Here is a 57671-nt window from a genome sequence, read left to right as displayed (position 1 = left end):
AATGTGTTAAGCCAAGAAAAGATTAACATTCACTCTAAAAGTTCTACACTTTGCTCGGTTCAATTTGATTATCCATTCAAAGCTTCTTAGCATTATTTCATCAAACCAAAATTTAAAAAGCATCCTTAAAGGATGCTTTTGTTTAGGAAGAACGTTGTTTACGCTTTCTATATTCTACTGGAGTTTCATTGGTCCAGCGCTTAAATGCTCGATAAAAAGTACTAGGCTCAGAAAATCCAGTCAGATAAACAATGCGTTCAACGCTTTCACTAGTATTGGCCAATAATTTTTTAGCCAGACGGCAGCGATAATCAGACAAAATCTGCTGAAAACTGGTATTAGCTTCACTCAACTGGGTTCTTAAACGCCGCGGAGTAATATGTAATTGTGCTGCGACAGTTTCAAGCGTGGTTTCACCACTTTCCAGTGTTGAACCAATCGCGCGGCGTACTTCACCGACTAAGTCATAACGTGCTAGTTCTTGAAGCTTTTCAATCGCCAGCTGCTCATGTAGTTGCAATAGTTCTGGTTCTGCTTGCCAAAGTGGGTAGTCTAGAATATCCGCATCAAAATATAAGCGTGTTTCTTTTTGACCTAAACTCACTGGACAACCATAAACGCGTAGATATTCGTCCTCTGGTGCACCATTATTAAAATCAAAATCAATAAATATAGGTTTAAATGCACCTTCTGTAATAAATTTAAAAAAACGTAAAATCCCAGACAATGCACATTCTGAAAAATGACGATTGACTATATTGTCAGAAAAAGCTTGTTCACCATTGGTAAGATAACAACCATTTTCATCAACCACTAAACGCGCATGTAAAGCATCGCTAATGAGCCGCTGATAAGCCAAAGCACGTTTTAGCCCTTCGCCAAATGTTTCACTACTAATAAATAAATGCTCAATCACCTGACCACGATACAAGGGTAAGTGTTCGCCCAGATGTAAACCAATGTCGGGGTCTTTACTCACCTCTTCTGCTGCAATCCAGAACGCATATTGGGCATTCAAAGGGGTACGGGTATTATTATCGACCTGATTTAAGGCCACACCTGCTTTTGTTAAAATTTCTTCGGTTGGCAATCCCGCACGACGAATCGCTTGATAGCCAAATCGTAATACAACCGATGCATCTGTTAGCTGACCCACGTGGCATCCTTCCTTGTATGTTCTTCATTTATACTTAAAAACGTAATTTAGATTACCGCTGATTGACCAAAGTGACAACTCAATTCAGGTCATTTTTACACATTTTTTTTGTTGAATTTGACCCATCTGCCACTTTGACAAACTCCATAAATTGGGGCATTGGTCTTGTTTTTTGGTAAAAAATTGACTACAATTTGCGCCTTTCCAATTTGATCATCAGGTAGGCTATGGCCAATAAAGAGGAACTCATCGAGTTCGAAGGCGTTGTCACCGAAACGCTTCCTAATACGATGTTCCGTGTACGTTTAGAAAACGGTCACGAAGTAATTGCACATATTTCTGGTAAAATGCGTAAACACTATATTCGTATTTTAACGGGCGACAACGTTAAAGTTGAAATGACCCCTTACGATTTAACCAAAGGTCGTATTACTTATCGCGCACGCTAATTTCATTTAGCGCATGCCAAAAAGCCACTTTTTATATGTGGCTTTTTTTATATTCAAACATTGCCAATAGCACATACTTTATTAACTTTACAGCAATCCTCTCGACTCCGATAAAATTTTGACTTTTAATCGTGCTATAAATAAAAAAAGGACTTTAATGATGAATTACAAATTTTATATCTTATCGTGTGTTCTATTGGGCATTCAGGGATGTGTTACGTCCACCTCATCCAAAGTAAATTTACAGGATTATTTACAACAATTTATTGGCCAGTCTGCACAGCAAATTCAACAAAACCTCGATCTCAAATCATTAGGTTATCAGGTACTAGATCAGCCTAGCATCACCGAGAAGCAACTTACTTATACTATTTTGCGTCCTATGAATATTCCCACCCCTATTGTCAGTAATGTCGACATTGGTGGGAATGCTATACCTCTACAATTGGGTAATTATTCAGCCAATTCTTACGATGTTAATTTTAATTGCAAAATTATCTTTAATTTAAATCATCAAATTGCTGAATCTATTCAATATCAAGGAAAAGCCTGTTAAGGCAGACTTTTAATTCAAATTTAAACCAAAGATCATAAAAAAACGCAGTCAAGCTGCGTTTTTTAAATCTAAATCACCGAATTTAAAAATTAAGCGAGTGCCTTAACCACAGCGTCACCCATTTCTGAAGTTCCGACTTTGGTCATGCCGTCAGACAAGATATCCGCAGTACGTAATCCTTGATCTAACACATTACCAACAGCATCTTCAATCGCTTTTGCCGCAGCTTCTTCACGGAAAGTATAACGTAACATCATCGCAACAGAAAGAATGGTCGCTAATGGATTGGCAATATTTTTTCCAGCAATATCTGGTGCAGAACCGTGGCAAGGTTCATACATACCTTTGCCATTTTCATCCAGTGAGGCAGATGGCAACATCCCGATTGAACCTGTCAACATTGCAGCTTCATCTGATAAAATATCGCCAAACAAGTTCCCCGTGACAATTACATCAAATTGCTTCGGCGCACGTACCAATTGCATAGCTGCGTTATCCACGTACATATGTGAAAGCTGAATGTCTGGATAATTCGCCTGTTGTAAGTCAGTCACGGTTTGCTTCCATAACTCAGTCACTTCCAGAACATTGGCTTTATCGACTGAACAAACTTTGCCACCACGTAGTCCAGCCATTTCAAAAGCGACTTTGGCGATACGTTTAATTTCAGATTCACTATAAACGTCAGTGTTATAACCTTGTTTTTCGCCATTCTCCAGTTCACGAATACCACGTGGCTGACCAAAATAAATACCGCCTGTTAATTCACGAACAATCAGGATATCCAAACCTGCAACAATTTCCGGTTTTAAACTTGAAGCATCCGCAAGTTGAGGGTAAAGAATAGCGGGGCGAAGATTGGCAAACAAATTCAATTCACTACGAATTTTAAGTAAGCCGCGTTCTGGACGAATGGCACGTTCGATAGTATCCCATTTTGGGCCACCCACAGCGCCTAGTAAAATAGCATCCGCTTTTTTAGCTTGTTCAGACGTGACCGCCGGGTATGGTTCGCCATGCGCATCAATTGCAGCACCACCAAGTAAGCCATATTCCCAGCTTAAACCCAAATTAAAATTTTGATTGACTGAGGTTAATACTTTTTCAGCGGCAGCCACGATTTCTGGGCCAATGCCATCTCCCGCTAAAACTAAAATTTGTTTAGACATCTCTGTTTTCCATTTTTCACTGTATCAGCTAATGCGCTGATGGTTCATTAAACCTTTTGTTCTACAAACTCACCCAAACCTGTCGCTGCGTCAAAAGGACGACAAAAACGGCGAATGATACGCTGTCCTTCTTGCATCGCGACACATAAAGGCTCTGGTGCAGAAACATTAAGCAAGCTTCCACCCGTATGTTTGGAGCGATCACGGTACATTTTAAAGGTATAGTGCTGATTCGGTTTAAATTGGTAAATCACATGGAAAGTTTCAGCGCGATCTGGCGAAATGGGATAAAAACGAATCACCAATTCATATTGATCGGCTGGTACAGACAAATACATGGCATTATGTTGGCTAAAAACAGAACCCTGTAAACGCACAATTCCCTGTTTAAGGCTATCTGAGCTTACTCGATGGGTATTTGCATCCATAATCGGCGTTGTATTTATACGTTCAAACTCGCAATGTTTTACTCCGGCGCAATAGATAGAGGCATTGGCTCGAGTCGTTCCTGTCTCCGCCTGTTTAATACGCAAAGTATCGACAACGGTGTGAGTGCTTTGACATGCACTCAGTACGACTGAGCATATTCCAAGCATTACACTATGGCGAAATGTCCTCTTCATTGTCAGAGCCCAACCTTATTTACAGTAAAGTTTTCAACGTCTTTAAGCCTGCATGGTAACAAGAGTTGAGCATCTATGCTATTGCTATCTTTAAAATCTACCGCCTGTATTTATTGCTTTAATTCCTGAAATACCCAAGGACGTGACTGCTTGGCTTGTGCCTCAAATTCACGTATCGCATCGGCATTTTGCAAAGTTAAACCAATATCATCCAAACCATTCAATAAACAATGTTTACGGAATGAATCAATTTCAAACTTAAATGCTTGCCCTGATGGAGTACGGACTTCTTGCGCATCTAGATCAACTGTAAGTTGATAACCTTCCGTTGCCACACATTCTTTAAATAACTGATCGACGATGTCTTCTGACAAAATTACAGGCAACATGCCATTTTTAAACGAGTTATTAAAAAAGATATCCGCGTAACTGGGTGCAATCACCGTACGGAAACCATATTCATTTAATGCCCACGGTGCATGTTCCCGGCTTGAACCACAACCGAAATTAGTCCGCGCCAATAAAATGGTTGAACTCTGATAACGGGGTTGATTCAAAACGAAATCAGGGTTTTTAGGACGTTTACTAATGTCTTGCCCCAAATAACCTTCATCCAAATAACGTAACTCATCAAATAAGTTATCGCCAAAACCTGTACGTTTAATCGATTTTAAAAACTGTTTAGGAATGATTAAGTCGGTATCGACATTGGCACGATCTAAAGGTGCAACAATACCTTGTTCTACAGTATATTTTTTCATGATCCGGCTCCCTTAGAATGAACGAACATCAACAAAATGACCCGCTATCGCTGCAGCTGCTGCCATTGCAGGACTGACTAAGTGAGTACGCCCACCATTGCCCTGACGGCCTTCAAAGTTACGGTTTGAAGTGGAGGCACAATGTTCACCCGGCTGTAATTTATCTGCATTCATAGCCAAACACATAGAACAACCCGGCTCACGCCATTCAAAACCTGCTTCCAGGAAAACTTGGTCTAAACCTTCTTGCTCTGCTTGTTGTTTCACTAAACCTGAACCCGGTACAATCATCGCCTGCTTAATGCTTGAAGCAACTTTACGGCCCTTTACCACCTCAGCAGCAGCACGGATATCTTCAATTCGCGAGTTGGTGCATGAACCAATAAATACTCGATCTAACTGGATATCTTCCAATGCTTGACCCGCAGTTAAACCCATGTATTGATAAGCACGTGTCCAGTCATTACGCTGTACGTCATCTTTAGCTTGTTCCAAAGTGGGTACTGCCTGAGACACTGGAATCACCATTTCAGGTGAAGTTCCCCAAGACACTTGCGGTTCGATCTCTTCACCCTGCAATACCACGACAGTATCAAACTGTGCATTTTCATCAGAATGTAAAGTCTTCCAGTAAGCAACAGCTTGATTCCACTGTTCACCGTTAGGCGTATACGGACGGTTTTTCACATATTCAATGGTTTTGTCATCCACAGCAACCATGCCCACGCGCGCGCCCGCTTCAATGGCCATATTGCAGACAGTCATACGACCTTCGATCGACATATCACGGAATACCTGACCACCGAATTCGATGGCGTGACCTGTACCGCCCGCTGTCCCAATTTTTCCAATAATCGCCAAGACGACATCTTTAGAGGTTACGCCTTTACCTAAAGTACCATCAACACGAACTAACATGTTTTTCATTTTCTTTTGAACAAGGCACTGGGTTGCCAATACATGTTCAACTTCTGATGTTCCAATCCCGTGCGCCAAGCAACCAAATGCACCATGTGTTGCAGTATGCGAGTCACCGCAAACTACCGTCATTCCCGGTAAAGTTAAACCCTGCTCAGGCCCCACGACATGTGCAATACCCTGACGAATATCATTAATACCAAATTCAACGATATCAAAGGTTTTACAGTTATCATCAAGCGTTTGTACCTGAATACGTGAAGTATCATCTTCAATACCCGCAATCCCTTGTTCACGTTCTTTTTTTGAGGTTGGAACATTATGGTCAGGTGTTGCAATATTTGCACTTAAACGCCAAGGCTTGCGACCTGCAAGTTGTAGACCTTCAAAAGCTTGCGGACTGGTTACTTCATGTAATAAATGACGGTCAATATAAATTAAGCTTGAACCATCATCACGCTGTGAGACCAAATGGTCATCCCACAATTTGTCATATAAAGTTTTTGCGCCTTGGGTATTGCCTGCCATGTCGTCGCTCTCCACCGTGCTTGCCATTGGACTGGGTAATTCTAATCTTATCGTGATTATAGCGAATGTTTTACATAAAACTAATTTATCATTTTTATAAATTAAAAAACTTTTTGGAATATTTTGTTTTATTCTCCCTTCTGCCCGTGATCCATGAATAAACTTTGATTTATTCACCATTCTTTTGAATAATAGATTTGATATAAAAAACAGTTATGAGTAGCACTACATGAATCTTGCCGCCTTTGAAGCATTTGTAAAAGTGATGGAAACAGGTTCAATTTCTCTGGCTGCTGAGCAATTATTTATTACGCAGCCAGCTGTTACTAAACGCATTCATAGTCTGGAAGAATATTTCGGAGTCAAACTTTTTGAATCTGCAGGCCGCGGCGTACAACCCACTCATGCAGCACATTCTCTGTTACCCAGGGTTAAGAACTGGCTCAATGAGCTCGGTGACATTCATTACACTCTCAGTCATGAACATGATCAGGTACAAGGGCGTTTAAAAATTGGTACCAGTCATCATATTGGATTACATCATTTGCCCCATTATTTAAAGCAATATGTGCAGCAATTTCCTCAGGTAAAACTGGATGTCCATTTTGTTGACTCTGAGCAAGCTCATGAACAAGTGTTGGCTGGTGATCTGGAACTGGCTTTTCTAACGCTTCCACCACAGGGCGATGAAAGACTTAGTTATATGAATGTCTGGACAGATCCACTGGTATTTGTTGCAGCACCTTTTCATCCTTTGGCACAACAGCAGCATTTATCGCTGGAAAGTCTGCTTAATTATCCAAGCTTATTGCCTGCTGCTCAAACGTATACCAGTCAAATCACGTTGGCAGAATTTGAAAAACAGGGGCTTAAGCCCAAAACAACCATGAGTAATAATCCACTTGAATCAATTCGGATGCTGGTTTCAATCGGGCTGGGTTGGTCAGTTTTACCTAAAACTCTGTTAAATCAGGATTTACAGCAACTTGATCTTAATATGGAATTGCATCGTCAATTGGGCATGGTCTGGCATCCGTCGCGTAGTCAGTCCAAAGCAGCCCAAGCTTTGATCGAGCTAATGCAGCATCAAACTGACATCCTGTGAGCTATCATTTTGTAAATAAGTTGCTACTCCTTTTTACCTAAATATAAAAAACCAAAGCACAAATAGGAGTAAGTTGGTAAACACCCCATGATTTATTCCAAATGAAGAATAATAAATCAGCATTCATGCAAAGGCTGACTCATGGCTTTTTTATAAATTTCGTCCCACATGGAGTGTAAGCATGCTCACTGAAACTTCAAAAATAAGCCACGAACAAAAGAATAATGAGGACATTATGCCCTCTCATGCCGATCAAACCCATCCTACTTTAAATACTGCAAAACTGCTTCGGACACCTAATTTGCGTGATCATGATAGCACCAGTATGCGACGTATTTTGCGTGACTATTTCTTAAATACGTTTGACACATATGAAAGCTTATTTGAATGTTTGGCCAGTGAGGAGGCCTTTTATAAAAAACCGATTTCCTTACGTCATCCATTGATTTTTTATTACGGTCATACTGCAACTTTTTTTATTAATAAATTATTGTTGACCCGAATGATTGAACAACGTGTAGACCAAAAAATGGAATCCATGTTTGCGGTCGGTGTCGATGAAATGAGTTGGGATGATCTGGATGACACTCATTACGAATGGCCAACACCGCAGCAAGTTAAAGCTTATCGAGATAAAGTTCGTATCCTTATTTTAGATTTAATTGAACATGCACCTCTTAACATGCCGATAGACTGGGACAATCCGTGGTGGGCCATTATCATGGGGATTGAACATGAACGTATTCATTTAGAAACATCGTCTGTACTCATTCGCCAGCATGATCTGAATTTGGTAAAACCACATCCACTTTGGCAACCCCATACTCAAAGCCACAATGCCCCCGAAAATGCGTTAATTAAAGTACCAACTGGTCAGGTGTTGCTGAATAAAAAAAAAAATCATCCCTATTATGGCTGGGACAATGAATATGGCACTCATGAAACTACAATTCATACGTTTGAGGCATCGCAGTATCTGGTCAGTAATCAGGAGTTTTTGACTTTTGTAGAAGCCGGTGGCTATAAAACATCTGAATATTGGCTGGAAGAAGGCCGAGCATGGTTAGAATTTACCAAAGCTTCCCATCCAACTTTCTGGATCAAGAAAAAAGAAGGCTGGTTTTTACGATTGATGACCGAAGAAGTTCCTATGCGCTGGGACTGGCCCGTTGAGGTCAATTACCATGAAGCTAAAGCATTTTGTATGTGGAAAGCGACACAGACGGGTTTAAGTGTTCGTTTACCGACTGAAGATGAATGGTATCGTTTATATGAGGTCGCAGGGTTAAAAGAACTCAACGATTTTCCTGCGGATGCCAATCTGCATCTGGATTATGGCGCATCCTCCTGCCCAGTTCACCAATTTCAACAAGGTGATTTTTATGACGTGCGTGGTAATGTCTGGCAATGGACAGAAACCCCTATTTATCCTTTTGAGGGTTTTGATGTCCATCCAATTTACGATGATTTTACTACACCAACCTTTGATGGACGACACAATCTAATTAAGGGAGGTTCATGGATATCTGCTGGCAATGAAAGCCTGTCCTCTTCCCGATATGCGTTTCGTCGCCATTTTTTCCAACATGCAGGATTTCGCTACGTGGTCTCTGAGCAACCAGCCAACATTCCAAGCTCTCATTACGAGACAGATCAACTTCTCTCACAATACGCCGAATTTCATTACGGCGATGAATATTTTGGAGTCAAAAATTTTTCCAAAGCACTGGTTGAGCTAGCTTTACAAACTTTGGGTAATCAACCGAAAACCAAAGCACTCGATATTGGCTGTGCCTTAGGTCGGGCGACATTTGAACTCGCTCAACATTTTGAACAAGTAAGAGGTATCGATTTTTCAGCACGTTTCATTCAACACGGCGTACAGTTAGCTCAAGGTGAAACGTTACGTTACACCCTAATCACAGAAGGTGAATTAGTTGATTATAAATCCTGTGCCTTACGGGATCTAGGTTTAGAAGTCATCGACAATAAAGTTGAGTTTTATCAAGGCGATGCCTGTAATCTCAAAAGTCATTTTACAGACTATGATTTTATTTTCGCATCCAACCTCATTGACCGTTTATATAGCCCCAGCCAGTTTTTAAACCAGATTCATGAACGGTTAAATATGGGAGGGGTTCTGATGCTGGCTTCACCTTATACATGGCTAGAAGAACATACACCACGTGAAGAATGGATTGGAGGCTTTAAAAAAGATGGTGAAAACTTCACTACACTAGATGGTTTACATGCCTTGCTAGAAAGGCATTTTCGATTAATTGCACCTCCGCAGAAAGTACCTTTCGTGATTCGGGAAACTGGACATAAATTCCAGCATACGTTATCGGAAGTTACATTTTGGAAACGTATAAATTAATCAGAAACAAAATGCCCAATCAATAGATGCCAACCTAACAGGCGACATGGATGTCGTCTCGTTGGATTGGGGTTGCAGAAATGCACCTCCAATCCAACAACAGACTTTTGTGACTTTTCATCTTTAAAAATTAAACAGACCATAAGCACATAAAGCGATTCTTTCAAATCTAATTATTTTGGAGATATTTTGGTTTTTCAAACTCTAAATTAAACCCATCTCAAGCTTTAAAAACTTAAATCGACCAGTCCTGAATTTCCCAACCTTTCTCTTGTGCCAGTTTTTCCAGACGATCATCCGGATTCACCGCAATCGCATGGGTTGCATATTCCAGTAAGAAACGATCATTGATTGAATCTGAATAAGCCCAAGATTCATTAACTTGACGGCCATCCAACCATTGCTCCAAACGGACTAATTTTCCCTGCTGATAACAAGCCAGTCCTGCGACTTTTCCAGTATAAGCCCCCTCTACCACTTCAGCATTAGTCGCGATGATTTCAGTAATACCAAATTCACGAAAAATCGGGGCGGTAATAAAATCACTAGTAGCAGTAATCCCCACAATTTCATGACCCAGTTTTTTATGATATTCAATGGCGGCAAAACCTTGGGGACGCATTTGCGGACGAATCACGTTTTGCATAAATAGCTGATGCAGTTCGATTAAATAAGCATGATCATGCTGAGTCAAAAACTCAAAAACAAATTCGTTGTAAGCATAGGGATCAAGTTGCCCAGCTTTATAATCTTCATAAAATTTATCATTCATCTGGCGATGATGTACGGGATCGACCAAACCTTCGTTGACCAAAAACTCTCCCCAAGAATGGTCAGAATCTGTATTTAGTAAGGTGTGATCAAGATCAAACAAAGCCAATTTCATGAAAATTCTCGTTAAAACTGAAATTTAAGAAAAAAAATGTAAATCTATCTCCGCTAGTCGATAGAAATTCGTTAAGATCATAGCAATTTTAATGCATTTTACTTTGATCTTTTCGAGCTGGGCCTCAAGAGTGACCGCCCCCGATTTCAAAGTCAACGATATTGATAAAATTTAGGTAGCCAAATGATCGACTCTGAAGGTTTCCGACCCAACGTCGGGATCATTTTGGCAAATGATGACGGACAAGTTTTATGGGCAAAACGCATTGGTCACAATGCATGGCAATTTCCACAAGGAGGAATCCAGTTTGGAGAAACCCCTGAACAGGCACTTTACCGTGAGCTGAGAGAAGAGGTCGGCTTATTGCCCGAACATGTCCAGATTATTGCGCAAACCAAAGGCTGGTTGCGTTATCGTTTGCCGCATCGATACATTCGCCCGGACTCAGATCCCGTATGTATCGGACAAAAACAAAAATGGTTTTTACTGAAGTTGACCGCACCGGCGGGTAACATTCAGTTAAACCTGTCTGACCCTGCCGAATTTGATGAATGGCAATGGGTCAGCTATTGGTATCCACTGGGTCAGGTAGTGAACTTCAAACGTGATGTTTATCGCCGAGCCATGATGGAATTATGCATGCTATTGCCACAACAACCATTGGTTGAAAAATCACTTCTTTAGCAAGTGATTTTTTGACTGAGTGCTGTTATAACATCACTAAGCGCGATTCACTTTTTGGAGCATACATTCATGTCAAACATGCAACTCGACACCTTAAGACGGATTGTTCAGGAGATCAATGCGTCGGTGAGTTTGCATGATTCACTAGATATTATGGTTAATCAGGTCGCCGATGCGATGAAAGTTGATGTCTGTTCTATCTACTTACTGGATGAACGGAATCAGCGTTATCTACTTATGGCCTCTAAAGGGTTAAATCCCGATTCGGTGGGCAATGTATCTCTTCATGTTGGTGAAGGTCTAGTCGGTCTGGTGGGACAGCGCGAAGAAATTGTTAACCTTGAAAATGCCTCTAAGCATGAACGTTTTGCCTATTTGCCAGAAACAGGGGAAGAAATTTACCATTCTTTTTTGGGCGTACCTGTCATGTATCGCCGTAAAGTAATGGGCGTATTGGTCGTTCAGAATAAAGAACCACAGGATTTTAGTGAAGCTGCTGAATCCTTTTTGGTCACGTTGTGCGCCCAGCTTTCAGGCGTGATTGCCCATGCCCATGCTGTAGGCAATATTGATGTATTTCGCAAGCCAAGCTCAGGGGCTGTGTATAAAACATTTCAGGGCGTTTCTGGCGCTGGAGGGATTGCATTAGGTCGTGCCATTGTGCTGTATCCTCCTGCAGATTTAGCAGCAGTTCCTGACCGTGAAGCAGATGACATCAGTGATGAATTGCAACTACTTGATCAAGCCATTGTTTCCGTGCGCACTGAAATTCAGTCACTCGATGAAAAAATGCAAGACTCGCTAATGTCGGAAGAACGCGCATTGTTTAGCGTATTTTTACGGATGTTGGATGAAAATGCTTTACCAGCCGAGATCAAGGAACTGATTCGTGCAGGTAACTGGGCGCAAGGTGCTGTACGTCGTGTTATTGACAAACACATTAATTTATTCGCTCAAATGGAAGATGATTATTTACGTGAACGTGTTTCAGATTTAAAAGATTTGGGGCGCCGTATTCTGGCTTCTTTACAAGAAGCCGATTCCAGTCATCGTGAAATCAGTCCAGACAGTATTATTATTGGTGAAGAAATCAGCACTGCGGCTCTGGTTGAATTACCTGTCGACAATATTGCGGCTATTGTCACCACAGAAGGTGCCGCCAATTCCCATATGGTGATTGTTGCACGTGCATTGGGGATTCCTACTGTCGTTGGTGTTACCGAATTACCTATTAACACGCTTGATGATGCTGAGATGATTGTCGATGCGTATCAAGGTCGTGTTTTCATTAATCCCCCACGCCGCATGCGTCAGCGTTATAAAGAGATTCAAAAAGAAGAAGAGCAGATTGCCAAAGATTTAAAACAGTATGAAACCCGTGATGCCATTACACCAGATGGCGTAGCGGTACGTTTATATGTCAATACAGGCTTAATGATTGATGTCGTGCGTGGCGTACAACGTGGCGCAAAAGGGGTGGGCTTATACCGCAGTGAAATTCCGTTTATGTTACGTGATCGCTTCCCGGGTGAAGAAGAGCAACGTGCCATGTATCGTCAGCAGTTAAGTCACTTTGCAAATAAGCCTGTTACCATGCGAACACTGGATATTGGTGCAGATAAAGATTTACCTTACTTTAGTATTGAAGAAGAAAACTCTGCACTTGGGTGGCGTGGTTTACGCTTTACTCTGGATCACCCAGAAATTTTTTCGACTCAGGTTCGCGCGATGCTAAAAGCGAGCATTGGTCTAAATAATCTACATATTTTACTACCCATGGTCACTAGTGTAAGCGAAGTTGAAGAAGTTCTATATTTATTGGAACGTGACTGGATCGCAGTACAGGAAGAAGAACAGGTTAAAATCACCAAACCCAAAATTGGCATTATGGTTGAAGTCCCAAGCGTGCTATTACAAATTGATGAGTTTTCAGAATTGGTCGACTTTTTCTCAGTCGGTTCAAATGACCTAATTCAATATCTACTGGCAGTTGACCGTAATAATCCCCGTGTTTCTAGCGTTTATTCACATTTTCACCCATCGGTATTACGCGCCTTGCAACGTCTGGTCAAGGAATGCCATAAATATGAAAAGCCTGTCAGTATTTGCGGTGAAATGGCTGGGGATCCTTTTTCAGCAATTTTATTGATGGCAATGGGTTTCAACACATTATCCATGAGTTCAAGTAATATTTTGCGGGTACGTAAAGCAATTTGTCACGTGCCAATGAGTGATGCAGAAAAATTACTAAGCGAAGTTGTTAAAATGAATAATCCTCTTATCGTCAAAAGCTGGATGGAATATTATTTTAAAACGCATGGCTTGGGTGATATGGTCAAATCCAACCGATTATCGGTGTAGTCATTCTCCGACTATTATAGGATCAAGAAAAAGAGCCTGATCTCCTTTTTCTTGATCCTTGGCTAGCTTAAATAGGTAAACTTCGCTCCAAAATTTGCTGTACTATCCCGACTTCTGAGCCTGTCTCTGGCACGTAAATTAATCCTGTCACACGTCCATGAAACGCACTGTAACGTGACTCGATAAAAGTTTCTGCAACCGTATGGGGTGCATAAAGTTTCAATAACACGGCTTGAGCTAAAATCACTAAACGACTGACAAAACTACGTGCCATAAATTGTAATTGTTCGGGTGGCTGTTTTAAGTAACCCCATAATTCATTGACTTCGTTTTGGAGTTTTTGCTCCTGTGATGTCACTGCATAAAAAGATTCAAATAAACGCTGAACCGATTCTGGATGACGTTGAATCGCCCGCAATACATCCAGACACATAACATTACCAGAACCTTCCCAAATTGAATTAACAGGTGCTTCCTTAAATAATCTTGCCATAATCCCGGTTTCGACATAACCATTGCCGCCAAACACTTCCATTGTCTCGCCCGTCAACTCAACGGCGCGTTTACAAATCCAGAATTTTGCCGCTGGAGTCATAATTCGCGTCCAAGCCTGAGATAACTCATTCTGTTGTTGATAAGACGCAGCCAAATACATGCTCAATTGTAATGCTGCTTCGCTTTCAAGTGCCAGATCAGTCAAAACCGCCTGCATTAAAGGCTGATCAGCTAATACCTTACCAAATGCCCTACGCTGACGCGTATAAGAAATACATTGCACTAGAGCCTGCCGTAAAATAGCAGAACTTCCCACAACACAGGTTAAACGGGTATAAGCCGCCATTTCAATGATGGTAGGAATACCACGCCCCTCCTCACCGATCATAATGCCCCAAGCATCATGGAATTCAACTTCACTACTTGAATTACTTCGGTTTCCCACTTTGTCTTTAAGACGCTGAACATTTACTCTGTTCTTGGTGCCATCGTCTAACCAGCGAGGAACATAGAAACACCCTAGTCCATCTTCAGGTGTTTGTGCCACCACCAAATGTGCATCCGACATGGGGGCTGAAAAAAACCATTTGTGCCCTGTAAGTAAGTATTCCTGCCCCCGACCTGATGTTGTAATCGGCCTTGCTAAAGTTTGATTGGCACGAACATCTGACCCTCCCTGTTTCTCGGTCATGCCCATTCCCATCCACATAGATGATTTTTGTGAAATTGGCACATCACGTTCATCATAGTGCGTAGATAACAGCTTTTCTCCCAACTGTTGCCATAATTTAGGTTCACGCTGTAATAAAGGAATGCTCCCTAAAGTCATCGCATTTGGACATAGATTTCCACATTCAACTTGCCCGCTCAGATAAAATCGTGCTGCCCAATCGACCCATGAGGTTTTCGACGTGGTGGCAATAAATGGATGAGCATGTACGCTATTTTGACGATTTAACTTCATCCATGCATGCCATGCTGGATGAAACTCTAGATAATCGATTCGACGGCCACGTGCATCAAAAACCTGTAATTCTGGGGTATGTCGATTGGCCTGATCGGCAAGTGTATAGGCCTCTGACGTACCAAGCTGTTCGCCAAAATCTGAAAGTAGCGCCTGATCCTGACTCTCATAGCGCGTTAAGATTTCTTGTAAAATTGGATCTGTTCGATATAAATTATAATTGTGTAGTTCATCAAACTGGTTTTCAATCTGATGCGTGATCCATGCGTTCATCGCTTTATCCTTTCTCATGTTTATACCAGTATAAGAAAAAATCAGCCGCAAGGTGTTCGGGTTTAATTTATGAAAATAACCAGTATTAAAGTGCGTAGAAAACCCAAGCAATCAAGGGCTAGATTTACTCAGGATGCTCTAATGGATAGCTTTGTTCAGCTTTTATTGGAAAAAGAAGCCACAGAGATTACCATTCGGGAAATTACAGATCTTGCTGGTGTTGGTTTAGGTACTTTTTATGAATATTTCAGTCAAAAAGAAGATTTACTCGCATTAACTATCCACCATTACGTACAACGCAATGCGCACTCCTTACAACAAGCTGCGGAAACTGCCCTTAAACAAAGTACAGATCTTAAAACTTATATTTATACTCTTATCCATTTACAGATTGCTCCCATTATTGAACAAAGCCGTCTTTGGCAGAAATTGTTTTTATTAGAACGACAAATTTCAAATGTGGACATTTATCAAAAACATTATTTACAGCATGTGCAATCTTGGGCTGATACCTTAAAACACTATCCCGATCATATGCTTATAGATATTGAATGGCTTGCACTGAATATTCACCGTATAAGTTATGGTTTTATTTCCCAAACACTGATGATTTCTTCTCATCGTCCAAATTGGGAGCAACTTGAGCGGGATATCCAAATGGGAATTTCGGGGTATATACAAAACATTAGACATTAATCGTTTATATCTATCACAAAAACAAATTTAATCGTTTTTACATTTTAATAAATTTTGCGTATGTTGAAGCCATAGATCAATTTTTCCGATCTGAAAAGTTTGCTTTGCGTCGGTTCATGAGATTGCAATACCGTCATTATATGTTGAAAAACATAGACAATAGGAGTCTCTGATTCGACTATTTTTTACAAAATATCCAATGTCATTCAGGGTCAGGGATGTTAGTTATATAGTGTTGCTATACCCATGACATTACTACAATTTTAATCACTAAACTGTGTTCGACGGAGAATTAAAATGAGTGACGATAAATTAAAGTGTCCAGTCACCCACCTTACTACTGATGCAGGGGCACCTGTTGTAGATAATCAGAATAGTATGACGGCAGGTGCTCGAGGCCCTCTTTTAACCCAAGATTTATGGCTCAATGAAAAACTAGCTAATTTTGCCCGTGAAGTTATTCCAGAACGCCGTATGCATGCCAAAGGTTCTGGCGCATTTGGTACATTTACCGTAACTCATGATATTACTCAATATACTCGCGCTAAGATCTTTAGCGAAATTGGCAAGAAAACGGAAATGTTTGCGCGTTTCTCAACTGTTGCAGGTGAGCGTGGTGCAGCCGATGCAGAACGCGATATTCGTGGTTTTGCGCTGAAGTTTTATACCGAAGAAGGCAACTGGGATATGGTCGGGAACAATACGCCTGTGTTCTTCTTCCGGGATCCGCGTCAATTCCCAGATCTAAACAAAGCCGTTAAACGTGATCCAAAAACTAACTTACGTAACCCAACCTATAACTGGGATTTCTGGACATTATTGCCAGAAGCTTTACACCAGGTCACGATTGTGATGTCTGACCGCGGTATCCCCGATGGTTATCGTCATATGCATGGTTTTGGAAGCCATACTTATAGCTTTATTAACGCCAATAATGAACGTTTCTGGGTCAAATTCCACTTCCGCACCCAACAAGGCATTAAAAATCTAACGGATGCTGAAGCGGAAGCGTTAATTGGTAAAGATCGTGAAAGCAGTCAATCAGATTTGTTTAATGCTATTGAACGTGGTGATTTTCCAAAATGGAAATTATGCATTCAAATCATGCCTGAAACTGATGCAGAAAAAGTTCCATACCATCCGTTTGACCTCACCAAAGTCTGGCCGCATGGCGACTATCCACTCATTGATGTGGGTGAATTTGAGCTCAATCGTAATCCTGAAAATTATTTCCAGGATGTAGAACAAGCAACTTTTGCTCCTAGCAATCTAGTACCAGGTATTAGCTATTCACCTGACCGTATGTTGCAGGCACGTTTAGTGAACTATGCAGATGCACATCGTTATCGTGTTGGGGTCAACCATATTCAGGTTCCAGTCAATGCACCACGTTGCCCAGTTCACAGTAACCGTCGTGATGGTCAGGGCCGTATGGATGGAAACTATGGCGGTCTTCCACACTATGAACCAAACAGTTTCCATCAATGGCAAGAACAACCTCAATACCGCGAACCTCCATTAAAGATTAATGGCGATGCGGATTTCTGGGATTATCGTAAAGATGATAGCGATTATTTCAGCCAACCACGAGCCTTGTTCAATTTAATGAATGTTGAACAAAAACAGGCTTTATTTGATAATACTGCACGAAATGTGGGTGGCGCATTAGACTTTATTCAATATCGTCATATTCGTAACTGTTATGCCTGTGATCCTGCTTATGGCGAAGGTGTAGCAAAAGCATTGGGCAAAACTGTTGCGGATGCACAGGCTGCACGTGCAACTGATCCTGCACAAGGCAATCCGGGATTATTATAGAATTTGAGTTGCAAACCCAAATTTTAAAAATTTGTTATTCCTGAACTTCACTGATCATGAGTTTAAGGGCGACAGGAATATCGCCCTGTTTAATTTTGTCTTTTGCTATTTTCAAAAAAACTCAGTATCAATAAAAAATCATTCATTATGGGGGCACGCTTTCTACAGATCTTTGTGCTTACGTTATCTGAGTATAAAAGTGGAAATTGCTCATGCGAAAATATTCAAATTTCTACTATACAAATATTCAGAATACTCGCATAGCAACCCAGAGTGTGGCATTTTTAATTCAACTGCGTTTATCTCTCCATTTTCGGAGGAAAAGACTGCGATAATAGTTTTTATCTCTTATAGCAGCAGATTAAACAGTTAACTTATGCCCTTCTTTAATGCAATAAAACGGATTGACAAACTTGGATGACGTTTTAAGCAAGTGGCTCAACTCGTGTTCTGGCTCATCACGACTTTCATCTGTCAGTTGAAAGGTTCGATAATGAATCGCCATAGAACGATGTGCCTGCAAATCTAAATGCGCATGTAAAGCATCTTGCGGATTCATGTGCGCATACTGCATCAAATTACGCGGCTCATAAGCACCGATAGGTAATAATGCGATTCTTGCATCGCCAAATCGTTCATGAATTTCTTTGAAATGTGGCGAATAGCCTGTATCACCGGCAAAAAAACAATGACCATTACGGGTAACCAGTGAAAAACCACCCCAAAGCGCTTTATTTTGATCACGCAAGCCACGTCCAGAACGATGTTGTGCAGGTGTATAAGCAATTGTGACTTCATCATGGAATGGAATCATCTGCCACCAATCCATTTCAATCACATGAAAGTCTTTATGAAGATAGTAGCTATTGCCTAAACCCGTATAAATAGGCATCGCAAATTTTTGGTGTAACCAGTGTAATGTTGCCAGATCCATATGGTCATAATGATTATGACTGAGTAATACGCCATGAATCATGGGTAACTGTTCCAGCGCAATACCCGCTGGACAGACACGCCGTGGGCCACGTCCCTGCTGTGGACTCGCATATTCACACCACACGGGATCAGTCAAAAAATTAAATGGCCCGATTTGAATGAGTACTGTTGCATGTCCAACAAACCAGACTTGCCAATCATCCATATCTGCATCTGGGCGATTTTTAGGCAATGCGATCGGAGTATTGATTCGGTTTTCATATTCCTGCTGAATATCGACTTGCCATGTAAACGACTCACGAGTGGCTAACCATCGTAATAGTTCTTTTGATCCTTTTGTACCAGAACGTTTGATCTGATTTTGAAAGCGACTCGCACTGGCATGTTCGGAATCTGCATAACGAAATGGCGGTTTACTCCATGTGTGTGTCCAGCAGGATTGAGTCGGCAATTGATATGTTAATGTCGGCTTCTCTTTCATAGGGCAATTCGGTTATGCAGCAATAGTTTAGGGGCAGGGTGTTTATCCATCTTAACGATTAAATCAAATTATGCTACTCCTCAATTTATTTCTCTTGTAACCGACCTTTCATTCGTTGCAACCAGACCTGTCTGGATTGAGGTTTAATAAATAAAGCGACGATTTCAGGATGAATCTGTCTGGCTTGAGTTTCAATACGATTGACACAGATTTCAATATCGTCTGAAGTTAAATTATCTTTAAATTCAAGACTTAAAGATGCAATTACCTGATGCGCGCCCATTTGTTCAGTCAATACACCATTTGCCGAAAATACAGAGACATCTTGTTGTGCAATCGATAATAAATTTTCACGCAGTTCAGGATTAGCAGTTTCACCAGTTAATAATCCTTTAGTCTCACGCGCCAATAAAAATGCAGAAATCGCCAATACAACACCGATCAAAATTGAAGCAACTCCATCCAATATTGGCATATCCAGATAATGTGCTGCTGTAATTCCAACCAATGCAATGAACAATCCAATCAATGCAGCGGAGTCTTCAAACAAGACCGTGAATGTCGTGGGATCTTTACTACGTCGAAATGCCTCAAAATATCCCAGTGAACCTTTTTCTTTACGAAAACTCTTAAGCGCTACACGCCATGAAATGCCTTCACAGACGATCGCAATTGCCAACACAATATAATTAATCATGGGCGAAACCATTTCTTCAGGCTGACGTATATGTTGTATTCCCTGATAAATTGAAACAATTGAACCCAATGCAAAAACCAGCAAAGATACAATAAAAGCCCAAAAATAAAGCTCACGTCCATATCCAAAAGGATGTCGAAAATTAGCAGGTTTTTGCGATTGCTTTAAACCATGTAACAGCAAAATTTCATTGAGTGTGTCCACCACAGAATGCACCGCTTCACTGAGCATGGCAGAACTATTGGTGATATAGGCAGCGATAAACTTAACCAAAGCAATCATCAGATTGCCAAATAATGCAGCATAAACCACAATTTTATTTGATTCTGCCATATCAAAACCCTATTTTTATTTTTCATTAACTAGTTGTTATAGCGATAATCGGTTTATTTACAAAGAATTTTCATGTTGTCATTTGTTGTTTTATGAGCTTTCTTTGCCGCAACTTTCCGCGTAGTTATACGTTGGGTTTTATGAATGAATCTAAATAAAAAAATTAAACTAGATAAAATTAATACAAAATATTGATATATATAAATAATTATATATCCACCTCTTTATTTTAAAATAATCCAGCTTGTAGATCCCGCCATTTATAATTTAACGACTCAACCGAACTTCCTGCCTGACTTATTTATGTTTTATACTGGGTTTCAAAGCTATTTTTAATATTTTGTGGACTCATTTATGGAGTTAAGGCATCTTCGTTATTTTGTCACTGTTGCAGAAGAATTAAATTTTAGTAAAGCTGCGCTCAAACTTTACACGGCCCAACCCTCTTTAAGCCAACAAATTAAAGATTTAGAAGTAGATGTAGGGGTCAAATTATTAAATCGAACGAAACGTAAAGTTGAACTGACTGAAGAAGGTGCTGCGTTTTTAGAACAGGCGCGTTTAATATTGGTTCAAGCGGATAAAGCTGTAGCAATCGCAAGGCAAATTGCGAAAGCAAAACAACAACGCCTACGAATTGGGTTCGTGCCGACAGCAGAGATTAATATTTTTCCACACGTACTTCCACAATTACGCATTCAAAACCCTGAATTGATCGTTGAATTAATTCATCTGAATGAATGCCAACAAATTACAGCATTAAAAAATAACGAGCTCGATGTTGCCTTTACCTATCAAAACCTAAATGCAGACCACATTCAAAGTCAAAAAATAGTTGATGAAGCTTTAATTTTTGTGATTCCTGAAACTCATCCACTCGCACAGCAGCCTGTTATTCCCTTGCACATGTTGGGCTACGTTGATTTTCTATTGCCAAACGAAGAGGATTTTCCCGCGTTACATGCGCTCATTTTAAAATTGATACAACAACATCATTTAACCTTACAGCTCCATAAAATGGATCATCTGCTGCTTAATATCAATGAAATGGAACATGATAATTGGTGTACGATTTTACCTTTCTATGCAAAAACCATGTTAGCGCCTGATCTGGTCGTGCGAGCATTAGCCATTGATTTGCCAGATTTATCACTTTTTGTAAATTTTAATACACAGCAAGATTCAATGAATACAAAAAAATTTATACAACGACTATCAAAAGTATTTTGTTATGAATAAATCCTGATTAAAGTAAATCATAACGACTATCTTAAATGCTGATTCCATAGCTCATTGATCGGTGATTTTAATTCTAACCACTAACATTATGATACTTCAGGAGAAACCTGATCATGCTGTTCTTTTTACATCGGCTCAAAAGTGGTATCTATAATCGTCCCCAGTTTTTTATTGCTCTATTGATTGGCATCGTCATCTGCATCGTCTTGACCTTTACCACTTTTTGGCACTGGTCAACAATTATTCTGTTGAGCTGGAATATTTCTGTAGGAATATATCTCATCCATGTGAAAAAGATGATGTGGCAAGCCGATCATTCAGCCATGCAAACTCAAGCAAAAAAACAGGATGAAAGTAAATGGGTCATTATGTTGCTGGTCATTTTGGCGCTCCTGATGTGTCTCATCGCCATTGTGATGCAACTTTCTTCCATCACGAAAAACACTCATTTTCAATACTGGCATTTAGGTTTAGCGTTATTAACTATTATTTCAGCATGGCTATTTATGCATACCGCCTTTGCATTGCACTATGCCCATGATTTTTATATGGCTCGTTCTTATGGAAAAGATGATGGTCTGGATTTCCCAAAGACACAGGATCCCATGTATCCAGATTTTATTTATTTCAGTTATATCATAGGTACTTCAGCACAAACCGCAGATGTTTCAATTACTTCACAACATATGCGGCTCTTAAGTATTTTTCATGCGATGTTGGCATTTGGGTTTAACACCACGATCTTGGCAATTTGTATTAATATCGCAGCAAGTTTTATATCTGGTTAAAAGAGAAGGCTGTACGCTCTCTAAAATCAATGCGATATAAACTTGGCTTTTAGGTGTCATGCTTCTGTTTGTATTTGAATCATTTGATGCAAATAACGATGCAAACTAGTAATGTCATGGACGATGGTAAGAGGCTGATATTTTTTGAGTATTTCAATATCATGTACTCCATAGCTCACACCAATTCTTGGCATCTTAATATTCATTGCCATTTCAAGATCATAGCTACTGTCCCCTACCATAACGGCATTTTGAACATTCACACCCGTAAACTCTAAAATTTCCTCAAGCATTAAAGGATGGGGTTTTGACATGGTTTCACTTGCAGCACGGGTAATATCAAATATTGCGTGACTTTGCGTCTGGATAAGCACCCGATCCAGCCCGCGACGACTTTTACCTGTCGCTACTGCCAATTTCATGCCTTGAGCTTTTAAATCTTGCAAAAGTTCAGCCACGCCATCAAACCATGCATCATGTCTGGAATTTTCCACATAATGCTCGCCATAGCTCACCAAAATATCCTGTTGCAAATGTGGAACTTGCGGAAACAAAGTTTGCATTACCTCAGGCAAGCCCAAGCCAATGATACTTTGTGCAGCTTCATCAGTTAAAGGTTGTTCGTATTTTGAGGCGGCAAATTTAAGACTTTCAACAATCTGTCCCACTGAATTAAATAGCGTGCCATCCCAGTCAAATATAATCAGTTCAGGTCGATTCATTTTTGCGCTCTCAATTGTGCTACAACACTTTGAATATCCTCAGGAAGTGGTGCTTCTATTACAGGATAACCTGGTATTTCCAAACGCATAGCATGTAAACATAAGCGCCGGGCTTCTGGTCCTGCATAAACAGTTTGATGACCATATTTGTCATCTCCCACCAAAGGATGGCCAATACTTAAACCATGTACCCGAATCTGATGCGTCCGTCCAGACAACGGTGAAGCATAAACCAAAGTTGCTTCCTTAAAGCGTTCTGCAATCACCCATTCAGTTTTACTCGGCTTGCCATCTTTGGAAACACGGACACGACGCTCGCCATTCGCCAGCTCATAACGTAATAATGGCGCATCAATTAACTGCTTATCCAGACTCACCTGCCCCTTAACCAAAGCAGCGTAAGTCTTACGAATTTTATGTTCGCGTAATAAATCCTGAAGATGCTTTAAGGTGCTGCGTTTTTTGCTGATCATAACCAAACCTGAAGTATCTCGGTCAATGCGATGAATCAGTTCCAAATACTTTTTACCTGTCGCAGCGCGCAACGCCTCAATCAAACCATACGTCATTCCACTGCCACCATGTACCGCAATACCTGCTGGTTTATTTACTACCAACAAACCTTCATCTTCGTAGATCACACGCTTTAGTAAACTTTTTGCAACTTGATCACTTACAGGTGCTGCAGTTTCGTCTTTTTGTTCATAACGAATAGGAGCGACACGAATCTGATCACCAATATTGAGTTTACTTTCTGCTTTAATCCGTTTTTTATTGACTCGTACCTGACCCTCACGAATCAGCCGATAAATCCGACTTTTAGGTACACCTTTTAAACGACTAAATAAAAAATTATCAATGCGCTGCCCTGCTTGATGCTCGTCCACGTCAAACCAAGTGACACTTTGCCATTGCTGTGTAGAATTCATACAGTATTTGAAACCCGATTATTTATTAAATTTGAGTGAAAAATAACCACTTAGACAGTTGATTTCACAAGAAACATCTATTTAGCCCATAGGCAGATGCTGCAAGGTTTGATATAGTCAGCGCACGGATACCGCCGTAAGTGAACAAAAACGAAAAATATTTCAATGTTTGTGAAATTCATTTTCGTTCAAGATTTCACCAAAAGCTCGGAAAGGTCCCCAAAGAATATGCCGACGCCGAAGGCTTATTATATCGGCAAAATGACAAACTGTTGCGTTTAATTATGCTTTTGCATATGCAGTTTGTTGAAAAATATATGTCGCCAACCGTTAATGTTGGTTATTAAACGTAAACTGATGCACATCAGACACGTTGCGTCATCATGACCTTTCAGGCTCAAGCGTTGATGCATTGGAACTGCCGAGCACCGATACGATGATCATTCCGTATCAAGACTTTACAAGATAAGTCTTCAAGCTCCGTGACAGTGAAAGTCATCATCCAATGCACCGCTCACCCGCCAGTGAAAAGTCAGGATTTATCGTTAATCGAAACGGGATGAATACGCTACTGCTGACATCATCACAAGCATCATTCACCGAAGCTACATGTGAGATCAGGGAATTTTAGCAGCCAGAGCAAAAATATTTTGTGATCTGGGTTAAATAAGATGCATGATGATTGCCGACAGTTGTCCGCTTTATCGATGTTCGCATTTTGTCTGAGTGAGTCACTATTAGGTGTCACACCCATGAAACGTATGTTGATTAATGCAACTCATGCTGAAGAAGTACGCGTTGCACTTATCACTGGTAATCGTCTTTACGATTTTGACCTCGAAAATCGTACCCGCGAACAAAAAAAATCCAACATCTACAAAGGTCATGTTACTCGCGTAGAACCTTCTCTCGAAGCCGTATTTGTTGAATATGGTGCACAGCGTCAGGGCTTCTTGTCCATGCGCGAAATCGCCAATACTTACTTTAAGGCTGACCCACGTCAAACTTCAAATATCCGTGAACTGATTACTGAAGGCACTGAGCTTTTGGTACAAGTGGAAAAAGAAGAACGTGGGAATAAAGGTGCTGCACTTTCGACCTTTATTTCCCTTGCGGGTCGTTATCTGGTTTTGATGCCAAATAACCCCAAAGGTGGTGGCATCAGCCGTCAGATTTCAGGTTCAGTTCGTGAAGAGCTTAAGGAAATGCTGGCTTCTCTGAATGTGCCTCGTGGTATGAGCGTGATCGTACGTACTGCTGGAATTGGTCGTTCTCAGGAAGAATTGCAGCTTGATTTGCAACATCTACTGGATTTATGGAGTCAAATCCAAAGTACTGCAAGTTCAGGCCCATCACCAATGTTGGTGCATCAGGAGGCAGGTGTTGTAACTCGTGCCATTCGTGACTATCTCCGTGATGATGTCTCTGAAATCCTGATTGATAGCGAACAGGCTTATAACGAAGCTTATAACTTCGTCAAAGCAGTCATGCCACGTCAATTAGATAAACTAAAAACATATACGTTGAACGAGCCTTTATTTGCTCATTTTGGTATTGAAAGCCAAATTCAAACGGCTTATGAACGTGAAGTTAAACTTCCATCAGGTGGTTCAATTGTCATTGACCAGACTGAAGCTTTGGTATCCATTGATATTAACTCCGCCAAATCAACCCGTGGTCACGATGTTGAAGAGACTGCGCTAAATACCAACCTTGAAGCGGCCGAAGAAATTGCACGTCAGTTACGCTTACGTGATATTGGTGGTTTAGTAGTTATCGATTTTATCGACATGACTAAAGACCGTAACCAACGCATGGTAGAAGCTAAATTGCGTGAAGCGACTCAAAGTGACCGCGCACGAATTCAGTTTGGTCAATTATCACGTTTTGGCTTGATGGAAATGAGCCGTCAGCGCTTACGCCCATCGCTAGAAGAAGCAACGGGTTATGTCTGCCCACGCTGTCATGGCACAGGCATGGTACGTGACCTGCGCTCTTTATCACTTTCGATTATGCGTAAAGTGGAAGAAATTGCACTACGTGAACGTCATGGCGAAGTACAAGTTGAAGTGCCTGTCGAAATTGCTGCATTCCTGCTGAATGAAAAGCGTCATAGTTTAGTGTATTTAGAACAAACTTCAGGTGTACGTGTAACAGTATTACCACACCCTCACTTGGAAACACCACATTACGAAATTCAATATAATCCCGAAGGTTTTGCGCCTTCTAGCTATGAACGTACTGAAGCAACACGTTCCAGTGAAAAAGAACTCGGTTACGAGTCATCTGAATGGCATCTTGAAGAAGCGGATCATGTACATACTGCTGCTCCTGTTCAGTCTGAGCAAAATAAACGTAAAGCTGTAGCTCAAGCCTCTACTCCTGCGACACAAGCAACTGTTGCCAATAAAGTAGCAAGTCCATGCGCATGGTTAGAAAATCTGTTTGTACAAAAACAGGCACAAACTATTGATCAATCTCGTTCTGCACAAAATGCTGCATCAGCAATTGAGCAAATGGTTAATGGCGGTGCAGTAAGCCGTGGTCAATTTGGTCAAGTGAGTATTGCCAGCGTTACAGAAAATGTAGCTACTGCGACCCCAGCTAACAATGCTTATATGTCTCAAGCGCCTGCTGCTAAACAGGAAGCGCGTGATACAGCCGAACGTGACGATAAAAATAATCGTCCAAACAACAATAAAAAGCGCAAGCATAAAGAGCAACGCGAACGTACTGATCGTGAACCACAACAACGTGAGTCAAACCAAGAGCAACAACCTACTCAAGTTCATGAAGAAGTGGTTCAACTTTCACGTCATGAACAACGTGAATTAAAACGCCAACAAAAGCGTCAGCAACCACAAGAACAAACGCATGTGCAAACTGAAGCACAAGCAGAGGAAGCTGTTCCACGCCGCGACCGTAATAACCAGCAACGTCCAAATCGCCCAAATCGTAATCGCGACCAAAGCGTTTTAGACAATGCCAATCACAGTGCAAATAAACCTGTAGTGAATGATGCAAAACAGGTCAAAGTCGACGTTATTGATACACCACGTAACGATATGATGACGACAGCACTGGTGATTAATGTCGATCAAGGGCAAAGTGAAATTGTGGCATTGAATCCACAAGTTGTACCGCAGGAACCACCTAAGCAGGCTGAAAATCCAATTGCTAACCCAGTTGAAGAAGCAGTCGTGACTGATGCCCAGCCTTCTGAAGTGTCGTCTAAACCAACTGAGGTTGTGACTGAGCAAACTCGCTCACAAGTTACACGTGCCAGTAATGATCCACGTACGCGTCGTCGTCAACAACGTGGGGCACAACAAGCTAAGGCGATCGCTCAACCTAAAGTACAGCCATCACAGATCCCAGAACTGGCAAACTATACGCTAGGCAGTCTCATTCGCCATATTTATGGTGAAGATTGCACGGTGCTGATTGAACAATTTGGTCTTGTTCCAACCTTCAATCGTGCTCTAGTCAAGTTTACTGAGCAATATGCCAGTACTCAGGTTCAAGAGGTAAAAAGTGTTCAGGAAAATAAAAAACCTGTAACACGTGATGCGCAACTTCCTAGCGTTAAAACGGCAGAAGAAAGCGAACCCGCCGAAGTACTGCCTTTAACACCGCCAGAAGCACCTGCAAACCGTGTGGCAAACGATCCACGTGAGCGCCGTCGTTTAGCCAAACTTGCAGCAGAACAAGCGCATGAGCAGGCAAAACAAACTGTCGAGCAAGCGCAAGCTGAGCCTAAAGCTGAAACGGTCAGTGAAAAAATCCCTGAAACGAAAGCAAGTGATTCAGTACAAGCCGAACCTACAGTTTCTGACGTTGCACAAACTGTAGAATCAACGGATGAATCCGCTAAAAAGGAGGAAGCTAGCGCTGAAAAAGAAACCGCTGCTCCTGCGGCGACAGCACAAGTTCCGGTGAATGCTAAAGCAGAGAAAGTAACAACAGCAGCTCAACCTGTACAAGCTGAGCTCAATGAAGTTTCTGCTTCACAGCAGGCATCTGAAGCTAAAGCAAATGATGAAACAGCAGAGAAAACAGCAACTCAAGAAGCTGTTGCCGATGCGGATAAACCAAGTCGTCCGCGTCGCCCACGTGGTCGTCCACCTAAAAAGGCCAGCACACCCACAGAATAATTTGCACAATTGCTTGTAAGTTATGAGAGCCTAGTCATTTCGGTGACTAGGCTTTTTTTGATACTTTATGTCAGATTAGGTTGATTGCACTAGTGCAAAACCTTTAAAACAACATCTGCGTCACTTTAATGTCTACGTCTTCGTAAACATGAAACTGTATTGGATAGATCGAAAAATAATAGGATGTATATGAGCCAGACTGCACAACCCGATATTATTACGCTTGGAAATGTTGCTTCACGCCTACCTGCTTTTCTGCCCAAAGTACCGCATATTTTAGCGGGTTTAAAACAAGCCTATTTACGAACTTCATCGACCCCAGCAGGCTTGGGCATTGCATTTGAAAAGGCGGTCAAACGCAATCCGCTAGGTGATGCATTATTATTTGAAGATCAGCGCTACAGCTATCAGGCCTTGAATGAATGGGCAAATCAGATTGCGCACTATTATCTCTCTATAGGCGCACGTAAAGGTGATGTCATTGCCGTTATGCTAGAGAATCGTTCCGAGCTAGTGGCGACAGTTGTGGGGCTGGCTAAAATTGGTGTCACTATTGCGTTGGTCAATACGTCACAAACAGGGAAAGTACTGACTCATAGCATCAATCTCGTGAAACCCATTGCTCTTATTTTGGGTGAAGAAGTGCAATCTTGTATTGACGAGATTCGTAATGACATCAAACTTCCTCAAGATCGTTTTCATTGGTTTGCAGATCAGGCGACTCGTCAAAATGTCGGTTCTGCCCCATCAGGTTATATCAATCTGGCAGAAAAAATTGATCATTTTGCCAAGTTCAACCCGCCAACGACGCACACAGTTCAAGGTAAAGATGGATTATTTTATATCTATACTTCGGGCACAACTGGGCTCCCTAAAGCTGTAATTTTCACGCATAGTCGCTGGACTCTAGCGTATGGAACTTATGGACATATACTTGATCTGAAACCTGATGATGTCATGTATGTCACTTTGCCTCTTTATCACGCAACGGGTATTGTGGTGTGCTGGTGTGGAGTGATTGCAGGAAGCGCCACACTTGCTATTCGTCGTAAATACTCAACCAGTGCTTTCTGGAAAGACGTACAAAAATTTAATGCCTCGGCGATTGGCTATGTTGGCGAGCTTTGTCGTTATCTTATGGATGCTCCTCCTTCCGAAATTGATCGTGCTCATCGTGTCACCAAAATGATTGGCAACGGTATGCGCCCAAATATCTGGGATAAGTTCAAACAACGTTTTGGCGTCAAGGAAGTCCTTGAACTTTATGCATCAAGCGAAGGTAATGTTGGTTTTAGTAATATTTTTAACTTTGACAACACTGTCGGCTTCTCGCCAACACCCTATGCAATTGTGCAATATGACAAAGAAAAAAATGAAGTTGTACGCGATAAAAAAGGCGATTGTATAAAAGTAGAGACAGGCGATGTAGGGCTGCTGATTGGGAAAATTACCCGCCGCTCACCATTTGATGGCTATACTGATCCAGAAAAAAATAAATCCGTCATCCTAAAGAATGTCTTTAAGAAAGGCGATTCTTACTTTAATACGGGTGATTTAGTGCGTGATATTGGTTTCCGTCATGCACAATTTGTTGACCGTCTAGGCGATACATTCCGTTGGAAAGGTGAAAATGTATCGACGACTGAAGTTGAAAATATGATTTGTGAATACGACAAAATTATAGAAGCTGTTGTGTATGGGGTTGAAATTCCAAATACCAATGGTCGTGCAGGTATGGCTGCGATCACGTTAGCGGATGGAGCCGATCTAAATGAACAAGACTTGAACGAGATGGTAAGCAGTTTTAAAAAGAATCTGCCTGCTTATGCTATTCCTGTATTTTTACGCATTCAGCAAGTCGTTGAAACGACGGGAACATTTAAATATCAGAAAAACAAACTTAAGGAGCAAGCATTTGACCCAAGTAAAACAGATGAACGCTTGATGGTGCTTTTACCGAATACCAATGCTTACTGCGATGTAACGTCTGAGCTTTTTGAAGACATTCAGGCATATAAATATCGTTTTTAGCATATTTTTTAACTAAACAGGAAGAAATCGTGCTTTTTATAAACAGTTATGCGATTGTTTTTAAATTTTCTCTTGTGTTAGTTGAAGATCTTGCTAAAATACGCTCCATCAAAACAACGGCGGTGTTAGAAAATAATTTCTTTTCTTGCACTTCATATTCAAGAAATACTTGAATATTTCGTTCAGGGTCGTTAGCTCAGTTGGTAGAGCAGCGGACTTTTAATCCGTTGGTCCCGCGTTCGAGTCGCGGACGACCCACCAAATTCTAAAAAAGCCTTAGCATGTAATGTTAAGGCTTTTTTTTATGGAAATCATAAACACCGTCTATGACACAGATATGACGGTAAAATTATTTTAAAATCTAAATATTCGATTAAATTTATAAATATTTACTATTTTTACGATGATTAAAAATGCGTTATCTTTGTTCTCAAGTTAAGAAACTTTCTCATTCAACCCAGAGGATCAAAGCATGAGTTTAATCAATACTGAAATCAAACCGTTTAAAGCAACTGCGTATCAAAATGGTCAATTCTTTGATATCACTGAAGCTAATTTAAAGGGTAAATGGTCGGTTGTATTTTTCTATCCTGCTGACTTTACCTTTGTTTGTCCAACTGAACTTGAAGACCTTGCGGACCAATATGCTGAGTTTCAAAAACTCGGGGTTGATATCTACTCTGTTTCAACAGATACCCATTTCACCCACAAAGCATGGCACGATACTTCTGATGCAATTGGTAAAATCCAGTATGCCATGATTGGTGATCCAACCTGGACGATTTCTAAGAATTTTGAAGTCCTCATTGAAGGTGAAGGCTTGGCAGATCGTGGTACATTCGTTATCGATCCTGATGGAAAAATTCAGATCGTAGAAATTAATGCGGGTGGCATAGGTCGTGATGGACAGGAATTACTACGCAAAGTCAAAGCAGCAGTTTATGTCTATAATCATCCTGGTGAAGTTTGCCCTGCAAAATGGAAAGAAGGCGATGCAACACTTGCGCCATCGATTGATCTTGTTGGAAAAATCTAAGCTAGAAATATCGAATTCTTAAATTCAATCTCTCTAAACCACTTTCTACAAAGGAAGTGGTTTTTTATTTTAACGTGCTAAACAACAGTGTTGTTGCAGTAAAGGAATTAACCAACTCATAAACACGTCTAGGCGACGCGGGATATATTGTCGATTGGGATACAGCATATTTAATGGTAATGCTGAACATTTATACGAGTCCAGAATTTCAATCAAACTTCCCTTTGCCAGATCTTCACGAACATCATAATAAGGGATCTGAATCATTCCCAATCCCGAACGCGCTGCCTGAATATAAGCTTCAGTGTTATTCACACTCAATCTGGCATTTAATTTGATCCGTTCTTGCCCATAAAAGAATATCCCCTGCTGCTCTCCGACCCCATTTGGATAATTCACCATATAATGCTGTGGTAAATCCTCAAGTCCATGGGGGATTCCAAAATGCTGTAAATAGTCTGGGCTGGCACAATTGACCATTTCTAAACGCCCTATGGATTTGGCAATTAAACTACTATTTTCGAGCGTGCCAACACGCACCACACAATCAACTTCCTGCTCAACCAGATTAGTTAAATGATCCGAGCTATGCAGTTGAATCTGAATATTGGGGTATTGTCGAAAAAAATCATGCAATGCGGGCACCACAATTTGATGAGAAATACGACTAGGCATATCGACCTTCAAAATTCCCTGATAATCCTGATTATGTGTTTGAATCATCTGCTCAAGCAATTGATAGTCCATCAGTAAATTCTGACAATCTGGTAGAACTCGCTTCCCATCCTGTGTCAGACTGACACGCCTTGTCGTACGTTGAAATAACCTGACTTTGTAATAGGTCTCCAGACTTTGAATTGCAGAGGTAACCGTGGAGCGAGGTAAATCCAGACGCAGTGCAGCCTCACTAAAACTCTCGCGTTTGGCGACCTCAACAAATATCGCAAACTGCTGTAAACGATCCATAGCATTGTTCGTAATTTCTGAATAGTGAAACTAAATTAGCATAATTGATGGTTACATAATTCAAATCTAGACTAATCAATATGCAAAAATAGATCCTTGGAAAGGAAAGAACATCATGGCGGCATATACCTTAAAAGATAAAGTTGTATTAATTACAGGCGGCGCAAAAAATCTAGGGGGATTGATTTCAAGAAAATTTGCTCAACAAGGCGCGAAATTGGCGATTCATTATAATAGCGAATCGACCAGAGCAGAGGCTGAAAAAACACTGGCTGATGTGCAAGCACTGGGTGCAGATGCCATTTTGCTACAGGCTGATCTGAGTTCAATTGATCGGATTGAAGAACTTTTTGTCAAAGCCAAAGAACACTTCGGTAGTCTAGATATTGCTATCAATACTGTAGGCCGCGTGCTTAAAAAGCCCATTGTTGAAACTACAGAAGCTGAATTTGATTCAATGAGCGACATCAACTCCAAAATTGCTTATTTCTTCATTCAGTCAGCAGGGCGCCATTTGAATAATGGCGGCAAAATTTGTACCATCGTCACTTCATTATTGGCTGCATATACAGGGCTTTATTCGACTTATGAAGGTTTAAAAGCACCCGTCGAGCATTATACTCGTGCAGCGTCCAAAGAGTTTGGTGAGCGAGGGATTTCGGTGACCGCTGTAGCACCTGGCCCAATGGACACACCTTTTTTCTACGGTCAGGAAGCCCCTCAGGCCGTAGCCTATCATAAATCTGCCTCTGCACTTGGTGGACTAACCAAAATTGAAGATATTGAACCCTTGGTTCGTTTTCTGGTGACAGAAGGCTGGTGGATTACAGGCCAAACTATTTTTGCCAATGGTGGTTATACCACTCGTTAATTCAAGTTAAGCTGGGGATGTTCTCATCCCCACTTTTTTATTTAAGGCTGCAGATCAATACCATTCTGTTCAGTATGTACAACCTTAAAATGGTAGGTTACTTGCAACATATGCAATGTTCTCGATAAATCCTGAGTAGAATACGCGCCAGACACCAGAACGTTGTACAAGCTTGGATCAATATTAATACTCTGTTGATGATAGCGTGATAACTCTGTGATGAATTTCTGCAATGGCATACTATGCACTACCAAAAGCTGTTGGCGCCATAATAAAGGCATATCACTATATGCACCATGATAAATCTGTTGTGCATCAAATCTAACAGTATGTTGTGCAGTAATATCCTGATACGTTTTTGAGTACTGAGGCTGAGTACGAACAGTGCCCTGCTTTACAATTAGTTCTGTTTGTGTTGGAAAATGGCGGACATTAAATACCGTGCCTAATGCCAACAAGTCTCCATCTGCGGTCTGTACTGTAAATGGCCGCTGTTTGATATCTTTATGCGTTTCAATATAAATTTCACCACGTGCCAATTCAATACGCCGCTGATTGGCATTGTATTTCACCCGAATCTTACTCTCACTATTCAGCCAAATTTGACTGCCATCAGCTAAACTCACTTGCTGCTGCTCTCCGATCTGAGTTTTATAAACATCAATAGGCTCAAAACTCAATAGATCAGGCGCATAATCTTGCTGACGAATTCCCTGAACCGTATAAAATGCGGTACATAGAGCAAATAGGATAAGACTAAATTTTGTTGCAAATTGCGGTTTAGGTTTGAGTTGATGCATCGTTTGAGCCATGACTGTCTTTGGTACTCGACCCAACTTTTCATCAAACATAATGACATTTGCCCAAACCTCTTGATGCAATGCATCCTCAGCCAACCATTGTTCAAAGCATGCTTTTTGCTTTACGTCCAAAGTCTGTTCCTGCATCTGCATATACCATTCAGCGGCTTCATAATAGGCCTGCTGGCGAACATGCTTTGCATTATCTTTTCGAGGTTGTTTGTTCATTTAATACATCATGATCTATTTTTTATTATTCCATTGCCATAAAACAGGCAGCCATGGCACAGGTCAAATCACGCTTAATAGTTGAAATCGAAATATTCAGTTGCTCTGAAATTTGTACATAATTTAAACTCTGTAACTGTGACAACATAAACACCTGCTTTTGCCGTTCTGGCAGAGCTTCGATAATGTCACATAGCTCACATAAGGTCTCTATCCATAATATTTGTTCTTCCAGAGAAATCGAATGTTCAGGATAAGTCTCAGCCAAGACACTCAAATAAGCCTGCTCAACTCTTTTACGCCGATACAAATTAAACATCAGGCTTTTAGCAATGGTGGTTAGTAATGCCCGGGGTTCATAATAATAATAATCAGCATAACGGGTCATTATTTTGACAAAGGTATCCTGAGTCAGATCCGCTGCATCACAGTGGCTACCCATTTTTTTACATAGCCAAGCATATAGCCATGGTTTATGTTCGCGATATAAACCATCAATGTGTTGATTGACTTGTTGTTTTGTCAATGTCTGATTTGAAAGCATTGCACCAAACCAAAGGAAAAATAATAATAATTATCATTACAATGTCAAAGTTTGTAAACAACTTAATCCCTTTAATTTTTAAACCTATATTTTTCAAAAATTTACTAAAACATTAAAAATTTTATGAGCTGTTCTAAATTCTCAGGTGATAACGCTATGACCAAATCATTATTTTTATCATCTCTAATTTCCTGTGGGGAATGCATCATGCAAGCGGCAGCCAAAATACCCTTTCAAATAAAGAGTAATTTAAGTATTGCGATAAAATCAGTCTTATTGGGTACGGTACTGAGCGGAATGGGCCATACAGTGCTTGCCGTAGAAATAAAATCCACTATCGAAAAAACACAACAAATCCAGATTCATGGGGGGAGTCTAGATCAAGCTCTGGCACTATTTGCAGGTCAAACAGGTTCAGAACTTTCTTATGATCCAGCTCTTGTTAAAGGTAAAAAAACTCAAGGTTTAAATGGCCAATATACGTTTGAACAGGGTATTACCCAATTGTTAAAAGGAACAGGCTTAACTTTAATTAAACGTCAGGATGGTACATGGGGCATTATTGACTCTAATAATCAACTTCGTGAAGTGGGTCAATTGCCTTCGATTAATTCGACGGCCAGTAATTCTATAAAAAAGAATCATCAAGTTGCACAATTGCCTGTGATTCAATTAAGTTCCGAAGATAAAAGCAGTTATGCTGCAAAAAGAGTCAGCATTGGTAAAACGGAACAATCCATAAAAGAAATTCCACAATCTGTTTCTGTTATTACCCAACAGCAAATTAAGGATCAAGGCTTTACCACCATTGCTGAAACATTAAATCAGGCCACGGGGGTAACTGCTTATGGATATAGCGGTTCTGAAAATTACCAAATACGTTTTTCAGCCGCCAACATACAAATTAATGGTGTTCCTCAAGCAGATAATATTTCAAATGAAGACCCTGCTCTGTATGAAACCATTGAAGTATTAAGAGGGCCTTCTGGCTTATTAACAGGAAGTGGTGATCCCAGTGGCTCAATCAACTTTATTCGTAAACGCCCCACGTTGGAACCGTATGGTTCATTTGCAATTTCGGGAGGATCATGGGGCAGTCATCGTGAAGAATTTGATGTCAGCAATAAACTCAATGAAAGTGGAAGTTTAAGAGGACGATTGATTGCCGTCCAAAATACCACTGGAAAATTTCGGGATGCTGAAAAAGATGATGATAAAGCAACCGTCTATGCAGCATTTGACTATGATCTGACTGATAGAGCAACTTTCGGAGTTTCTGGCACATATATTAATGAGAACTATATTAATTTCTGGGGGTTACCACTAGATCAAAATGGCCATGTTCCAAGCCGCAAATCTTTTGTAGGCTATAATGTCCCCTCCAAAAGAGATCAAAAACAATTTTCAGCTGACTTTAAATACCAATTTGATGATGGCTGGGTTGCCAAAGCAGCTTATAATCATAATGAAGTCGACCATAAAAATTTTGGTATGTACTCTTATGCTCCTCTGGATGAAAATAGATTAACCACCGCAGGCGTTGGCCATATTCAACAGACCTTTACCAATACATCTTTCGATATCAATCTTTCTGGCCCCTTTCATTTTCTTAATCGAGAACACCAGTTATTGCTCGGCTATAATCAATGGGAAAATGATTCACTCTCTGGTTTCAAATATGTTGCTGTTCCTAATTGGGATGTGTTACATAACCATGATTTCGGGGCGTATGTGAACACGAATATAAGTGATAAAAATCGTACCGTTACCAAACAATCAGGTTTTTATACTGCCGCAAAAATCAAATTACTTGATCCCTTGACTTTAACTTTAGGTGGCCGCTGGACGGACTATACCAATCAGAGTCAAGCCCTTAAAGCCAATAATGAATTTACACCTTATGCTGGACTGATATGGGATATTAATCCTGAATGGAGTTGGTACGCCAGTTATGCTGATTCATTTGTCCCACAGTCTGAACTGGATTACAGGTAAGATACTTGACCCACGAGTAGGCTGGCAAATTGAGACAGGTCTCAAAGCAGAGCTCTTTGATGGAGCAGTTAATGCGACAACAGCCATCTTTCAAATTCGGGATAAAAATCGTGCCACACTGGATCAGGACCATATCGGATGCAATACGGATACGGGAGAATGTTATCGCGCTGCTGGAGAGGTTCAGGCGCGTGGTTTTGAATTTGAAATTACGGGTAAAGTAACACCACATCTGAATATCACAACAGGCTATACCTATAATGATATTAAATACCTAAGTGATACTGACCCTGCAAATGTTGGACAACGTTATTCGCCCGACACGATTCCTAAACAACTTTTTAAACTCTGGTCTTTATATAAATTTGACCAACAGCAATTTTCAGGGGTATTTGATGGCCTAGATATGGGACTTGGAATGCAGGCTCAATCTGGTTTATATAATAGCTCACTTAAGCAAAGCGGTTTTAGCATCGTTTCTGCACGAGTGGGCTATCAAATTGACAGCCACTGGCAAGCATCTTTACAAATCAACAATCTATTTGATAAAACTTATTTTAATTATCCAGGCAATTCTATCTTTTATAATATTTACGGTGCTCCCCGTAATTTTATGTTGACCCTAAGCGCAAAATACTAAGATCCCCCTCGCCGAGTACAAACATGCATTCGGTGAGGGTCTAAATATCAAATTAATTACAAAAACGCTTCCAACACTGAATTTAAAAACACATGCCCTTGCTCAGTACAGGCTATTCGCTCAGCATCATTGATCAGCAACTTTTTTTGCCGTAACTTGTTGAGTATCAGCTCAAGATCAGCCAAAGATAAGCCTGTACGTTGTTCATATAACTGAGTCGCCACGCCATCATTTAAGCGCAGCACATTCATCATAAATTCAAATGGTAACTCATCTGCTTCAATCTTTTTCATCTGGAGATGATCAGCAGGGATTTTGGCTAGATAATCTTTCGGTAAGCGTGTTTTCTGAAAACGATAAATGCCGTCAGATTGAGTAACTTTGCCATGTGCACCCGCGCCAATCGCAAGATAATCGCCAAATTGCCAATAATTTAAATTATGTGCGGATGGACGTTCTTTACGCCATGCTGAAACTTCATAATTGATGAAACCCTGTGCTTTTAAATATTGCTCACCTTGCAGTTGAATCTGTTCAAGGGTTTCATCATGTGGCAATACGGGCTGAGTTCTAAAAAAAACGGTGTTGGGTTCAATGGTCAGTTGATACCAACTGATATGCGTTGCGCCATTTTCAACTGCAAGTTTTAAATCGAATAAGGCTTGCTCCAGAGTTTGTTCAGGTAGTCCATGCATTAAATCGACATTGACACGTTCAAAATCCGCCTGTTTTGCCAAATGGATCGCCTCGATGGCATTATCTGGACTATGAATGCGTCCTAATCGCTGTAAATGCTCCTGATTAAAACTTTGTACCCCTATGGATAAACGATTAATCCCTACACCTAAATAATCCGCAAAAGGATCATGTTCCACTGTGCCCGGATTGGCTTCCAAGGTAATTTCACACCCCTGTTCAAATTCAAGCAAAGATCGTAATTGGGTAAATAACCATTGATAGCCTTGTGCCGAAATTAGAGAGGGTGTTCCTCCCCCAATAAAAACACTGTGAATTTTACGTCCCTGTGCAAACTCAACCTGCGTTTGAAAGTCAGCGACCAATGCATGTAAGTATTGCTGTTCCAATTCCAGCGACAAGGCACCGTTGGGGACGGCATGAGAATTGAAGTCACAATAAGGACATTTACGCACGCACCACGGCATATGAATATATAAAGAAAGTGGGATTTCAGAAGGATCAAGTAAAACAGTCAAGAATAGCGCTCAGGCAACACAACCCTATTAGTTTAACATGACTACAGCAATACATTGTGCTCAAGCCCATTGAATTGATTTAGACTGGAGTGCAATAAATAATAACGATTTAGGAAAACAATGCTAAAAATAAGTTCACAACTTTTATTATTTTTACCCTTGGCGTTAGGGATTGGCGTTGCTATGTCCATACAAACGGCCCTAAATACACAGTTACGAAATTATCTCTACTCTCCGTTACAAGCGGCTTTTCTATCTTTTCTAGTCGGTACAATTTTACTGGCACTGTTGGTTTTACTGCAAAGTCATCCGAAACCATCATTACAACAACTCGGTCAAATCCCATGGTTTTTATGGTTAGGTGGTTTTTTAGGGGTTTATGCGATTAGCCTGAGCATTTATACTGCACCCAAATTGGGTTTTCTCACCTTATCAGGATTGATTATTTTTGGCCAACTGGCAATGTCCTTATTGCTGGATCATTTTGGCTGGCTTGGGACAGAGAAAATGCCTGTCAACTGGCAACGCCTACTTGGGGCGATCATCATTTTCGTTGGGGTTATTTTGACCTTACAGCGATAATTTTCTTTTATAGATGAGTATTTTTTGTGTCAAATGTCGCGGGTTTCCGCTTTGAACTAAAACAACTGTTTCACTTAATGTGGCCAATTCTGATCACGCAATTTGCCCAAGCAGGATTGGGGCTTATTGATACTATTATGGCAGGACATTTATCTGCTAATGATTTGGCAGCCATTGCCGTAGGTGTGGGATTATGGATGCCCGTCATGCTACTGTTTAGCGCGATCATGATTGCCACAACACCGCTGGTTGCAGAAGCCAAAGGGGCGAGAACGCCTGAAAATATTCCAGTGATTGTAAGGCAGTCTTTGTGGGTGGCATTTATTCTTGGCCTGATTGCCATGCTGATTTTACAGGCCATGCCATTTTTGTTGCCACTGCTCGGGGTTCCTGCAAGCTTGCAACCCAAAGCAGGATTATTTTTACACGCTATCGGTTTTGGTATGCCAGCAGTCACCATGTATGCAGCATTGCGTGGTTATTCTGAGGCATTGGGCTACCCACGCCCTGTGACTGCCATTAGCTTGATCGCACTGGTGGTATTGGTTCCGCTCAATTATATTTTTATGTATGGCATCGGCCCTGTTCCACACTTAGGGAGTGCAGGCTGTGGTTTTGCGACAGCAATTCTACAATGGCTAATGTTAATTACCTTGGCCAATTATATTTATCGTGCCAAAGCCTATCAATCGACTCAAGTGTTTTCACATTGGGAAAAAATCAATCCTGCCCTTGTAAAACGTATTTTAAAATTAGGCTTACCTATTGGTTTAGCAGTGTTTTTTGAAGTCAGTATTTTTAGTACGGGTGCAATTGTCTTAAGTCCATTAGGCGATACACTTGTCGCCGCGCATCAAATTGCGATGTCGGTCACGTCACAACTATTTATGATCCCGATGTCTCTTGCCATTGCCTTAACCATTCGGGTGGGGATGTATTATGGGGAAAAAAACTGGGTGGCAATGCGTCATGTACAAAAACTGGGATTAGCGACCGCGACTTTTTTTGCTCTTTGTACGATGAGTTTAATCTGGCTTGCTCGCCCACAAATTGTAGCAATTTATACTCAAGATCCTGCTGTATTTAATGTCGCTTTATATTTATTGCTATTTGCGATGGCGTATCAATTGATGGATGCATGGCAAGTTGGTGCTGCAGGTTGTCTAAGAGGAATGCAAGATACTAAAGGCCCCATGTGGATTACCCTGATTGCCTATTGGGTAATCGCATTTCCTGTGGGGATTTATCTGGCACGTATCGCAAAAATGGGGCCAGCAGGTGTGTGGCTTGGTTTGATTATTGGTTTAACTATTGCTTGTGTACTGCTTTTGGCACGTTTATATAGTAATAATCGTAAACTGGCTGCCCAGCAATAATTAAAAAAATTATTTAATTTAAAAAATGCCAATCCATTTAGATTGGCATTTTTTATTTCTATATTTTTATATATTTTAATGTTTTAGGCAGATTTTGCTTTTGGACTTGCACCAATTTGCCAGACGAAAGGCAACTCTGTCTGATTCACCACCCAATCTCCTATTGCTTTTTCCTTATAAATAAGTGGATTGTGCGATGAAACCGTTCGGGCATTTCGCCAGAAACGGTCTAATTGCTTGGTGGTACTGCTAGCTGATGCACTCAGAGCATTGAATAGTTTACTGGTAAGATCCAGTACCAGATCCGCAATCACGACTTGACCCTGTGCTGATTCCAGTTCTGCATCTATATTAGCCTGATGCTCTTTAATATCCGACTCGGAAAAATGACTGAGATAAGCTTTTTGTAAAGCTTCAGCTGTACGTTGTGTAATCGCTTCACTGGCATAAGCCTTGGCAGATGCCTGACCAATCACCTGTAATACTTGTGGATCATGTCGTGCCAAATCAGCATTGGCATGGCTAAAAATACGTTTACGCTCACGAACTTCGTGACTAAAAGTCTCGACTGCTGCTTGAGCAATACCCGATAAGGTCGCTAAATGGATGACCTGATAAAAAGCAGTTTGATATTTAAAGCGTTGGTCAAAAGGGATGATATGCACCGACGGTAATTCAACTTGCTGTAAACGTAGAGTTCCACTACCTGTAGTTTTTTGCCCAAAACCATCCCAGTCATCATCGATCTGCACTCCCGAAGCATGACGATCAATCGCTGCAATCACATGCTGCTGACTAACGTCATCATAAGCAAATAAATCGATCCAATCTGCAAAAATACTTCCAGTAGAATAATACTTTTCCCCATTCACCAATAATTTACCAGTCGCTTCCTCCTGCGTAATTCGGGTAATCACATCGCCTATCTGAACTGCCCCCACTTCTGTCCATGCATTGCCAACGATATCACCCGAAACAAAACGTTCAAACCAATCATTTTGTTGCTGTGTATTATGCGCAACCAAACGGTCTTCTACAAAAGCAAAGTGCCCCCGTAATGCTTGTACGATATTAGAGTCCACTTTTGCCAATTCCGTCAGTAATTGAAATAACTGGGGCAATGATACACCTGCACCGCCGTAGGCTACAGGAACACGTAACGCCCCAAAACTCGCTTGTTTTAGCCATTGGATTTGTTCGTAGGGCAACTGACGACGTTGTTCACGTTCTAATGCTCCCGCTTCAATTTTCTTAAAAATAGGGCGATACTTTGCAGCAATCAGCTCATAATCTGCGCCCAATGAAAGTTGATCTTTAATCTGTTCAAACTGACTCATCTCTTTCTCCTCAATTTTTTGTTGTGATTTACTTAACTCCACGCATGACGTGGAGGTTGCACACCATTTAGGTAATAATTTCCAACAATGTGATATTTCCAGCGCACTGGATCATGTAGCGTGTGGGTACGTGCATTGCGCCAATGCCGATCCAGATTTAACTCGGATAAGGTTGAACGAGTTCCAGACAACTCAAATAATTTATTGGCTGCAAGAATAGCGACTTCAGTCGTCAGCACTTTTGCTTCCGCAACCAGTAAAGTCGCTTGAGAAACATGCTCTTCCGTCGGTTCATCAATTGCTAGATCAATTTGATCGGCAGCCAGATCCAATACAGCTTCGGCCGCACGAAGTTTAATTTTCAGGTCCCCAATACTGGCAATGGTATATGGATCATCTGTGGCACGCTCCAAACCAGAATCGATCCACGGACGACTATATTTTTTGACATATTGAATGGTTTCTTCTATTGCACCACGGGCAATTCCCGCATCTACTGCCGCTTGTATAAACTGTGAAATCGCACCTGCCGCAGTTGGCCGCTCAAAGGCTTGGTAAATAGGAACCACATATTCTTCACGTACAGGTACTTTTTTTAATTCAACCGTCCCACTCGCTGTTGTACGCTGCCCAAACCCAGACCAGTCATTAATAATATTGACTCCTTCAGTTTCACGTGGCACCAAAGCGGCATACGGTTGACCTGATTCATTAATAGCCACAATCGGGATCCAGTGCGCCAGTAAAGCTCCTGTAGCAAAGAATTTTTTTCCATTAATTTCATAACCTGTTGCAGTTTTATGAATGGTGGTGGTGAGATCTGCCACCGTTTTACTGCCCTTTTCTGAAAAAGCATTGCCAAATCGAATCCCCTTTAACACCAACTCAAAGAAGAAATGCTGCTGTTCTAAACTTGCATCCAGACGTAAATGTTCTAAAAACGCCCAATGATTCTGCGGTAATTGTCCCAATGAAGAATCCACACTGGAAATGATCTTCACCACCTCTGCCAAAGTACGGTATTTGACTTGCGCACCCCCAAATGCTTTGGGAATCGTAATGCCCCATAATCCACTCTGTGAATATTGCTGGATTTCATTGAAAGGTAAACGGCGTTCCTGATCACGCAAGGACGCTTCTTTAGCAAATTCACTGGCCAATTGTTTAGCGATTTGAATCGCTTCTGCATCAGTTTGAATGATATGCGCACTTTGTAGCTGTTCAAACACCTGCAATGGCACAGAATTTGCTCGATGAGCAGGGGCAGAATTGGCGTAAGCAGCAGTATTGAGTTGACTCATAATAGGAAATCTCATCATTGTTCTTCGAGTATGCAGATCAACATAGCACCAAAAAAAAAGGCTTGTTATAGAGATTAACGCATTGTTTATGAATTGATTTTTGAAATACTTTGCATAAAAAATGCAATATATTTAAGCAATTGTTTTTAGATTAGATTGTCTTTTATTAACAATTTGAAGTAGGCAATGCGAGCTTTGTCACCTATGATCAAGACTGAATCCAGCGCGCGAAGAAAGGTAAAATAGATATGGCTAAAAATACGAGTTCTCCGGGTCGACGCTTTATGAAACTTGCGGGAATGACTGCCAGTATTGCCACCAAAACAGTCTCGAGCTCGATTCGGAATTTAACCGCAGATGATGAACAAAAAATCGCGGCGAAAACCAAACTGTTTCAGGATATCGGGATTCAAATTGCCGATACGCTGGGTGAGATGAAAGGCGCGGTGATGAAGGTTGGACAAATCGCCTCGCAATATAAGGATATTTTTCCACCTGAAGTCGCCAAAGCCATTGCCAAACTACAACGTCAAGCGCCTGCCGTTCCCTTTAGTGCCATTCAACAACAAGTTGAAAAAGAGTTAGGTCAACCTTTACTGACGGCTTTTCAGTCGTTTGAACCTGAACCTTTTGCCGCTGCATCTATTGGTCAGGTGCACCGTGCGGTCCTGCCAAGCGGTCAAGAAGTTGTGGTTAAGGTACAATATCCGGGTGTGGATGAAGCTTGTGAGAGTGATCTAAAACAAGTCCGTTTAGCGTTACGCCTGATGGGAGTACTAAAAATTGATAAAAAACTACAAGATCAATTATTTGCAGAGATTCACGACAGTCTTTCTGCCGAATTAAATTATGAGATTGAAGCACAAAATCTGGAAGTGTTTAAAATATTTCATCAACAACTAGACAATAAAATTATTATTCCAAGCGTTTATAAAGACCATTCTTCACGCCGTATTTTAACCTTAAGTCTAGAACGTGGTGAATCGATTGAAACAGCCAGTACATGGCCTGTGGAGATTCGTAATGAAATTGGTCGTCGCCTGATTCAAGCTTTGGGTCAGGAAATTTTTTACTTAAAGCGTTTTCATTGTGATCCTCATCCGGGCAATTTTGCTTTTCGTGAAGATGGTAGTGTGATTATTTATGACTTTGGTGGCGTAAAAACTCTGAATATTGAGATTGTTGAACATTTTAAACAGCTTGTACAAGCCGCGCGCCAACAGGATATTGCTGCGATTGAGAACCATTTGTATGCTTTGCATGCCTTATCTGGTAAAGGGCTATTTCCGCAGGATTTATATCTGCAATGGCTAGAAGTGTTACTACGTCCACTCACTACTCAATATGACTTCGCTCAAAATTCTGCACATCATGATGGCGTCATTTTAGTAAAAAAATCTTTAAAATACTGGGATGTATTTAAACCATCGCCAGACACTTTAATGGTCAATCGAACTATTTCAGGACATTATTGGAATCTGATTCATTTAAAAGTTGATGATAACCTAAATGATCTATTCGAAGAGTTAGTTCCCAACTAATTTAAGACATTAGGCTTTTAATTAATTTGAATATTTACTACATTTGACTTATTTTATGAAATATTATAACATATCATAATAACTCAATTGGAGGGTTTCCCTATGCGTAACGGTATACATCCTGAATATAAAGAAGTGCTGTTTCATGACACCAATGCAGATGCTTATTTTGTCATTGGTAGTACTATACAAACGAAGCAAACACGTGAATATGAAGGTAAGACTTATCCTTATGTAACTTTGGATATTTCTAGTGCGTCGCATCCGTTTTATACAGGCGAAGTACGTCAAGCCAGTAATGAAGGGCGTGTAGCAAGCTTTAATAAACGTTTTTCTCGCTTTAAACGTTAATCTTGCTTTAAGTTTTTCATTTTATACTGACTTTATTCGAAGCCTAAGCAACTATCTCCTCCACTTAGGCTTCTTTTTTTGGCCAGAATTTCGGCCTTGTGTATAAACACAAAGTTATCCACAATTTTGCACTACCATTTATTCAAACTGATTCTTTTTTCCAGTCTTATTTTCTCGATGCCCTACTGACATCTGTGGATTCAATGCTATGCTTGAGCCTACTTTTGACATGTTATTGAATCACGGAAAATCATGATACAGGAACTATTGAAACAGCTTCAAAACGGCGAAGCCAAGTTTGCGGATGTTTTGGCGCATATTGAGTCACGTTTTGAACATACCCCAACAGCGTTTAAAAATGGTCAGCAACAAAATGCCGCAACTGAAAATCAAGGCAGTGCCAAAGTATTTTCTTTTGCTAAAGTTGAAGGTTTGGATCAAGCACAAACCTTAAGTTTATTTGCAGAACACTATGCAGCAGTTCTTGCGACACCAGAAGGTACCGACCATCAAAATATTCGTCAGTTCATGCAACATGGTTGGGAAGGTATAACCTTTGAAGGTCAGGCACTCACTGCCAAATAAGATAAGACCAAAATAAAAAAACCCAGACATCCTGTCCGGGTTTTTCGTATTTACGTCTTAGGGTCAACTCCTGTCATCCCTCACGATCCTGATGATTAACTTATTATGGTTGTTTTATGTCTTCGAACATCCTGTTCTGTATGGGTTCATCATAGGAAATTAGTACTGAGCCGGCTATTGGCAATTTTCCTGAATCGATGTAAGCCATGACTTACACAGCGATAACTGAAGAAATTTTAGAAGTTTATTCATATCGATGCGAGATAAAATAGCATACAAGTTCGCAGAATAATTTGGAAAATCCAAGCTTATGCGCTTTCAGTCTGATCCACACGACGTCCCACATGATGGTAGCCACGATTAAAATACACCAAACTTTGGTCATGCTGGCTTTGCTGAATCGCCACAATTCGGCACATAAAAATCGTATGCGTTCCAACTTCCTGAATTTGATCCACTTCACAATCGAAATTCACTAAAGCATCTTCTAAAACAGGCGCGCCTGTTTCAAGTTCTGTCCAAAATCCATACTCGAATCTTTGCTCTGGAGTTAATTTTGACGAAAATGCTTTAGAAATTTCCTGATGATGGGCACCTAACACGTTTACAGTTAAGATTTTATTTTCTAAAAAATGTAAGTGAGAACTAGAGGCTTTATTCATACAGACTAATAATGTCGGAGGGGTATCCGTTACACTACATACAGCAGAGGCAGTGAAACCATAGCGACCCGACAAGCCTGCTGTAGTCACGACACTGACAGCACTTGTTAACAAAGACATTGCATTTCTAAAGTCTGCTGCTTCAATCATCATTTTATTCCTCACCAAGGTTCGTAGTTTGATCTTGAGATCAAACCACCCACCCGTTACATCTGACTATACCCTTGATTACCCGTTTGAGAGTTCTTTTCGGATGATTTCTGCACCTGCACTAAGCGCTTGCAATTTTCCTCTCGCCACTTCGCGAGATAAAGGTGTCATACCACAATTGGTTGATGGATAAAGCTTATCTGCATCAACAAACTGTAGCGCTTTACGTAATGTATCTGCCACTTCTTCAGGACTTTCAATCGTATTGGTTGCGACGTCAATGGCACCTACCATCACTTTTTTACCACGAATTAGTTCAATCAAATCCATTGGCACACGGGAGTTGTGGCATTCCAGTGAAATAATGTCGATTTTAGATTGTTGTAATTTTGGAAAAGCTTCTTCGTATTGGCGCCATTCTGACCCTAAAGTCTTTTTCCAGTCTGTATTGGCTTTGATTCCATAACCATAGCAAATATGTACGGCTGTTTCACATTTAAGACCTTCAAGCGCTCGCTCTAAGGTTGCAACGCCCCAATCATTTACTTCGTCAAAAAATACGTTAAATGCAGGTTCATCAAATTGGATAATATCGATCCCCGCAGCCTCTAATTCTCTGGCTTCCTGATTTAGAATTTTAGCAAATTCCCAAGCTAATTTTTCACGACTTTTATAATGAGCATCATACAATGTATCGATCATGGTCATTGGACCAGGCAGCGCCCATTTAATCGGTTGCTGGGTTTGCTGGCGTAAAAATTTGGCATCTTCCACAAAAACTGGCTTTTGGCGAGATACTGCACCCACTACTGTAGGAACACTTGCATCATAACGGTTACGAATCCGAACCGTTTCACGTTTTTCAAAGTCAACGCCATCCAGATGCTCAATGAATGTGGTAACAAAATGTTGGCGCGTTTGTTCACCATCACTAACAATATCAATCCCCGCATGAAGTTGTTCTTGCAGTGACACAAGTAAAGCATCCCGTTTGCCTTGTACTAATTCATCACCTTGCAATTTCCACGGTGACCAGAGTTTTTCAGGTTCTGCAATCCAAGAGGGTTTTGGTAAACTGCCAGCAGTTGACGTCGGTAATAATCGTTTCATAATTAATAATCTTCTATCTTGAGGTTACACAGCAGCGTAGTGTTTGTCAGCGTAATTGGCAGCCCATTGATCCAAAATCGCTTGGTAAGGCTTGATAAAGTTCTCTTCTGTCCATTTACCTTGTTTAACTGCTAACTGACCGCGTTCTTCACGATCATAAACAATTCGGGTTAATGAATAATCTTGATGCTTAAGACTTGGCTGATACACTTCTCCAGCCGCAGAGTTGGCATTGTAAATCTCAGGACGATAAATCTTTTGGAACGTTTCCATGGTACTAATCGTGCCGATCAACTCAAGGTCAGTGTAGTCGTTCAGTAAATCACCACGAAAATAAAATGCCAAAGGTGCGACGCTATTTGCTGGCATGAAGTAACGTACCTGTAAACCCATTTTTGCGAAATACTCATCAGTTAAAGAATATGCATCTTGCTGATATTCAACACCCAGGACTGGATGTTCATTCGTTGTCCGATGATAAGTTTTAGTCGTTGAAACACTAAGACAAATAACAGGTTGCTTACTAAAGTTTTCTTTAAAGGTATTTGAATCTACAAAAGATTTAAAAATTTTCCCATGTAACTCACCATAGTTTTCTGGCGTACTAAATTTGGCTTGATCTTTATTATGTTCAAGCAGTAACACACTAAAATCATAATCGCGTACATAGGAGGAAAAATTATTTCCAACAATACCTTCAATACGTTGCTGAGTTTTGTGATCAATAATATTGGTTTTTAAGATTTCAATCGTCGGGAAAGTTTCACCATTACCTTCAACGTCAATATCAACCGAAATAATGTCGAGTTCAACAGAATAACGATCCGCCTTTGGATTATCCCAATGTGCCAATGCATTGAAACGATTGTCAATCATTCTTAAAGTATTACGCAAATTCTCTTGGCGACTTGCCCCTCTGGCCAAATTCGCAAAGTTGGTGGTGATACGTGTATTGTCTGAAGGATGATAATTTTCATCGAAACGAATGCGCTTAAGCGCAAATGTAAAGTCTTGGCTCATTTTGATCTGCTACCCTATCTCTATGCTGCAATTTATACCTAAATTGCTACATGAATAAAAACGATTTTGTTTCAACAAAAGATGAGCCAAATTCATCTTTTGAATTTCGTTTATATTGAGAACGGATTAAGCAGGCATGTACTAGATAGATGATCTTGAAATAAACCCTGAAGAATCATGGACTATGAATAATTTATAGGATTCAGTATTTACATTTTTATGAGGGAGTTAATCAATAAATTTTAGCGCCTCTGCTAAGGTCGCTCCGCATACTGCGGCAAATCATCACAAATCGTATCCCACTCTGCTTTATGTGCAGCAAAAATATGCATGCTCGGTTTCTGCTCGATTTTGCTGTCTAAAGTACCGATACGCAAACGATAAAATTCTGGCGTATCCAGTTTAATGCTCATGATCGGTGAGCCACATTCACTACAAAAACAGCGTTCTGTGGTCGGGGTAGACTGATATTTCTTGAGGAGATGTTCACCTTGCACAATCTTAAAATCATTCACATGCACAGGCGTGTTCGTAGCATAAGCTGTACCGTTGGCTTTGCGACAACGCTGGCAATGACACTGAATAATATCACCAAGTCCTTGCCCCGAGATTTCATAACGAATACCTTGGCATAAACAGCTTCCAGACAAAATTGTAGCTTGCGACATCCTTAATATCCTTGCAGTTCTATATGTATACTCAATTCATTGAAAATGATGGATCATACTGGCCATCAAATTTCGATTTCAGCTATCATATAATCAGTCATCACCTAAGAAAAAATCTTTCAATAAAATCTGATCCTATCCCACCTTATCCTATAGATGAATCAACTACAAATCACAATATGAATAATGATCTGAAATTTAAACTCATCGAAGCCGACCCCGCTTTATCACATTATGTAGAAAGTTTTTGGATGTTGCATAATTGCTCTGATGAAGCTAAAGAAATCATTGTCTTACCAGATGGTCGCATGGATTTAACTTTATCTCAATCGTCTACGCAGTCCTTTCAAATTGTCTGTTCAGGATTAGAAACCAAACCTCAAGCCGTTATCTTACAAGGTAATGCTTTAATCTTTTCTATCAGTTTTAAGCTATTGGCTGTGGAATATCTCTTAGGAAAATCCATTTCTAATTTGCTCAATTATGCAGAATATCTGCCTGCCCAATTCTGGGATTTTGAACCCCTAGATTTGTTGGACTTCGATCTATTTTGTAAAAAAGCATCGAAAAAAATAAGCTCTCTTTTACCTCAACATATTGATTCGAGAAAACAGAAATTATTTCAGTTACTTTATCAATCTCGTGGTGGTTTGAGCGTGGCCGAACTTTCAGAGCAGGTTCACTGGAGTCGTCGCCAGATTCATCGCTATTTTACTGAAAAGTTTGGAATTTCTTTAAAAACTTATTGTGATATTCTGCGCTTTAAGGCGTCTTTTGAATCCATCCGAAATGGACGATTATTTCCTGAACAGCATTTTGCTGATCAATCGCATTTCATAAAACATATTAAGAAATTTTCAGGCGTATCCCCCAAACAACTTAAACTCAATCAAAATGACCGATTTGTACAATTCTTAGTGTTACCCTCCGAGTAAAATTTCTCTATATTTAAATATTTATCAGAGAAAAATATGCTTTTAAAAAACAAAAAAATAGCCATTATTGGCGGTGGACCGGCGGGATTGACGCTTGCACGTTTATTACAACTTCAAAATATGCACGTGACAGTATTTGAACGGGATTTAAATCAGCATGCCCGTGTACAGGGTTCTCCTCTGGATTTACATCAAGACTCAGGATTAAAAGCACTGCAAAAATCAGGGTTACTCGACCAATTTAAACAACATTTTATGCCTCAGGCAGATCGTAAAAAGATCATGAATGAACAGGCCAACGTTTTTCTAAGCGACCATGATGATCAACATCAGCCAAAGTTTGGCGATCCTGATTTTCGACCTGAAATCGACCGTGGAGCTTTAAGAAAAATCTTACTCGAGTCTTTATTACCCAACACAGTGCAATGGGATCATCAATTCATTTCCATGCAAACACAAGCAGAAGGCTGGTTATTAAACTTTAACAATAAACGTCCTGTTTATGCAGATCTAGTCATTGCTGCTGATGGTGCAAACTCTAAAGTTCGCCCTTACCTTACAGATATTCAGGCTTTTTATACGGGTATCACGATGCTAGAAGGCTATATTGCCAATGCTGAGCAAACTGCACCACAAATAAATCAATTGCTAAATGGCGGCAAAATCATGGCTTTTGGCAATCAGAAAAATCTATTAATGGGACAAAAAGCCCATCATGAGATTGGCTTTTATGCCAGCTTTAAAGCGGATCAAACATGGACAAACGTTCATCAAGCAATGTATTCAGATCAAATCCAAATCAAACAATGGTTCAATCATTTTTATCTAGAATGGGATCCGATCTGGTCTGAGCTGTTTGAACATACTTCCCTTCCCCTGATTCCTCGTCCTATTTATTGTATGCCTCTGGACCAGACTTGGCAGACGAAATCAAATTTAACACTCATTGGCGATGCCGCACATGTGATGCCACCTTTTGCGGGCGAAGGCGTAAATGTTGCGATGCTAGATGCTTTAAACCTGAGTGAGTATTTATGTTCGGGGCAATTCTCTTCGCTGCAAGTGGCGATTGCTGCCTATGAAGACGAAATGCGTATGCGAGCAGCAGAAATGGCAAAGTATTCTTTGGAAAATGGTGAACGCATGCATGCACCAGATGCCCTAAAAAACATGCTCAACTTTTTTCAGGTGCATTAAGTCTTTGATGTACACCCGCGCCTGCCCATCGGCCTGTCGCTAAGCAGGCCGTCAACAAATATCCCCCTGTCGGCGCATCCCAATCCAGCATTTCACCACAAGCAAAAATATGAGGACTGTTTTTTAGCATCAGATCTTTATCAAGTGCCTCTAACCGAACTCCTCCTACACAGCTAATTGCTTCTTCAACAGGACGCAAGCCGTGTATCTGAATAACAAGTTGTTTGATATGTTGAGCCATTTTTAGCGCATCATTCCAGTCTGCTTTGCTTACTACATCACGGATTAAGGCAATTTTGGTTTTATCCAAACCGATCTTTTGCCATAACGTATTTAAAGACTGTTTTTTGCCTTGTTGTAATTTGTGTAGAATCTGGGTTTGATCCCAATCAGGAAGTAAATCCAGATATAAAATCGTTGATTTCTGAGTTTTCATGGTTTCACGCAAATCACGATTACACCGATAAACCAAACCGCCTTCAAGTCCATAATGGCTGATGACCATTTCACCATACTGCGGGGTTTGCCCCTCAGCCCATGCCTTGATACGCTTCAAGGGCTGTCCAAAAATTGGCTGCAAATACCTTGACCACTTAACCAGAACACCGACATTACTTGCGCTAAATGGTTGAATAACACAAGGATCAAGCCAGTGTTGCCATTGACCATCACTGCCCAATTGCGGCCATGAAACAGCACCACAAGCCAGTATGATCGCATCAGCTTTTAATGTATGTTGCTGCTGATGTGATAGGTCTAATACGGTTAATTCAAGTGAGTTCATCCTCATTACTTGATGGCGATAGAAAAACTTAACGCCACGTTGCTGTAAACGTTTGAGCCATGCGCGTAACAATGGCGCAGCTTTCATTTCATTGGGAAAAATCCGCCCTGAACTACCTATATAGGATTCAATCCCCAAACCTTTCATCCATGCCTGAATCGTCTCAGCATTGCAAAGTTCAATCATCGGGCGTAACCATTCAGCATGGTCGTAACGCGAAATAAAAATGTCTAAATCTTCAACATGACTAATATTTAGACCGGTTTTGCCTGCCATTAAAAACTTACGCGCCGCTGATGGTTTTTGTTCGTAAACAGTAATGTCGTAATCACCCAGTTCGGATAAAATCTCGGCACATGCCAGACCTGCGGGACCTGCTCCAACAATTACGATCTGCTTATTCGGCATGATTGTGTCCTAGTAATGGCATAAATCCATCAAAACGGGTGCAATAGTCGACAGGTTTGGTTATCAATACTTGTTGGCATAACTCACCACGTTCAAGATATTTGATCTCAAAATGTGTCCGTGCCGAATTAGATTCAATTTGTTGTTTTACATAAGGCAAGTGCCAAAGTTGCTGCACTTGTTGTTCTGCTTCATCAATATAATCTGGAATATTACTGGCTAAAGTAATCGTACCTCGTGGCGTTAAACGTGACAGTAAAAACTCAAAAAAAGGCATATTTAACCAGCGCTGGGCAGGGTTATGCGGCTCAGGATTAGGGTAAAGAATAAAAAACTGTTGTACTTGCTGCGGATAAAGCGCATGTACCATCCACGGTAAAGCATCTGCATGAATCGGACATAAATTATCTCGTCGTTCCAATTCTTGTTGTTTCTGCATCGCCAAAAATTTTTCTTTGGTTCGCTCGATTGCAAATAATGTTTGTTCTGGATGTTGTTCACTAAATAGCAATGCATGTTTACCCTTACCCGCCCCAATTTCTACACAAATCGGTGTATTTTCAATTGGATTAAAGTCACGAGGTGCCTGCATACGCTGGGCTTGAAATTGACGAATCGAAATAATCACAGCAAACTATTCAAACTAGGTATTGAAATCAGGCTAAGTCTAACAAGTGATTTAAGCTTTGCCTAATATCTTGATAACGAATTTGAGGATTTTACTATGCCACGCACATTTCCCTGTCCACGTTGCGGCGAACCATCTGTATGGGAAGATAATGAGTTTCGTCCCTTTTGTTCAGAGCGTTGCAAACTGATTGATCTAGGTGCTTGGGCAAACGAAGACTATAAATTACAAACTCAAGATGCGCCTAGCTCAGGAAATGGCCGTCCTGATGATTACGATGACTAAGTTAAATTTCAATCACTATCTATTATATTTAGTTGCAAAATTCTTCTAAAATCGTGTGATTTGTAAACAAAATTAAACATACAGCGCCTAAAATACTTGTCAATAATACAAATCTTCTCTTTATAGGAGAATTTGGATGATTTTATTGAGAATACTTTTTGGCGCTTTTGCTATTTGCTGTTTGATCTTCCTTGTTTTAGGCCTTATCGCTTCGGACGGCGTTTTATTTGTGATTGCTTTACTGTTTGCTGCTGCAAGTGGTTTAGTCGCATGGGAAGCCAAACAACGATTTCATAGTTTATTTCATTCCTGACCCATAGGACAATGATTGCAAGTTCAGTCATTGTCCTATTTATTTAGTATCCTCTAACCCGCCTTACCCGCAACAAAAGGATTAAACTGTTTTTCATAACCGATGCTGCTCATAGGCCCATGCCCTGAAATGAACTGGGTATCATCAGGTAAGCTAAAACATTCACGCTGGATCGAATCTAATAATTGCTGGTGATTTCCTTTCGGAAAATCAGTACGACCAATCGAACCTTTAAACAACACGTCCCCTGTCCATAACAAAGCATGTTGGGGATTATAAAACATCACGTGACCTGGTGTATGTCCAGGTGCAAAACGTACTTCAAACTGGTGCGTACCTAATGCCAAAACTTCGCCACCTTCCAGCCATTGATTAACATGTACAGGTTCTGGAATAGGAAAACCGTAACGTGCGGAAACCTCCTGAATCATGTCTAACCAGAATTTATCCTCCTGATGTGGCCCAATCACTGGAATATCCCAGATTCTGGATAACTCACCCACCGCACCGGCATGATCCAGATGTCCGTGTGTCAACCAAAGAGCTTTAACTTGCAGCCCTAAAGCATCCACTTCTTGTTTGAGCTTATCTGCATCGCCGCCTGCATCAATCAAAACTGCTTCTTTAGTTTCACTGTCCCAAAGAATAGAACAGTTTTGAGCAAAAGCAGTCACAGGAACGATTTTAACTTGCAGCATAAACAACCTCTGGCAGAAAAATGGCTTAATGGGCTAAGGTAATTTCAAGCGCATTCAAATGTGCTTGGAGTAATTGGCGAAGCAACTGTAAATGTGCATTTGAATCATTCAACGCAGGAATATATTGGTAAGACTCTCCACCAGCTTTTAAGAACAATTCGGCATTTTGAATGGCAAGCTCTTCTAAGGTTTCCAGACAATCTGCGGAAAAGGCTGGACTCAGAATCTGTACAGATTTTACGCCTTGCTCTGCCCATTGTGAAAGCAATTCATCAGTATAAGGCTTAACCCACTCCTGCTTGCCAAAACGTGACTGAAAACTAATTGCCCACTGATCGGGCGCTAGTCCCATCGCTTGAGCAACCAAGCGAGCGGTTTCCCGACATTGATCAGCATAAGGATCCCCTTTATCTGCATAAGGCTGGGGAATGCCATGAAAGGACATCAGCAGTTTTTCAGGTACTCCATGTTGAGCTTGAAAATCCTGAATACTCTGCACCAAAGCCTGAATAAATAAAGGATGACGATAGTATTCTTTAACAATCGTTAAGCCAGGTAGGTTACGTTGCTCAGGAATCCATCTGGCAAAAGCATCATAAAGAGGGGCTGTGGAGGTAGCAGAATATTGCGGGAATAATGGCAGTAAAATAATATGATCCTGAGGGGTTTGTGCGAGTTTTTGCAATAAAGACGTAATGCCAGGTTGGCCATAAGTCATCGCTGGAACCACACTCACATCAAATTGAGGATATCTTTCTATCAATTCATGCTTTAAAGCTGCTGTTTGTGCGAATAGGATTTCCCGCATCGGAGAGTCGGCACGCCATACACTCGCATACGCATGTGCCACACGCCTAGGGCGAAAAGGTAAAACAAAACAGCGCAAAATAATCTGCCACAACAGTTTAGGAATTTCGATCACACGCTGATCGGACAAGAATTGCTTTAAAAACTCTCGTACGGCGGGAATAGTGGCTGCATCAGGTGTTCCCAAATTGGCTAAAATAACGGTCACTTTTGGCTTGGATGCAGCAACAGACATTTATGTTTCCATCATGAAGAAAATATCTCGAATGTCTTACTTTAACAGTTTTACGCGTATGGATAAATGAATGTTCAGTTTGTTTTTACCTGAGAAGCACGATTGTTTTCAGTCGCATAACTCTCTAGTAATTTTAAAGCTTTTGGAGTCATTTGCCATAATAACCGTTGTCTTTCGTCTCGACCTGTGGGAACAATCCAGTCATTTTGACGCATCTGCATTTTAATATGATGCAAAGCGCGAATATTGATTTGTGATCGTGCTACCGCATGGGCACGAGGCAACACCAATCGCGCATCTTCTAGCCCTGTTTCGTTGAGATAATCATTAATTCGTTTGGAAAAATATTCCTCTGGCGTTGGGATTTTAAAAACCACACTTAATATGGATAATATTTGCAACCAGCTCAACTTACGTTCAGGTTTAAGTTCCTGAAAATTACCATCCTGATAAGCATGAACTCGATATTCAAAAGAATAGATTTCGTTGGTATAAACTTTTGGCATGACAACAAGTGGGTCATTTTCTCGCTTACCCAGCTCAGTTTCCAAACGGGTGACTTTGGCTCGCAGGCTATCAATTTCATCTTGCAAAACCTGTGTGTTTTGTGGTCTCACCCAACCCGATACAGGATAACGCTCAAGCATTTGCGACATATTAAAGCGTACAGCCAACTCCAAATCCCGTAAGCTGCGATAACAAAAAACCTGATCAACTTCCTGTTGAAGTTGTTTACGAAACTCACTAAATTTTTCTTTTAATTCAGATTTAGTATCTTGTAATGCAGCATCCCGGCTTTCAGGAGCCTCATGCATAAATACAATAATCGGTTTTTGCTTAGTTACTGCATAAATATATTCGAGGTGCATATAACTTACACCTGAAACAGATTGTTCCCCATACTGACTGCCCAATAGCAAGACCACATAATCACAATCGTCAATCTGACGACGTGCAATAGCCGTGCTCAGTGGCGTGCGCTGCTCTAGCCCCCATGAAAAAAATCCCATTCCAATCAGTGTTTGTGCTAACACCATACGTTCTGGTTGCATATCTGCACCAGAAGTTGAAATAAAGACCTGATAACGCTTATCCAGCATGGTTATCCCCTAAAACATTATATTCCTCATCACGTTCCCTGCGATGCAATGAATATACACATCCCCAAATTAAATTTAAAACACAAGCATTTACATCAGACTCACATACATTTAGCGGTCGATATTTTGAATACGCCAAATAATATGCTCAGTAATCATATGTTTTAACACAAACTTTAGCTCATCTGCATTATTTCCGCTGACAAAACATTCAATTTGCAAATGATTCTGACGAATTTCGTCAAATAATAACTCATTTTTAATCAAAATACGGGCAGTTTGGCGCGCCACAGCCAATCCAGAGTCAATTAATGTCAGTTTTTCCCCAAAAAGGCGGGTGATCGCTTCTTTTAAAAATGGATAATGGGTACAACCTAATACTAAAAAATCAGCATGTTGATCAATCACAGGTTGCAGACATTGATGTAAAACATTTAAGCAAGCTGGACTCAACTGTTGTCCTGCCTCAATGAATGGAACGAGTTGCAAAGAGGTCACAGGTAATACTTTTACACCTGCTGGATGAGCAAAGTTCTGGATTACATCTTTAATCAGTTGTCCGCGAAATGTTGCAGGGGTGGCGAGTACCGCAACCACTTTAGACTGACTCTGCAATACGGCAGGTTTCAATGCAGGCACTAAGCCCACTATCGGAAAAGACTCTCCATAATGTTCACGCAAATAATCCAGACTAAACGCAGAGGCTGTATTACACGCTACGACTGCCATTTTACACCCACGACGATATAACCATTCAATCGCTTGTGCAGTTAACTGTCGGATCTCCTGATCTGAACGCGAACCATAAGGCACATGCGCAGTATCAGCAAAATAAATAATTTGTTCATTGGGTAAATGCTGGACGATTTCCTGCGCAATAGTTAAGCCGCCGACTCCTGAATCAAAAATACCAATCGGCGCATCTTTAGATGCTTTAGGTCTTGGATCAAGTTCAGAATAAATAGGTTGTATGGCGGTCATTTCTGCGAGTAAATCCATCGTCTCAGATTCAAGATTAAGCTTAAACCTCAACTGCTTAAATGCAAGAGCAAATCACCACTTTTTAACGTTAAAATAGTGTCGCCATCTGAATTTTCAGTCAAATTACCCAATTCAATTAAGTGATAAAAAGCCGCACGCTGGATCAAGGCATTAATACCAAAACGCACATGAAC

The 57671-nt window shown here is 40.7% G+C and carries 54 protein-coding genes and 1 tRNA gene (2 of these 55 only partly in view); 27 read left to right on the top strand and 28 right to left on the bottom strand.

Annotated elements, in window-relative coordinates; all coding sequences use genetic code 11:
• On the top strand, nt 1-2 hold a 2-nt sliver of the coding sequence (gene truA, locus IAE19_RS02065; protein WP_200459272.1) for a tRNA pseudouridine(38-40) synthase TruA. It extends 805 nt beyond the left edge of the window; only 2 of the gene's 807 nt are visible here; its start codon lies beyond the left edge, outside the window; only part of the stop codon is in view: it crosses the left edge, with 2 bases visible at nt 1-2.
• A 140-nt stretch (nt 3-142) separates the two neighbouring features.
• Here truA and IAE19_RS02060 read toward each other — a convergent pair whose 3' ends face one another.
• Nucleotides 143-1156 carry an AraC family transcriptional regulator gene (locus tag IAE19_RS02060; RefSeq protein ID WP_200459271.1) on the bottom strand — a complete coding sequence of 338 codons (1014 nt, stop codon included), beginning with the start codon at nt 1154-1156 and terminating at the stop codon, nt 143-145.
• Nucleotides 1157-1383: 227 nt separating this feature from the next.
• Here IAE19_RS02060 and infA point away from each other — a divergent pair, with 227 nt between their 5' ends.
• The gene (infA, locus tag IAE19_RS02055; protein WP_004718087.1) at nt 1384-1605 is read left to right on the top strand and encodes a translation initiation factor IF-1; all 222 of its coding nucleotides are present in this window, start codon (nt 1384-1386) and stop codon (nt 1603-1605) included.
• Nucleotides 1606-1762: 157 nt separating this feature from the next.
• Nucleotides 1763-2161 (top strand): hypothetical protein, encoded by a 399-nt coding sequence (locus IAE19_RS02050; protein ID WP_200459270.1) that lies wholly within the window; start codon nt 1763-1765, stop codon nt 2159-2161.
• Between the two features lie 89 nt (nt 2162-2250).
• Here IAE19_RS02050 and leuB read toward each other — a convergent pair whose 3' ends face one another.
• The 4 genes from leuB to leuC form a co-directional block, all read right to left on the bottom strand.
• Complete coding sequence (gene leuB, locus IAE19_RS02045) at nt 2251-3330, bottom strand: 3-isopropylmalate dehydrogenase (protein WP_200459269.1); 1080 nt, start codon at nt 3328-3330, stop codon at nt 2251-2253.
• A gap of 47 nt (nt 3331-3377) precedes the next feature.
• Entirely contained in the window at nt 3378-3953 is a 576-nt protein-coding gene (locus IAE19_RS02040; RefSeq protein ID WP_200459268.1) for a hypothetical protein, read from the bottom strand.
• Between the two features lie 110 nt (nt 3954-4063).
• Nucleotides 4064-4714, bottom strand: coding sequence for a 3-isopropylmalate dehydratase small subunit (gene leuD / locus IAE19_RS02035; protein ID WP_200459267.1), 651 nt, complete (start codon nt 4712-4714; stop codon nt 4064-4066).
• Nucleotides 4715-4726: 12 nt separating this feature from the next.
• A complete protein-coding gene (gene leuC, locus IAE19_RS02030) occupies nt 4727-6160 on the bottom strand; it encodes a 3-isopropylmalate dehydratase large subunit (RefSeq protein ID WP_200459266.1) in 1434 nt (477 codons plus the stop codon).
• Nucleotides 6161-6389: 229 nt separating this feature from the next.
• Between leuC and IAE19_RS02025 the strand changes: the two genes are divergently transcribed.
• Nucleotides 6390-7265 (top strand): LysR family transcriptional regulator, encoded by an 876-nt coding sequence (locus tag IAE19_RS02025; RefSeq protein ID WP_200459265.1) that lies wholly within the window; start codon nt 6390-6392, stop codon nt 7263-7265.
• A gap of 235 nt (nt 7266-7500) precedes the next feature.
• On the top strand, nt 7501-9642 hold the full coding sequence (gene ovoA / locus IAE19_RS02020) for a 5-histidylcysteine sulfoxide synthase (RefSeq protein ID WP_227612174.1): 2142 nt from the start codon (nt 7501-7503) through the stop codon (nt 9640-9642).
• Nucleotides 9643-9877: 235 nt separating this feature from the next.
• Here ovoA and IAE19_RS02015 read toward each other — a convergent pair whose 3' ends face one another.
• A complete protein-coding gene (locus IAE19_RS02015) occupies nt 9878-10528 on the bottom strand; it encodes an HAD family hydrolase (RefSeq protein WP_200459263.1) in 651 nt (216 codons plus the stop codon).
• A gap of 183 nt (nt 10529-10711) precedes the next feature.
• On the opposite strand from IAE19_RS02015, the gene IAE19_RS02010 reads away from it, so the two are divergent.
• Nucleotides 10712-11212: an RNA pyrophosphohydrolase gene (locus tag IAE19_RS02010; protein ID WP_200459262.1), complete on the top strand. Its 501-nt coding sequence runs from the start codon at nt 10712-10714 to the stop codon at nt 11210-11212.
• 69 nt (nt 11213-11281) lie between these two features.
• Nucleotides 11282-13573: a phosphoenolpyruvate--protein phosphotransferase gene (gene ptsP, locus IAE19_RS02005; protein ID WP_200459261.1), complete on the top strand. Its 2292-nt coding sequence runs from the start codon at nt 11282-11284 to the stop codon at nt 13571-13573.
• Nucleotides 13574-13640: 67 nt separating this feature from the next.
• Here ptsP and IAE19_RS02000 read toward each other — a convergent pair whose 3' ends face one another.
• On the bottom strand, nt 13641-15305 hold the full coding sequence (locus tag IAE19_RS02000) for an acyl-CoA dehydrogenase family protein (protein WP_200459260.1): 1665 nt from the start codon (nt 15303-15305) through the stop codon (nt 13641-13643).
• Between the two features lie 69 nt (nt 15306-15374).
• Between IAE19_RS02000 and IAE19_RS01995 the strand changes: the two genes are divergently transcribed.
• The gene (locus IAE19_RS01995; RefSeq protein ID WP_200459259.1) at nt 15375-16001 is read left to right on the top strand and encodes a TetR/AcrR family transcriptional regulator; all 627 of its coding nucleotides are present in this window, start codon (nt 15375-15377) and stop codon (nt 15999-16001) included.
• A gap of 297 nt (nt 16002-16298) precedes the next feature.
• Complete coding sequence (locus IAE19_RS01990) at nt 16299-17819, top strand: catalase (RefSeq protein WP_200459258.1); 1521 nt, start codon at nt 16299-16301, stop codon at nt 17817-17819.
• Between the two features lie 361 nt (nt 17820-18180).
• Here the strand turns inward: IAE19_RS01990 and IAE19_RS01985 are convergent, their stop codons facing one another.
• On the bottom strand, nt 18181-19236 hold the full coding sequence (locus tag IAE19_RS01985) for an MBL fold metallo-hydrolase (RefSeq protein ID WP_200459257.1): 1056 nt from the start codon (nt 19234-19236) through the stop codon (nt 18181-18183).
• Nucleotides 19237-19321: 85 nt separating this feature from the next.
• Nucleotides 19322-20266 carry a cation diffusion facilitator family transporter gene (locus IAE19_RS01980; RefSeq protein WP_200459256.1) on the bottom strand — a complete coding sequence of 315 codons (945 nt, stop codon included), beginning with the start codon at nt 20264-20266 and terminating at the stop codon, nt 19322-19324.
• Nucleotides 20267-20620: 354 nt separating this feature from the next.
• On the opposite strand from IAE19_RS01980, the gene IAE19_RS01975 reads away from it, so the two are divergent.
• Nucleotides 20621-21505 carry a LysR substrate-binding domain-containing protein gene (locus tag IAE19_RS01975; protein WP_200459255.1) on the top strand — a complete coding sequence of 295 codons (885 nt, stop codon included), beginning with the start codon at nt 20621-20623 and terminating at the stop codon, nt 21503-21505.
• Nucleotides 21506-21618: 113 nt separating this feature from the next.
• Nucleotides 21619-22293, top strand: coding sequence for a DUF1345 domain-containing protein (locus IAE19_RS01970; protein WP_200459254.1), 675 nt, complete (start codon nt 21619-21621; stop codon nt 22291-22293).
• Between the two features lie 56 nt (nt 22294-22349).
• On the opposite strand, the gene IAE19_RS01965 is transcribed toward IAE19_RS01970, so the two are convergent.
• Entirely contained in the window at nt 22350-23015 is a 666-nt protein-coding gene (locus IAE19_RS01965; RefSeq protein WP_200459253.1) for an HAD-IA family hydrolase, read from the bottom strand.
• Nucleotides 23012-23944 carry an RluA family pseudouridine synthase gene (locus tag IAE19_RS01960; RefSeq protein ID WP_200459252.1) on the bottom strand — a complete coding sequence of 311 codons (933 nt, stop codon included), beginning with the start codon at nt 23942-23944 and terminating at the stop codon, nt 23012-23014. The genes IAE19_RS01965 and IAE19_RS01960 overlap by 4 nt, the downstream gene beginning before the upstream one ends.
• A 752-nt stretch (nt 23945-24696) precedes the next feature.
• Between IAE19_RS01960 and IAE19_RS01955 the strand changes: the two genes are divergently transcribed.
• From IAE19_RS01955 to ahpC, 4 genes are all read left to right on the top strand, one after another.
• Complete coding sequence (locus tag IAE19_RS01955) at nt 24697-28098, top strand: Rne/Rng family ribonuclease (RefSeq protein WP_200459251.1); 3402 nt, start codon at nt 24697-24699, stop codon at nt 28096-28098.
• Between the two features lie 189 nt (nt 28099-28287).
• On the top strand, nt 28288-30129 hold the full coding sequence (locus IAE19_RS01950) for a long-chain-acyl-CoA synthetase (RefSeq protein ID WP_200459250.1): 1842 nt from the start codon (nt 28288-28290) through the stop codon (nt 30127-30129).
• 185 nt (nt 30130-30314) lie between these two features.
• Nucleotides 30315-30390: transfer RNA gene (locus tag IAE19_RS01945), tRNA-Lys, on the top strand.
• Nucleotides 30391-30601: 211 nt separating this feature from the next.
• Nucleotides 30602-31165: an alkyl hydroperoxide reductase subunit C gene (ahpC, locus tag IAE19_RS01940; protein ID WP_200459249.1), complete on the top strand. Its 564-nt coding sequence runs from the start codon at nt 30602-30604 to the stop codon at nt 31163-31165.
• 69 nt (nt 31166-31234) lie between these two features.
• Here the strand turns inward: ahpC and IAE19_RS01935 are convergent, their stop codons facing one another.
• Entirely contained in the window at nt 31235-32131 is an 897-nt protein-coding gene (locus IAE19_RS01935) for a LysR family transcriptional regulator (protein WP_200459248.1), read from the bottom strand.
• A gap of 115 nt (nt 32132-32246) precedes the next feature.
• On the opposite strand from IAE19_RS01935, the gene IAE19_RS01930 reads away from it, so the two are divergent.
• Complete coding sequence (locus IAE19_RS01930; RefSeq protein WP_200459247.1) at nt 32247-33002, top strand: SDR family oxidoreductase; 756 nt, start codon at nt 32247-32249, stop codon at nt 33000-33002.
• 41 nt (nt 33003-33043) lie between these two features.
• Here the strand turns inward: IAE19_RS01930 and IAE19_RS01925 are convergent, their stop codons facing one another.
• Both IAE19_RS01925 and IAE19_RS01920 read right to left on the bottom strand, forming a co-directional pair.
• On the bottom strand, nt 33044-34030 hold the full coding sequence (locus tag IAE19_RS01925; protein WP_200459246.1) for a FecR family protein: 987 nt from the start codon (nt 34028-34030) through the stop codon (nt 33044-33046).
• Nucleotides 34031-34055: 25 nt separating this feature from the next.
• Entirely contained in the window at nt 34056-34574 is a 519-nt protein-coding gene (locus IAE19_RS01920; RefSeq protein WP_200459245.1) for a sigma-70 family RNA polymerase sigma factor, read from the bottom strand.
• 207 nt (nt 34575-34781) lie between these two features.
• Between IAE19_RS01920 and IAE19_RS16705 the strand changes: the two genes are divergently transcribed.
• Nucleotides 34782-36569 (top strand): TonB-dependent siderophore receptor, encoded by a 1788-nt coding sequence (locus tag IAE19_RS16705; RefSeq protein WP_200459244.1) that lies wholly within the window; start codon nt 34782-34784, stop codon nt 36567-36569.
• Nucleotides 36526-37209, top strand: a complete 684-nt coding sequence (locus IAE19_RS16700) for a TonB-dependent siderophore receptor (protein WP_200459243.1) — start codon at nt 36526-36528, stop codon at nt 37207-37209. Before IAE19_RS16705 ends, IAE19_RS16700 begins: the two co-directional genes overlap by 44 nt.
• Nucleotides 37210-37265: 56 nt before the next feature.
• Here IAE19_RS16700 and hemW read toward each other — a convergent pair whose 3' ends face one another.
• A complete protein-coding gene (hemW, locus tag IAE19_RS01905; RefSeq protein WP_200459242.1) occupies nt 37266-38423 on the bottom strand; it encodes a radical SAM family heme chaperone HemW in 1158 nt (385 codons plus the stop codon).
• A gap of 120 nt (nt 38424-38543) precedes the next feature.
• On the opposite strand from hemW, the gene IAE19_RS01900 reads away from it, so the two are divergent.
• Nucleotides 38544-39005 carry a DMT family transporter gene (locus tag IAE19_RS01900; protein ID WP_200459241.1) on the top strand — a complete coding sequence of 154 codons (462 nt, stop codon included), beginning with the start codon at nt 38544-38546 and terminating at the stop codon, nt 39003-39005.
• Between the two features lie 26 nt (nt 39006-39031).
• Nucleotides 39032-40381 (top strand): MATE family efflux transporter, encoded by a 1350-nt coding sequence (locus IAE19_RS01895; RefSeq protein ID WP_200459240.1) that lies wholly within the window; start codon nt 39032-39034, stop codon nt 40379-40381.
• Between the two features lie 83 nt (nt 40382-40464).
• On the opposite strand, the gene IAE19_RS01890 is transcribed toward IAE19_RS01895, so the two are convergent.
• Nucleotides 40465-41718, bottom strand: coding sequence for an acyl-CoA dehydrogenase family protein (locus tag IAE19_RS01890; protein ID WP_200459239.1), 1254 nt, complete (start codon nt 41716-41718; stop codon nt 40465-40467).
• 32 nt (nt 41719-41750) lie between these two features.
• A complete protein-coding gene (locus tag IAE19_RS01885; protein ID WP_200459238.1) occupies nt 41751-43019 on the bottom strand; it encodes an SfnB family sulfur acquisition oxidoreductase in 1269 nt (422 codons plus the stop codon).
• A gap of 248 nt (nt 43020-43267) precedes the next feature.
• Between IAE19_RS01885 and IAE19_RS01880 the strand changes: the two genes are divergently transcribed.
• From IAE19_RS01880 to IAE19_RS01870, 3 genes are all read left to right on the top strand, one after another.
• On the top strand, nt 43268-44560 hold the full coding sequence (locus IAE19_RS01880) for an ABC1 kinase family protein (RefSeq protein WP_200459237.1): 1293 nt from the start codon (nt 43268-43270) through the stop codon (nt 44558-44560).
• 102 nt (nt 44561-44662) lie between these two features.
• Complete coding sequence (locus IAE19_RS01875) at nt 44663-44911, top strand: type B 50S ribosomal protein L31 (RefSeq protein WP_120369789.1); 249 nt, start codon at nt 44663-44665, stop codon at nt 44909-44911.
• A gap of 252 nt (nt 44912-45163) precedes the next feature.
• Nucleotides 45164-45496 carry a HopJ type III effector protein gene (locus IAE19_RS01870; protein ID WP_200459236.1) on the top strand — a complete coding sequence of 111 codons (333 nt, stop codon included), beginning with the start codon at nt 45164-45166 and terminating at the stop codon, nt 45494-45496.
• Between the two features lie 308 nt (nt 45497-45804).
• Here the strand turns inward: IAE19_RS01870 and IAE19_RS01865 are convergent, their stop codons facing one another.
• From IAE19_RS01865 to IAE19_RS01850, 4 genes are all read right to left on the bottom strand, one after another.
• Entirely contained in the window at nt 45805-46308 is a 504-nt protein-coding gene (locus IAE19_RS01865) for a flavin reductase (RefSeq protein WP_200459373.1), read from the bottom strand.
• Between the two features lie 78 nt (nt 46309-46386).
• Nucleotides 46387-47418, bottom strand: a complete 1032-nt coding sequence (locus tag IAE19_RS01860; protein ID WP_200459235.1) for a methionine synthase — start codon at nt 47416-47418, stop codon at nt 46387-46389.
• A gap of 24 nt (nt 47419-47442) precedes the next feature.
• Nucleotides 47443-48438: a DUF1852 domain-containing protein gene (locus IAE19_RS01855; RefSeq protein WP_200459234.1), complete on the bottom strand. Its 996-nt coding sequence runs from the start codon at nt 48436-48438 to the stop codon at nt 47443-47445.
• Nucleotides 48439-48692: 254 nt separating this feature from the next.
• Nucleotides 48693-49106: a GFA family protein gene (locus IAE19_RS01850; RefSeq protein WP_200459233.1), complete on the bottom strand. Its 414-nt coding sequence runs from the start codon at nt 49104-49106 to the stop codon at nt 48693-48695.
• A 179-nt stretch (nt 49107-49285) separates the two neighbouring features.
• Here IAE19_RS01850 and IAE19_RS01845 point away from each other — a divergent pair, with 179 nt between their 5' ends.
• Nucleotides 49286-50041 carry a helix-turn-helix domain-containing protein gene (locus tag IAE19_RS01845; RefSeq protein ID WP_200459232.1) on the top strand — a complete coding sequence of 252 codons (756 nt, stop codon included), beginning with the start codon at nt 49286-49288 and terminating at the stop codon, nt 50039-50041.
• A 36-nt stretch (nt 50042-50077) separates the two neighbouring features.
• A complete protein-coding gene (locus tag IAE19_RS01840; protein WP_200459231.1) occupies nt 50078-51238 on the top strand; it encodes an FAD-dependent oxidoreductase in 1161 nt (386 codons plus the stop codon).
• Here IAE19_RS01840 and IAE19_RS01835 read toward each other — a convergent pair.
• Nucleotides 51216-52430, bottom strand: a complete 1215-nt coding sequence (locus tag IAE19_RS01835) for a TIGR03862 family flavoprotein (RefSeq protein ID WP_200459230.1) — start codon at nt 52428-52430, stop codon at nt 51216-51218. The two genes, IAE19_RS01840 and IAE19_RS01835, sit on opposite strands and share 23 nt — an antisense overlap.
• Nucleotides 52420-53058 carry an SAM-dependent methyltransferase gene (locus IAE19_RS01830; protein WP_200459229.1) on the bottom strand — a complete coding sequence of 213 codons (639 nt, stop codon included), beginning with the start codon at nt 53056-53058 and terminating at the stop codon, nt 52420-52422. The genes IAE19_RS01835 and IAE19_RS01830 overlap by 11 nt, the downstream gene beginning before the upstream one ends.
• Before the next feature lie 96 nt (nt 53059-53154).
• Here IAE19_RS01830 and IAE19_RS01825 point away from each other — a divergent pair, with 96 nt between their 5' ends.
• Both IAE19_RS01825 and IAE19_RS01820 read left to right on the top strand, forming a co-directional pair.
• The gene (locus IAE19_RS01825; protein ID WP_200459228.1) at nt 53155-53343 is read left to right on the top strand and encodes a DNA gyrase inhibitor YacG; all 189 of its coding nucleotides are present in this window, start codon (nt 53155-53157) and stop codon (nt 53341-53343) included.
• 136 nt (nt 53344-53479) lie between these two features.
• On the top strand, nt 53480-53656 hold the full coding sequence (locus tag IAE19_RS01820; protein ID WP_200459227.1) for a hypothetical protein: 177 nt from the start codon (nt 53480-53482) through the stop codon (nt 53654-53656).
• A gap of 53 nt (nt 53657-53709) precedes the next feature.
• Here the strand turns inward: IAE19_RS01820 and IAE19_RS01815 are convergent, their stop codons facing one another.
• The 5 genes from IAE19_RS01815 to IAE19_RS01795 all read right to left on the bottom strand — a co-directional run.
• Entirely contained in the window at nt 53710-54354 is a 645-nt protein-coding gene (locus IAE19_RS01815; RefSeq protein ID WP_200459226.1) for an MBL fold metallo-hydrolase, read from the bottom strand.
• A 25-nt stretch (nt 54355-54379) separates the two neighbouring features.
• Nucleotides 54380-55396, bottom strand: a complete 1017-nt coding sequence (gene hemH / locus IAE19_RS01810) for a ferrochelatase (RefSeq protein ID WP_200459225.1) — start codon at nt 55394-55396, stop codon at nt 54380-54382.
• Nucleotides 55397-55470: 74 nt separating this feature from the next.
• A complete protein-coding gene (locus IAE19_RS01805; protein ID WP_200459224.1) occupies nt 55471-56496 on the bottom strand; it encodes a DUF4062 domain-containing protein in 1026 nt (341 codons plus the stop codon).
• 111 nt (nt 56497-56607) lie between these two features.
• On the bottom strand, nt 56608-57477 hold the full coding sequence (gene murI, locus IAE19_RS01800) for a glutamate racemase (protein ID WP_200459372.1): 870 nt from the start codon (nt 57475-57477) through the stop codon (nt 56608-56610).
• Nucleotides 57478-57524: 47 nt separating this feature from the next.
• On the bottom strand, nt 57525-57671 hold the 3' end of the coding sequence (locus tag IAE19_RS01795) for a DUF1285 domain-containing protein (protein WP_200459223.1). The gene runs 480 nt beyond the window's last position; the window shows 147 of its 627 coding nt (coding positions 481-627); its start codon lies off the right edge, out of view — the gene reads right to left on this strand; its stop codon occupies nt 57525-57527.

It is taken from the genome of Acinetobacter sp. S40, from assembly GCF_016624705.1.
GTDB lineage: Bacteria > Pseudomonadota > Gammaproteobacteria > Pseudomonadales > Moraxellaceae > Acinetobacter.
Note: the sequence above shows the minus strand (reverse complement) of the source record. Positions and strands in the feature narration are given on the sequence as shown.

What these genes read in the sequence shown, in the direction of transcription:
- infA (WP_004718087.1), top strand. Translation starts at nt 1,384, where the DNA reads ATGGCCAATAAAGAGGAACTCATCGAGTTCGAAGGCGTTGTCACCGAA.
- IAE19_RS02050 (WP_200459270.1), top strand. Translation starts at nt 1,763, where the DNA reads ATGATGAATTACAAATTTTATATCTTATCGTGTGTTCTATTGGGCATT.
- leuB (WP_200459269.1), bottom strand. Translation starts at nt 3,330, where the DNA reads ATGTCTAAACAAATTTTAGTTTTAGCGGGAGATGGCATTGGCCCAGAA.
- IAE19_RS02040 (WP_200459268.1), bottom strand. Translation starts at nt 3,953, where the DNA reads ATGAAGAGGACATTTCGCCATAGTGTAATGCTTGGAATATGCTCAGTC.
- leuD (WP_200459267.1), bottom strand. Translation starts at nt 4,714, where the DNA reads ATGAAAAAATATACTGTAGAACAAGGTATTGTTGCACCTTTAGATCGT.
- leuC (WP_200459266.1), bottom strand. Translation starts at nt 6,160, where the DNA reads ATGGCAGGCAATACCCAAGGCGCAAAAACTTTATATGACAAATTGTGG.
- IAE19_RS02025 (WP_200459265.1), top strand. Translation starts at nt 6,390, where the DNA reads ATGAATCTTGCCGCCTTTGAAGCATTTGTAAAAGTGATGGAAACAGGT.
- ovoA (WP_227612174.1), top strand. Translation starts at nt 7,501, where the DNA reads ATGCCCTCTCATGCCGATCAAACCCATCCTACTTTAAATACTGCAAAA.
- IAE19_RS02015 (WP_200459263.1), bottom strand. Translation starts at nt 10,528, where the DNA reads ATGAAATTGGCTTTGTTTGATCTTGATCACACCTTACTAAATACAGAT.
- IAE19_RS02010 (WP_200459262.1), top strand. Translation starts at nt 10,712, where the DNA reads ATGATCGACTCTGAAGGTTTCCGACCCAACGTCGGGATCATTTTGGCA.
- ptsP (WP_200459261.1), top strand. Translation starts at nt 11,282, where the DNA reads ATGTCAAACATGCAACTCGACACCTTAAGACGGATTGTTCAGGAGATC.
- IAE19_RS02000 (WP_200459260.1), bottom strand. Translation starts at nt 15,305, where the DNA reads ATGAACGCATGGATCACGCATCAGATTGAAAACCAGTTTGATGAACTA.
- IAE19_RS01995 (WP_200459259.1), top strand. Translation starts at nt 15,375, where the DNA reads ATGAAAATAACCAGTATTAAAGTGCGTAGAAAACCCAAGCAATCAAGG.
- IAE19_RS01990 (WP_200459258.1), top strand. Translation starts at nt 16,299, where the DNA reads ATGAGTGACGATAAATTAAAGTGTCCAGTCACCCACCTTACTACTGAT.
- IAE19_RS01985 (WP_200459257.1), bottom strand. Translation starts at nt 19,236, where the DNA reads ATGAAAGAGAAGCCGACATTAACATATCAATTGCCGACTCAATCCTGC.
- IAE19_RS01980 (WP_200459256.1), bottom strand. Translation starts at nt 20,266, where the DNA reads ATGGCAGAATCAAATAAAATTGTGGTTTATGCTGCATTATTTGGCAAT.
- IAE19_RS01975 (WP_200459255.1), top strand. Translation starts at nt 20,621, where the DNA reads ATGGAGTTAAGGCATCTTCGTTATTTTGTCACTGTTGCAGAAGAATTA.
- IAE19_RS01970 (WP_200459254.1), top strand. Translation starts at nt 21,619, where the DNA reads ATGCTGTTCTTTTTACATCGGCTCAAAAGTGGTATCTATAATCGTCCC.
- IAE19_RS01965 (WP_200459253.1), bottom strand. Translation starts at nt 23,015, where the DNA reads ATGAATCGACCTGAACTGATTATATTTGACTGGGATGGCACGCTATTT.
- IAE19_RS01960 (WP_200459252.1), bottom strand. Translation starts at nt 23,944, where the DNA reads ATGAATTCTACACAGCAATGGCAAAGTGTCACTTGGTTTGACGTGGAC.
- IAE19_RS01955 (WP_200459251.1), top strand. Translation starts at nt 24,697, where the DNA reads ATGAAACGTATGTTGATTAATGCAACTCATGCTGAAGAAGTACGCGTT.
- IAE19_RS01950 (WP_200459250.1), top strand. Translation starts at nt 28,288, where the DNA reads ATGAGCCAGACTGCACAACCCGATATTATTACGCTTGGAAATGTTGCT.
- ahpC (WP_200459249.1), top strand. Translation starts at nt 30,602, where the DNA reads ATGAGTTTAATCAATACTGAAATCAAACCGTTTAAAGCAACTGCGTAT.
- IAE19_RS01935 (WP_200459248.1), bottom strand. Translation starts at nt 32,131, where the DNA reads ATGGATCGTTTACAGCAGTTTGCGATATTTGTTGAGGTCGCCAAACGC.
- IAE19_RS01930 (WP_200459247.1), top strand. Translation starts at nt 32,247, where the DNA reads ATGGCGGCATATACCTTAAAAGATAAAGTTGTATTAATTACAGGCGGC.
- IAE19_RS01925 (WP_200459246.1), bottom strand. Translation starts at nt 34,030, where the DNA reads ATGAACAAACAACCTCGAAAAGATAATGCAAAGCATGTTCGCCAGCAG.
- IAE19_RS01920 (WP_200459245.1), bottom strand. Translation starts at nt 34,574, where the DNA reads ATGCTTTCAAATCAGACATTGACAAAACAACAAGTCAATCAACACATT.
- IAE19_RS16705 (WP_200459244.1), top strand. Translation starts at nt 34,782, where the DNA reads ATGCAAGCGGCAGCCAAAATACCCTTTCAAATAAAGAGTAATTTAAGT.
- IAE19_RS16700 (WP_200459243.1), top strand. Translation starts at nt 36,526, where the DNA reads ATGCTGATTCATTTGTCCCACAGTCTGAACTGGATTACAGGTAAGATA.
- IAE19_RS01900 (WP_200459241.1), top strand. Translation starts at nt 38,544, where the DNA reads ATGCTAAAAATAAGTTCACAACTTTTATTATTTTTACCCTTGGCGTTA.
- IAE19_RS01890 (WP_200459239.1), bottom strand. Translation starts at nt 41,718, where the DNA reads ATGAGTCAGTTTGAACAGATTAAAGATCAACTTTCATTGGGCGCAGAT.
- IAE19_RS01885 (WP_200459238.1), bottom strand. Translation starts at nt 43,019, where the DNA reads ATGAGTCAACTCAATACTGCTGCTTACGCCAATTCTGCCCCTGCTCAT.
- IAE19_RS01880 (WP_200459237.1), top strand. Translation starts at nt 43,268, where the DNA reads ATGGCTAAAAATACGAGTTCTCCGGGTCGACGCTTTATGAAACTTGCG.
- IAE19_RS01875 (WP_120369789.1), top strand. Translation starts at nt 44,663, where the DNA reads ATGCGTAACGGTATACATCCTGAATATAAAGAAGTGCTGTTTCATGAC.
- IAE19_RS01870 (WP_200459236.1), top strand. Translation starts at nt 45,164, where the DNA reads ATGATACAGGAACTATTGAAACAGCTTCAAAACGGCGAAGCCAAGTTT.
- IAE19_RS01865 (WP_200459373.1), bottom strand. Translation starts at nt 46,308, where the DNA reads ATGATTGAAGCAGCAGACTTTAGAAATGCAATGTCTTTGTTAACAAGT.
- IAE19_RS01860 (WP_200459235.1), bottom strand. Translation starts at nt 47,418, where the DNA reads ATGAAACGATTATTACCGACGTCAACTGCTGGCAGTTTACCAAAACCC.
- IAE19_RS01855 (WP_200459234.1), bottom strand. Translation starts at nt 48,438, where the DNA reads ATGAGCCAAGACTTTACATTTGCGCTTAAGCGCATTCGTTTCGATGAA.
- IAE19_RS01850 (WP_200459233.1), bottom strand. Translation starts at nt 49,106, where the DNA reads ATGTCGCAAGCTACAATTTTGTCTGGAAGCTGTTTATGCCAAGGTATT.
- IAE19_RS01845 (WP_200459232.1), top strand. Translation starts at nt 49,286, where the DNA reads ATGAATAATGATCTGAAATTTAAACTCATCGAAGCCGACCCCGCTTTA.
- IAE19_RS01840 (WP_200459231.1), top strand. Translation starts at nt 50,078, where the DNA reads ATGCTTTTAAAAAACAAAAAAATAGCCATTATTGGCGGTGGACCGGCG.
- IAE19_RS01835 (WP_200459230.1), bottom strand. Translation starts at nt 52,430, where the DNA reads ATGCCGAATAAGCAGATCGTAATTGTTGGAGCAGGTCCCGCAGGTCTG.
- IAE19_RS01825 (WP_200459228.1), top strand. Translation starts at nt 53,155, where the DNA reads ATGCCACGCACATTTCCCTGTCCACGTTGCGGCGAACCATCTGTATGG.
- IAE19_RS01820 (WP_200459227.1), top strand. Translation starts at nt 53,480, where the DNA reads ATGATTTTATTGAGAATACTTTTTGGCGCTTTTGCTATTTGCTGTTTG.
- IAE19_RS01815 (WP_200459226.1), bottom strand. Translation starts at nt 54,354, where the DNA reads ATGCTGCAAGTTAAAATCGTTCCTGTGACTGCTTTTGCTCAAAACTGT.
- hemH (WP_200459225.1), bottom strand. Translation starts at nt 55,396, where the DNA reads ATGTCTGTTGCTGCATCCAAGCCAAAAGTGACCGTTATTTTAGCCAAT.
- IAE19_RS01805 (WP_200459224.1), bottom strand. Translation starts at nt 56,496, where the DNA reads ATGCTGGATAAGCGTTATCAGGTCTTTATTTCAACTTCTGGTGCAGAT.
- murI (WP_200459372.1), bottom strand. Translation starts at nt 57,477, where the DNA reads ATGACCGCCATACAACCTATTTATTCTGAACTTGATCCAAGACCTAAA.